The organism is Mesorhizobium sp. M0051, assembly GCF_040323235.1.
Taxonomy (GTDB): domain Bacteria; phylum Pseudomonadota; class Alphaproteobacteria; order Rhizobiales; family Rhizobiaceae; genus Mesorhizobium.
Map to the genome: position 1 here is coordinate 1 of NZ_JAMYUT010000021.1, position 56,300 is coordinate 56,300.

Genomic DNA, 56,300 nt, shown 5'->3' on the forward strand with positions numbered 1-56,300 from the left:
CCTGTCCATGCCGTTCAACGGCTTCACTGGACGAGGTTAAGTGCTTGCAAAAGCTGCAAAATAGGCGCGTTTATGGACGGAAACTAGCTAGCTCTTGCGAGGTAGTTCGGCTTCCGCGATGGCAGCCTCATGGTACCAGGCCTCGCCATGATCGAGCGGGTGATCGCGCAAAGAGGCAAGCTCTGCCGCGAACTTAGCCTTTACGCCTAAATTTGAGGCAGTCATGCGCGATGCCACCGGGAACATCAGGATTTTTGCCGACGGACGGGCTGACGTGATCTCCATTGGCTGTCTCCTTCCTTCTGCGGACCCTTGTCGATTCATCTTTGCATGAAGGTAAGTCCTGCGAACCATTTAGGCAAGATGCCTAAGGAAAGATCAATAGTTGCCTGTTATTGATGCAGATTTTGTCTTTGGTCGATCTTGGCGCATTGCTTAGGCGGCTTGGTTGCATCTCAGATGTGAACTGGCATTTTTGACGCACCCAGCGCAGCGGAAATGGCACACGAATTGCATTTTATCGACTTGGCAGCTGGGCTGCTGGATGGCTCGGCGCGCCTGCGTCATCCAGGTTCGGTGATTAAGCAACGAGAGGCTAGAATGACGAAATACAAGCTCGAGTACATTTGGCTCGATGGATACACGCCGGTTCCCAACCTTCGCGGCAAAACGCAGATCAAGGAATTTGCCGAATTCCCGACGCTTGAGCAGCTGCCGCTATGGGGCTTTGATGGTTCCTCGACCCAGCAGGCCGAGGGGCACAGCTCCGACTGTGTGCTGAAGCCCGTCGCCGTCTATCCGGACCCCGCCCGCACCAACGGCGTGCTGGTTATGTGCGAAGTCATGATGCCCGATGGCGTCACGCCGCACGCTTCCAACAAGCGCGCCACCATCCTCGACGACGAGGGCGCCTGGTTCGGCTTCGAGCAGGAGTATTTCTTCTACAAGGATGGCCGCCCGCTCGGCTTCCCCGAGAGCGGCTATCCCGCACCGCAGGGCCCGTACTACACCGGCGTCGGTTATTCCAATGTCGGCTCCGTCGCGCGCCAGATCGTCGAGGAACATCTCGACCTCTGCCTCGCCGCCGGCATCAACCATGAAGGCATCAACGCCGAAGTGGCCAAGGGCCAGTGGGAATTCCAGATTTTCGGCAAGGGCTCCAAGAAAGCCGCCGATCAGATGTGGATGGCTCGCTATTTGATGCAGCGCCTGACCGAGAAATACGGCATCGACATCGAATACCATTGCAAGCCGCTCGGCGACACCGACTGGAACGGCTCGGGCATGCACGCCAACTTCTCGACGGCCTATATGCGCGAAGTCGGCGGCAAGGCCTATTTCGAAGCGCTGATGGCGGCTTTCGACAAGAACCTGATGGACCACATCGCCGTTTACGGACCGGACAACGACAAGCGCTTGACCGGCAAGCATGAGACCGCGCCGTGGAACAGATTCAGCTATGGCATAGCCGATCGCGGCGCCTCGATCCGCGTGCCGCATTCCTTCATCAACAACGACTACAAGGGCTATCTGGAAGACCGCCGCCCGAACTCCCAGGGCGACCCCTACCAGATCGCCTCGCAGATCCTGAAGACGATCGCCTCGGTGCCGGCAAGCGCCCAGGTCTCGGCCGCGGCTTGAGCCTTCGTCACGGCGGAAACCTGCCGTGACCGTCTCAGGCCCATCCTACGGTCTTCCCAAGCAAGAACCCCGGCGAAAGCTGGGGTTCTTTTTGTAATGGAACTTTGGCGCGCCGCTCGCTCTACCGAAAGGCCTGAAGCGCGGCCTTCACATTGTCACAGAAATCGAAGCACCATTTTCTGGCGTAGTCCGGATCTATTCCCACCAGGCTGGCCTGCTCGAATGCATTCCTCTGGGGCGGATCGTTGTGCCCGCCGGCTGAGCCGCGCAGTATTGCTTGCCATGAGGTTTGCTGTCCGGGCGGCGGCTTGCCGCTGCGATCCAGAATGCAGCGTGCGTCCGGCCCGCACGCAAGAACCCCAGCCAAGGACCCGGGTTCTTTTCCCATTAACCGGCAGATCGCATCCCGGCCGGAACATACCCAGAAAAAGTCAGGCAATTCGGGCGATCGCAATCCCTGCGACGTTCCGGTCGCCGACTTGGCAGTTCCGGCGATTACCTGTCAAAAAAGCCCGGAAAACAGCGCTTTCCAGCACTTATTTGTGGCAAAGACCCTCCCATAAGCACCTGTTCACGTTGCGAAATCGGCTATCCGCAGCCCTCATGGCGGCGTTGACAGGTTGCAGCGCAGCATGCGAATTCGCAGTTCTTGGGGTTACGTCACGCAATGCTGTTCGGACGGGCGGGGTTTTCTTGAACGGCGGCATTGGCGGGGGGCGCCGGACGAGCGGTCACTGTAGCCTGAGACAGTGCGCCGCTCGCTCCTGGCTCCATGTTCGGGCTCGAACAGTGATCCGCTTGTCACTCACCAGATCTTGCTGACCTGAGACGGCGTCACCGGATTGACGTGCCGTGCTTGCCGATGGATCCAGCGCCCGTGGACCACGGCACACACACGATCGTCAAAAAACAAAACGCAAAAAGCGTTGCCCATCTGCAGCGGGCGACAGCGAGAGCGGGCCGACGGCAGGCACGACTATCGGAGTGCAGCAAAGAGCCCTTGAAAGAGAAAATCTTTCAAGGGCTTGAACATTACGCTGAACCTTTAGTCTGAGAGTCAATCTCAGACGGAGTAGTACATGTCGTATTCGACCGGATGCGGGGTCATTTCGAAGCGCATCACCTCGGCCATCTTCAGCTCGATGTAGCTGTCGATCTGGTCGTCGTCGAAGACGCCGCCGGCCTTCAGGAAGCCGCGGTCCTTGTCGAGGCTCTGCAGCGCTTCACGCAGCGAACCGCAGACGGTCGGGATCTTCTTCAACTCCTTCGGCGGCAGGTCGTAAAGGTCCTTGTCCATCGGTTGGCCGGGATGGATCTTGTTCTTGATGCCATCGAGCCCGGCCATCAGCATGGCGGCGAAAGCGAGGTAGGGGTTCGCGCCTGGATCGGGGAAACGGACCTCGACGCGCTTGGACTTGGGCGACGAGCCGAACGGGATGCGGCAGGAGGCCGAGCGATTGCGCGCCGAATAGGCGAGCAGCACCGGCGCTTCATAACCCGGAACCAGGCGCTTGTAGGAGTTGGTCAGCGGATTGGTGAAGGCGTTGATCGCCTTGGCGTGCTTGATGATGCCGCCGATGTAGAACAGGCAGCTCTCCGAAAGGCCGGCATATTCGTTGCCGGCGAAGGTCGGCTTGCCGCCCTTCCAGATCGACTGGTGGACGTGCATGCCCGAGCCGTTGTCGCCGAAGATCGGCTTCGGCATGAAGGTGGCCGTCTTGCCATAGGCGTTGGCGACCTGGTGCACGACATATTTGTAGATCAGCATCTTGTCGGCGTTGCGGACCAGCGTGTCGAACTTGATGCCGAGTTCGTGTTGCGCAGCCGCCACCTCATGGTGGTGCTTTTCGACGCGAACGCCCATCTCGGCCAGCACGGTCAGCATCTCGGAACGCATGTCCTGCGCGCTGTCGATCGGCGGCACCGGGAAATAACCGCCCTTGATGCGCGGACGGTGGCCGAGATTGCCGGTCTCGTAGTCGGTGTCGTCATTCGACGGCAGTTCGGTCGAGTCGAGCTTGAAACCGGTGTTGTACGGGTCGGCCTTGTACTTCACGTCGTCGAACACGAAGAACTCGGCTTCCGGGCCGACATAAATGGTGTCGCCGATGCCTTCCGATTTCATGTAGGCCTCGGCCTTCTTGGCCGTACCGCGCGGATCGCGGTTGTAGGATTCACCCGAAACCGGATCGAGGATGTCACACAGGATGACCATGGTCGACTGGGCGAAGAACGGGTCCATGTGGACGGTGTCCGGATCAGGCATCAGCACCATGTCGGACTCGTTGATGGCCTTCCAGCCGGCAATCGACGATCCGTCGAACATGACGCCATCGGCGAACATGTCTTCCTCGACCTCGATGACATCCATCGTCACGTGTTGCAGCTTGCCCTTCGGGTCTGTGAAGCGCAGGTCGACGAATTTTACGTCGTTGTCCTTGATCTGCTTCATGATGTCTTTGGCTGTCGTCATGTCATGTATCCCTGTGTGATGACGTTTTTTTATGATGACGTTAGGAGAATGCCGGGTCGGGTCAGACCGCGTCCATGCCTGTTTCGCCGGTACGGATTCGCACGACTTCCTCGATATTGGAAACGAAGATTTTGCCGTCGCCAATACGGCCGGTCTGGGCGGCCTTGCGGATGGCCTCGATCGCGCCTTCGACCGCATCGTCGCCAAGCACCACCTCGATTTTCACCTTGGGCAGGAAATCGACGACATATTCGGCGCCGCGGTAGAGCTCGGTATGACCCTTCTGACGACCGAAGCCCTTTGCCTCGGTAACAGTAATGCCCTGCAGTCCGGCCTCCTGAAGCGCTTCCTTCACTTCGTCCAGCTTGAATGGCTTGATGATCGCTTCGATCTTTTTCATGTAAAAAGTGGCCTCCACTGCCAAAAAAAACGGGTTGTGAACCCCCCGCTTGCGCTTCGATCTAGCACGAACTGTGCCAATTGGACGGATTCGAAGCAGTATCACACGATTTCAAAGTCGCACCGCACCTGGATACAAATTCACGTCATTCCCTGTACCGGAAGCGGCACGGGCTGCCGGAGACTACACGGCAACGCCAACTGCATCTGCCCAAAAACTAGGCATATCGCCTATCCTTCAGGCAATCCTGTGCCTTCGTGCCAACAATGTGGCCGCAGATCTCGGCAACTCCCCCTTGTTTGCTTCGGATCGAAAATTGGACAATGCTTGATCGAATGCGGATCGGCAATCCATGAGCAACGAACTTCTTGTTCCTTCAGAAATGAACGAGGCAGATCGGCTGACGGTTGCCGCTGGTCCCGCCGACGGTATCGGCCTGATGCGCAGAGCCGGCCAGGCGGTCGCGGCCGAGGTTCTCAAGCGCTATCCCTCGGCGACGCATGTCCATGTGCTGTGCGGCCCAGGCAACAATGGCGGTGATGGCTACGTCGTCGCGCGTATCCTGGCCGGCAGCGGTGTGCGCACCACAATCTGGGCATCCGGAGCGCCGAGGCCGGAAAGCGATGCGGCGCAAGCCGCCGCGCAATGCCCGATCAAGCCGCGGCCGCTCTCTGGATTTGATGCCGAGACCGGCTCGATCGTGGTCGACGCGCTCTTTGGGGCAGGGCTGTCCAAGCCGCCGTCCGGCGACGCAGCGAAGGCCATCGACACCGCTACCGCCCTGGGCTTGCCTGTGATCGCAGTCGATCTGCCGTCTGGCGTCTCGGGAGCCAGCGGCGAAATATTGGGCACGGCGTTTCGCGCCGAGATCACAGTCACCTTCGCGCGGAAAAAGCCTGGCCACCTGCTGCTCCCGGGACGCGGACAATGCGGTGAAATCGTGCTTGCCGATATCGGCATCGGCGACGACATCATCGCCCAACTCGCTGTCTCGACTTTCGAGAATGTGCCAAACCTGTGGTTGCAGGAATTTCCCGTGCCGGCGGTCGACGCCCACAAATACAAGCGCGGCCATGTCGGCGTCTTTTCCGGTGGCCCCAGCGCCACGGGCGCCGCGCGGCTGTCGGCGCTCGCCGCGGCGAGAAGCGGAGCAGGGGCGGTCACCGTGCTGTCGCCAGCCAATGCCATGCAGGTCAATGCGACACACCTGACCTCCATCATGCTGCGGCAAGCGGGCTCGCTCGGAGAGGTGCAGGAATTCCTGATGGCGCGCCATCCCGAAGCACTGGTGTTCGGACCGGGGCTCGGCCCAAAACCCAAGGTCGGCGATTTTGCCCTGCAACTGATCAAGGCTTTGGCGGATGGTGCGCGCGCATCGGCGACCGCAAGCCACGCAGATGCGATCGTCCTGGATGCCGACGCCATCACGTCGCTGGCTCACCAGCCCCAGGCACTGTTCGAAGTCGCCCGTCAGCCGAACGCGCCGGCATTGGTGATAACGCCGCATGAGGGTGAATTCGGCCGATTGTTTCCTGACATCGCCGGCGTCATGACCCTGTCGAAACTGGCCAAGGCGCGAGCGGCCGCAGCACGGGCCAATGCCGTCATCGTCTACAAGGGCGCTGACACGGTGATTGCTGCTCCCGATGGCAGGGCAGCGATCAATTCCAACGGCGCTCCATGGCTGGCCACTGCCGGGTCAGGCGACGTGTTGTCCGGCATCATTGCCGGTCTCCTGGCGCAAGCCATGCCGCCCTTCGAGGGGACTTGCGCTGCGGTGTGGCTGCATGCCGAAGCCGGCAGCCGTTTCGGACCCGGTCTGATCGCCGAGGATCTGCCGCTAGCGCTGGTGCCGGTGCTGCGCGAACTCTTCGAAGCGCGGTAGTTACTCACAGCGGAATGTTGTCGTGCTTCTTCCAGGGGTTCTGCATGTCCTTGTTGCGCAGCATGCGCAGCGCCCGTGCGATGCGGCGGCGGGTCGAGTGCGGCATGATCACCTCGTCGACATAGCCGCGCTCGGCGGCGACGAAAGGCGACAGGAAGCGATCCTCGTAAGTCTTTGTATGCGCTGCGATCTTTTCGGCATCGCCGATGTCCTTGCGATAGATGATCTCGACCGCGCCCCGTGCACCCATCACCGCGATCTGCGCCGTCGGCCAGGCATAGTTCATGTCGCCGCGCAGATGCTTTGACGCCATCACGTCATAGGCGCCACCATAGGCTTTTCTGGTGATGACGGTGATCTTCGGCACGGTGGCCTCGGCATAGGCGAAGAGAAGCTTGGCGCCATGCTTGATTAGCCCGCCATACTCCTGCGCCGTGCCGGGCAGGAAGCCGGGCACGTCGACGAAGGTGACGATCGGGATCGAAAAACAATCGCAGAAGCGCACGAAGCGCGCGGCCTTGCGGCTGGCATCGGAATCGAGCACGCCGGCCAGCACCATCGGCTGGTTGGCGACGAAGCCGACCGTGCGGCCCTCGATACGGCCGAGACCGGTGACGATGTTTTTCGCGAAATTCTGCTGGATCTCGAAGAAGTCGCCTTCATCGGCGACTTTCAGGATCAGTTCCTTGATGTCGTAGGGCTTGTTGGTGTTGTCGGGGATCAGCCGGTCGAGCGACAAATCATGGTCGGTCACCGACTGATAGCATTCGATTTCGGGAAGCTCCGATGTGTTGGAGGCCGGCAGCAGGTCGATCAGCCGGCGCATCTGCAGCAGCGCCTCGACGTCATTGTCGTAGGCGCCGTCGGCGATCGAGGATTTCGTCGTGTGGACAGAGGCGCCGCCGAGACTCTCGGCCGTCACCGTCTCGTTGGTGACGGTCTTCACCACATCCGGCCCGGTGACGAACATGTAGGAGGTGTCGCGCACCATGAAGATGAAGTCGGTCATGGCAGGCGAATAGACGTCGCCACCGGCGCATGGGCCCATGATGACGGAGATCTGCGGAATGACGCCGGAAGCGAGCACATTGCGTTGAAAGATCTCGGCATAGCCGCCGAGTGCCGCCACGCCTTCCTGGATGCGCGCGCCGCCGGCATCGTATAGCCCGATGATCGGCGCGCGGTTGCGCAGCGCCATCTCCTGCACCTTGATGACTTTCTCGGCATGGGCTTCCGACAGCGAGCCGCCGAACACGGTAAAATCCTTGGCGAAGAGGTAAACCGGGCGGCCGTTGACGGTGCCCCAGCCGGTGACCACGCCGTCGCCGGCGATCTTGGTCTTTTCCATGCCGAAATCGGTCGAACGATGCTCGACATACATGTCGAATTCCTCGAACGAGCCCTCGTCGAGAAAAACCTCGATGCGTTCGCGCGCGGTGAGCTTGCCCTTCTTGTGCTGGGCATCGATGCGCGCCTGGCCGCCACCCATGCGAGCGATCTCGCGCCGGCGCTCGAGTTCCTTCAGCACGTCCTTCATCGATCACCTCCCAGGCCAGCGGCATTTCGTGGTAATCGTGCCTGCAGGCGAGCGCAAGCGCCGCTTGCGCCGTGGGTTTTGTTGCACTGCAGCATGACGCCCCTTGCATTTGACAGCGAACTGGGCCATATGCGCCGACATAGGCGCTTGGGCCGGGACAATCCGGCCTTCTCGACGAATGAGACTGGTTGCGTCTGTTTTCCCTCTTTCCGGTATATCGGCCCCTCTTTCCGGTACATCACAAAGTGGCGAAAAAGCCCCGTGGCATGATGCCTGCGGGCACGACAGCGCAGCCGCGCGGACGGAAACGTCCGCCGCCTTGTCGTTCCATGACAATTTGTTCGACGGCAGGTTGCGCCCTGCCGCCATCGATGTTTGCGGCCAGAGCCGCGTGAAAGAAGATTATTTTGACCAACGAAAACACTTTGCCCGGTAGCAACACTGCGGAACTTACCGGTTTCGCCGCACTGGGTATTTCGGGTGCGCTGCTCAAGGCCACCCATAACGCCGGTTTCACCGAACCGAAGCCGATCCAGGCGCAGGCGATCCCGCCGCAGATGGAAGGCCGCGACATTTTCGGCATCGCCCAGACCGGCTCCGGCAAGACCGCAGCCTTCGCGCTGCCGATCCTGTCGAAGATCATTGCACTTGGCACCAAGCGCCGGCCTAAGACGGCGCGTGCGCTGATTCTGGCACCAACGCGCGAACTCGCCGTGCAGATCGAGGATACGATCAAGATCCTCGCCAAGGGCGCGCATGTCTCGACCGCGCTCGTGCTGGGCGGCGTCTCCCGCTTCAGCCAGGTGAAGAAGGTTGCGCCCGGCGTCGACATCCTGATCGCAACGCCCGGCCGGTTGACCGATCTGGTGCGTGAAGGCGACCTCATGCTTGCCGACACCAAATGGCTGGTGCTCGACGAAGGCGACCGCATGCTCGACATGGGCTTCATCAATGACGTCAAGCGCATCGCCAAGGCGACCGCGCCCGACCGTCAGACGGTGCTGTTCTCGGCGACCATGCCCAATGAGATCGCCGAACTGGCGAAGGGCCTGCTGAAAAACCCGATCCGTGTCGAAGTCGCGCCGCAAAGCACGGCAGCGGCCGAAATCGTGCAAGGCGTCGTCTTTGCCCGTACCAAGCAGAAGCGCCAGGTGCTGTCGACGATGCTCGCCGACGAGGCGATGAAGTCCGTCATTATCTTTTCGCGCACCAAGCATGGTGCCGACAGGGTGACGAAGGACCTCGAGCGCGACGGCTTCAAGGCCGCCGTCATCCACGGCAACAAGTCGCAGAATGCCCGCCAGAAGGCGCTCAACGATTTCCGCGAGGGTTCGGTGCGCATTCTGGTGGCGACCGACATCGCTGCGCGCGGCATCGACGTGCCCGGCATCAGCCATGTCGTGAATTTCGACCTGCCGGACGAAGCGGAAAGCTATGTCCACCGCATCGGCCGTACCGGCCGCAACGGCATGGACGGCATTGCGATTACGCTTTGCGATCCTTCCGAGAACAGCAAGCTGCGCCAGGTCGAGCGCATCATCCGCACCAAACTGCCGATCGTTGCCGACCATCTCGGCAGCCCCGATCCGCTGCGCAATCCGGCTGAAAAGAACGAACGATTCGAGCCGGCCAACGACCGCAATGGTCGTCGCGACGGCAGGCGGCCCGGTGGCGAGAACAAAGGCAACGGTTTTGGCAAAAAGCGCTTCGGCGACAAGCCGGCCTTCGCCGGCGAGCGCAAGCCGGAAGGCGCCAAGCCGGCCTTTAAAGGCAACAACAAGCGCCGCTTCGGCGGCAAGCGTCCGGCGGCGCGGGCTGCGTAAGCCAGGCCGCGTTTTAATCAGTCAAGCGTAGCCTGGCTGATTGCCGAGACCGACCGGGAAAGGGCGGCTGAAGCGATGCTTCGGTCGCCCTTTTTCGTAAGCTTACTTCACCACCGCCTCGATCCAGACGGCGATCCTTTGCGCCAGAAAGGTCGTGGTCGATGGCGAAAGCGCGTCGCCGGCGATAACGTGATTGTTTATGTCGCCCGTATCATCGACCGGGACCAGTTCACACGGAGCGCCCCAGCGCCCGGCGATCTCGCGGGTGCGGTCGGGCCGCACCACTTTGTCCGAATCCGAAAAGATGAACAAAGCGGGGATGGTCGCCTTTTCCACCGGGGCGCCATAGGCAAGCTCGGTCAGCGCCTGCATCGGCAAGGTCGCTTCGATCGGGTAGCGGGTGGTCCAGAATTTTTCATGCAGCGCGTTGCGCGGCAAAAAGCTGTGTTCCTTGCCGGCGACCAGCCTGGCGATCTGTTTTCCCCATGGCATGGTCAGTATCTCGGCGCCGGACGCCTTCACGCCGAAGTTTGGCGAGATGAACGCGATCGCGGCAACCCCGTCCGATGCGCCCGGCTGCGTTGCCGCCCATGTCGCCAGCGAGCCGCCGGTCGAGGTCGAGATGACGATCACCTTGTCGCCGATCGCCCGGCCGATGGCGAGCGCCTCCTCATAATCGTTGACCCAGGCATTGATGCTGCCTTGCGTCATCGCCGCGCCATCCTGCCCGTGTCCGGTAAGGCGGGTGTAGAACAGGTTGGCGTCGAGCTGGTCGGCCACTTCATCGGGCAGCGGGCGGACCTCGCCCTTCGATGCGGAAAAGCCGTGGATATAGACGATCGACAGCGGCGTCCTGGCATGCACCATCGGATTGGCCCAGACGATCTCTTTCTCCAGCCCGTCGCGGATTCCCGGTGTGGCGGCTTCCACCTTTGCCACATAGGCCTGCGGATCGTCGCCGATGACCAAGGGATCGAAACGAATCGTGGTGTCGACGGGAACGCGCGGACCGAGCACGAAGGCCAGTGCGAGAATGGCGACAAGGCCCAGCACAGCAAGCACGATCCGTCGCCCCATCTCTGGCTCCACGCAACAATCTCTCAACCCATGGCTGTCACCCGCCCGAAGCGGGTGCTTGCCAACTTCGAACGGCTTACCTATTCGATTGGCGGCTTGCGGTCGTAATGCAGCGGCCGCGCCTTCCAACTGGTCATCAGGCTGATAAACCCTCTGCAAAGCGGCCTCGGCAACACGCTAAGCAGTTTCAGGGGCCAGCTTGTCCGGCGCGGGAAGGTGACTTCGAAACCGCCGGACTTGATGCCCCGCGCCATGCGGCGCGACGCGCGGCTGACCGGCATCAGTCCCGGCATCGGCAGCATGTTCTTCTCGGTCAGCGGGGTATCGATGAAGCCAGGATTGAACACCTGGATGCGCACGTTCATCTTGTCGAAATCATACTTCAGCGATTCGGCCAGGATGTTGATTGCCGCCTTGGTGCCGCCATAGGCGGCCGTTGTCGGCCAACCGAAATAGGACGTGACGGAGCCGACCAGTACGACATGGCCGCGCGCCCGCACGCGCATGCGTTCGATGACAGGCACCAGGCCATTGATGATGCCGAAATAGTTGACCTCAAAGGACCGGCGAAAGTCGTTGACGACAAGATTTTCACCCGGCGTCGAAATGTAGTTTCCGGCATTGAAGATGGCGAGCACGATGGGACCGAGCTCCTTCTCGATCGCGGCGACGGTTCTTGCCATGCGCGGTTCGTCGGTGACGTCGCAGGGAAAGGCGGTCACACTGCCCGGCATCTGCGCCGTCTCGACGACAAGCGTGTCGATCGGATCGTCGTCGAGCGCCGTCACCGCCACGGCATAACCCTGGGAAGCAAGATCCCTGGCCAGCGAACGGCCGATACCGCTGCTGCCGCCCGTGATCCAGGCGACGCCGTGCTTCGGGTTGGCCCGGTAAAGTGTCATGCTGCGCCCTGTCGACTTGTTGGTGCTTTGCTCTAGCGATGAAGAAATCGAATGAAAAGCTGCTTTTCAACGTCAACCGGAAAATGAACAGTGGCGATAGAGGCTGGTCTTGGAAAGCGTCGACGCAACAACAGTACCGCAATTGCGACTGGACCAGACACATTCTTGCCTTGAAACCGAGGCCTCGGGTTTCTAGGGTTTCGGCGCACCTACACAAGGAATCCTGAATGCTCCGTTCTGTGATCGACGCGATCGGCAACACGCCTCTGATCCGCCTCAACAAGGCTTCTGAACAAACAGGCTGCGAGATCCTGGGCAAGGCCGAATTCATGAATCCGGGCCAGTCGGTCAAGGATCGCGCGGGCCTGTTCATCATCCGCGACGCCGAGCAGCGCGGGCTGCTGAAGCCCGGCGGCGTCATCGTCGAGGGAACGGCCGGCAACACCGGCATCGGACTGACGCTGGTTGCCAAGGCGCTCGGCTACCGCACCGTCATCGTCATTCCCGACACGCAGAGCCAGGAAAAGAAAGACACGATCAAACTGCTCGGCGCCGAGCTGATCGAAGTGCCCGCGGTGCCGTACAAGAACCCCAACAACTATGTGAAGCTGTCCGGCCGCTTGGCAGAGCAGATGGCGCGGACGGAACCGAATGGCGCCATCTGGGCAAACCAGTTCGACAATGTGGCGAATCGCGACGGCCATATCCGCACCACGGCCGAGGAAATCTGGAACCAGACCGGCGGCAAGGTCGACGGCTTTGTCTCGGCGGTCGGCTCGGGCGGAACGCTGGCCGGCGTCGCCTTCGGGCTAAGGGCGAAAAGCAAGGACGTGAAGATCGCGCTCGCCGATCCGCTGGGCGCCGCGCTCTACTCCTTTTATACCAGCGGCGAGCTGAAGGCCGAAGGCAGCTCGATCACCGAAGGCATCGGGCAGGGGCGCATCACCGCCAATCTCGAAGGGTTCACGCCGGATTTTTCCTTCCAGATCCCTGACGAGGATGCGCTGCCGATCGTCTTCGACCTGATCCAGGAAGAAGGTCTCTGCGTCGGCGGCTCGACCGGCATCAACATTGCCGGCGCGATCCGTCTGGCGCGCGAACTTGGCCCCGGCCACACGATCGTGACCATTCTTTGCGACTACGGCTCACGCTACCAGTCGAAGCTGTTCAACCCGGAATTCCTGCGCGAGAAGCAGCTGCCGGTGCCGGGCTGGATGGAGCTGAAGAGCAAGATTTCGGTGCCGTTCGAAAAGGTCGCGTGATGGCGCACAAGACGGACGCGCTGTTTCGCGACGACGCCTATCTGCGCAGGGCGGATGCAACGGTCGTTGCCGTCAACGATCGCGGCGCGATCATTCTCGATCGCTCGATCTTCTACGCCACATCGGGCGGCCAACCGGGCGATACCGGTCATATCGAGCGCGGCGACGGCAGCCGCATCGCCATCGCCGCCGCAATTACCGGCGAGACCAAGGACGAGATCATCCATGTGCCGGCGCCGGAGCAAGTGGCGCCACGGATCGGCGAGAAGGTGAGGCTGGCGATCGACTGGGACCGGCGGCATCTTTTGATGCGTATGCATTCGGCCTGCCATCTGCTCTCGGTCGTCTGTCCGTTTCCGATTACGGGTGCCGCGGTTTCCGAGGATGACAGCCGTGTCGACTTCGACATGCCGGATGCCAGCTTCTCCAAGGAGGAGGTGACAGCGAGCCTGATGGACCTGGTGCGGGCCGACCACCCGATCTTCACCAGGTTGATCAGCGACGAGGACTTGGCCGCAAATCCTGGCCTGGTCAAATCCAAGAACGTCCGGCCCCCGGTCGGCACCGGCAATATCCGTCTCGTGTGCATCGGCGATAACGCTTCGGTGGACAGCCAACCCTGCGGCGGCACCCATGTGAAGAGCACGGGCGAAGTCGGTGAAATCCACATCGGCAAGATCGAGAAGAAAGGCCGCGAAAACAGGCGTTTCCGCATCCGCTTCGGTCCGATGCCGGCGAACTGATATGCTAGCCGTTCGCGAGGCGAAACAAGGAGGATAAAGATGGCCGAGGACAGCCCTTTCACCGTCGATGCGGACTGGCTGCAACAACGTCTCGGCGAGCCGGGCCTGACGATTGTCGATGCGTCCTGGTATCTACCAGCGCAAAAGCGCGATGCGCGCCGCGAATACGATGCGGCGCACATTCCGGGCGCGCGGTTCCTGGATCAGGACGCGGTTTCCGACCCGGACTCGCCACTGCCGCACATGTTGCCGTCGCCGCAGGACTTCGCCCAGTATGTCGGCGCCATGGGCGTTTCGGCGGACGACACCATCGTCGTCTATGACGGCCCGGGTTTCTTCTCCGCGCCTCGGGCATGGTGGATGTTCCGGGTAATGGGCGTCTTCCAGACCTATATTCTGGACGGCGGCTTCGATGGGTGGAAGGCGGCCGGCCGACCGGTGACGGCCGAACCGACGAAGATCGCGCCATGCGTGTTCCATGCCGATTTCGACGCCGGTCGCGTCGCCAGCCTCGCCGACATGCGCCGGATCGTCGACACTGGAGAAAGCCAAATCGCCGACGCCCGTGGGGCGGGCCGCTTCACTGGTGCGGAGCCTGAACCGCGCGCTGGCATCCGCTCCGGTCATATGCCTGGCGCGCGAAATTTGCCCTATTCGGCGCTGTCGGAAAATGGCGAGCTGTTGTCGAAGGACCGGCTGCGCAAGGTGATAGAGCAGGCCGGCATCGATCTGTCGAAACCTGTCGTCACCTCATGCGGCTCCGGTATTACAGCAGCGGTGGTGACGCTGGCGCTGGAAACACTTGGCCATACCGACAACAGGCTTTACGACGGCTCATGGACGGAGTGGGGTGGGCTTTCCGACACGCCCGTCGTGACCGGCAAGGAATGACGACGATGGAAAACGGCGTGCTGGAAGACATCGAGGTCACAGTGACGTTCCTCGAAATGCATGTGCCTCCGGCCTATACGCCGCCTGTGCCCTATAATCGTCAGGTTGCGCTGCTGAAGACCAAAGACATCCCGCTGCATTTCTACCGCTATTTGATGGACCGGGTCGGGCGCAAATGGCACTGGGTCAATGTTCTCAGGCTCGATGATGACGAGCTTTCCGCCGGCATCCACCGCGAGGATCGCGACATCAGAGTGCTCTACCTCGACGGCGCACCAGCCGGCTTCTTCGATCTCAAGCCGCATCTGCCGGAAGAAGTCGAGCTCGCTTATTTCGGCATGATGGAACACGCAACCGGGCAAGGCATCGGTCGCTGGTTCCTGGGCTCCGCGATCGCAGCCGCATGGTCGTATGGGCCGAAGCGAGTGACGGTGCAGACCTGCACGCTCGATCATCCGGCGGCGCTGCCACTTTATCAGAAGCTCGGCTTTGCACCTGTGGCGCAGAAGAAGGAGACGGTGCATCCGATGCCTTTCGCCGAGCGTTCGGCCAGCGTCATGCGGCCGTGACGCCAGCCGCAATCTGACCCGTCGTTCGTCGGCGCTTCGGGCCGGTTTTAGCATGTTGTCCGCACCATCAATGCGGCCGAGGCCGAAGAGACGAAGATATGCTGACCCGGCGATTTTATTTAGCCGGCGCAATATGCCGGATGGACGAAACCCGGATCCGAACAGAACTGGTCGCAGGACTGATTGCTGAGAATCGATCGGTCCCGCACCTTGTCAGGAATCGGGTGGGAAGCGCGGAGTTGGCGGCATAATTTCCGGTCAACGACACCGGAGAGTTTCACCATGACCATCCAGTTCAAAGCCTTGCCGACCGACGATGTCAGGGGCCTGCAGCGCGGCGGTCCCGATGCTTACGGCAACACGCCCGAGCGAAAGATCTCCGACGGCGACGGCGTGCCTTGCCGGCACTGTCTGAAGAACATCGCTGCTGGAGACGCTTACCTCGTCCTGGCGTACCGGCCATTCGCGGAGCTTCAGCCCTATGCCGAAACCGGGCCGATCTTCCTGCATGCCGAAGAATGCGACCGCGCCACCGAGACCGAAGCGCTGCCCGAGGTTCTCGAGAGCCCCGACGCATCGAGCGCGCATGAGGCGCTGAGATTGCAGACAGGAGACACCGTCGTACTCCCGTCGCAAAGTCGCGATAAAAAGCGATTGTCGATCGATTTGCCGACCGCGGATGAACCGGCGGCAAATCTCGATATCGAGGAAGCGGGGCTTTGGCTCCGCTTTTTTGTTGCCTGCGTGTATCTCCAAAGAAAAACCCGCCGGTATGAACCGGCGGGCGAGACTGGAGGAAGCAGTCTTTTTGTGAAATCAGGCGGCCAGAACGGCTTTCGGCTCGACCAGTTCGTAGCCGAGAGCCTCGGCGACAGCGCGGTTTGTGATCTTGCCCTTGTGGACATTGAGCCCGTTGCGCAAATGGTGATCGTCGACCAGCGCCTTCAGGCCCTTGTCGGCAAGCTGCAGGCCATAGTGCAGCGTCGCGTTGTTGAGCGCATGGGCCGAGGTGACCGGCACCGCGCCGGGCATGTTGGCGACGCAATAGTGGATGACGCCGTCAACCTCATAGGTCGGCTCGGCATGGGTGGTGGCGTGCGAGGTCTCGAAGCAGCCGCCCTGATCGATGGCGACGTCGACCAGCACCGAGCCCTTCTTCATGCCTGACAGCATTTCGCGCGAAACCAGCTTCGGCGCCGCGGCACCGGGGATCAGCACGGCGCCGACGACGATATCGGCTGAAAAGCATTCTTCTTCGAGCGCTTCGACGGTCGAGTAACGGGTGTGGACGCGGCCGGCGAAGAGGTCGTCAAGCTGGCGCAGGCGCGGGATCGAGCGGTCGATGATGGTGACATCGGCGCCAAGCCCCGCCGCCATCCTGGCAGCGTGCAGGCCGACGACGCCGCCGCCGAGCACGGCAACCTTGCCGGGCAGCACGCCGGGCACGCCGCCGAGCAGCACGCCGCGGCCGCCATTGGCCTTCTGCAGCGCCGTGGCGCCGGCCTGGATCGACAGGCGTCCGGCGACTTCAGACATCGGCGCCAGCAGCGGCAGGCCGCCGCGATCGTCGGTCACGGTTTCGTAGGCGATTGCGGTCACGCCGGAGGCGAGCAGGCCCTTGGTCTGCTCCGGATCCGGAGCAAGATGAAGATAGGTGTACAGGATCTGGCCTTCGCGAAGCTGCGCCCATTCGGTGGGCTGCGGCTCCTTGACCTTGACGATCATGTCCGACTTGGCAAACACGTCGGCAGCCGTCTTGGCAATCGTGGCACCGGCGGCGCGATAGGCGTTGTCATCGGCCCCGATGCCGGCTCCGGCGCCGGTCTCGACCAGCACTTCGTGGCCATGGGCGACATACTCGCGGACCGAGCCGGGTGTGAGGCCGACGCGATATTCGTGGTTCTTGATTTCCTTGGGGCAGCCGACGCGCATTTTTCTTCTCCCTGATCCGGCCCTATTGGGCTCCTTCCCTGTGTTGGTGGAGTGAACCACGAATCGGTGCGCAGGTGTTTGCGAATGCGCTTGCGTCAGCGGGCGCGTTTCGATAATTGTTGCGCCAAACAGCCATATTTTCGCAGGATTCACGAAAAAATGCCGCTCGACAGGATTGATATCGCCATTCTCGAGGCTTTGCAGAAGGATGGCCGGATACCCAATGCTGCGCTCGCCGAGAAGGTTGGCCTGTCGCAGTCGGCTTGTTCGCGCCGGCTCGACAACCTGGAGAAATCCGGAACCATCCGCGGCTACCATGCCCGGCTTTCCAATGCGGCGCTTGGCCACCAGATGACGGCGATCGTGCACATATCCTTGTCGGGACAATTCGAGAAGACGCTGTCGGATTTCGAGGCGGCGATCAAGCGCTGCCCGAACGTGCTGTCCTGCCATCTGATGTCTGGCGAATACGATTATATTCTCAGGATCGCGGCAAAGGATCTCGTCGACTATGAGCGCATCCACAAGGAATGGCTGTCGGCGATGCCGCATGTGACCAAGATCAACTCGTCATTTGCGCTACGCGAAATCGTTGACCGGACGGCGATGGGCATGAAGCCGGAAATGGCCTGAGCTGTGTCGATATTCAGGTGATGCCGGCCTGCGAACGGCAGTTTCCTGTGCTTCCGGTACTCACGGACTCAAACGCCCGCTCCGTTCCGGTTCTCGGAACCCGCCATTCTCGACTCGGCCTGACCTGAATCTCAACGCAGCTAACCGATCTTGAATGCCTCGATCACGATCCGATCCATCGGGATATCGTGCGGCTGCGGGTAGATGGTGGCGATGCGCTGCAACTCGTAGCCGACGCCGATGACCAGCGGCTTGAACGGCATCGCGGCCAGCGTGCGGTCGAAGAAGCCGCCGCCATAGCCCAGGCGGTAGTTTTGGGGATCGATGCCGACGATCGGCGAGATGACGATGTCCGGCAGCACCGGATTGCCCTCGGCTGGGATCGGGATGTTCCAGACGCCTTTCTCCAGCCGGTCGCCCGGCTTGTAGGCGCGAAAGATCAGGGGATGCGCTTTCTCGACAACGATGGGCAGGGCGGTGCGGCCGCCGCGCGCATTGATGGACGCCATCCATGGCCGTAAATCCGGCTCGCCGCGAAACGGCCAGTAGAGACTGACCATGCGGCCGGCGATCTCGCCGATGATCGCGTCAAGACCTTCGGCGATGCGCTGCGACATTGCCGTTCGCGCGTCGGCCGAAACGGCAAGGCGGGCCGCGATCAGGCGTTCGCGCTCGGTCTTGCGCCAGCGTCTCACATCAGTCCAGTCGTTCAGAGGCACACGGAATTCCGGATCGAGTTCATGCATGAAGCAGGGCGACGAAGAATACAGCGTCGGAGCGTCGTCGTCTTGATCATTGGCCATGCCTCAGCTCGTGGTGCTTTTTGAAGAACGCTATACCGGGCCACGATCGTCGACATGTGCATTCACGACATTCGAAGGCGACTCCCAGGCAATCATCAAAGGACGGAGCGTTGTTGCGGTGCACAAAAATACCTACATCGGGTTGGATGCATTGGGGTGAATTGAGATGAATCAAGCCAGCCATCATGTCGTCGTCGTTGGCGCGGGTTTCGGCGGTCTCGAATTCACACGTGCGCTTGGCGGTGCACCGGTGCGCATCACCATGATCGACAAACGCAACCATCACCTCTTCCAGCCGCTGCTGTACCAAGTGGCGACCACGGCGCTGGCGACGTCCGAGATTGCCTGGCCGGTCCGCCACCTGCTGCACAAGCGCAAGAACGTGACGACGTTGTTAGCCAATGTCGTCGGCGTCGATCGCGCCGGCAAACGCGTGCTGCTCGAAGATGGCAGCGCGGTCGCCTACGACACGCTGCTGCTCGCCACCGGTGCCCGCCATGCCTATTTCGGCCATGACGAATGGGAGCCTTTCGCGCCTGGCCTGAAGACACTGGAGGACGCCACCACTGTTCGACGGCGCATTCTTCTGGCTTTCGAGCAGGCCGAGCGGGAGGCCGATCCCGCCCAACGCCAGGCTCTGCTGACCATTGCGATCGTCGGCGGCGGGCCGACCGGCGTTGAGCTTGCCGGCACCATCGTCGAACTGGCGCATGACACGCTGCACGGCGAGTTCCGCAACATCGACACACGGCAGACGCGCGTGGTGCTGATCGAGGCCGGCGACCGGATTCTGGCCAATTTCGCACCAAAGCTTTCCGACTATGCATCGAAGGCGCTCGAGCGGCTCGGCGTGACGGTCGAACTCGGTCGGGCTGTTACGCGTTGCGACGCCGAGGGCGTCGTTTTCGGCGACAAACGTCTGGCTGCGAAGACAATCCTGTGGGCTGCAGGTGTTGCCGCTTCACCGGCCGCCGAATGGCTCGGCGCGGCGGCGGACCGGGCGGGCAGGGTGCTGGTCGAGCCTGACTTGAGCGTGCCTGGCAGTCCGGAGATTTTCGTCATCGGCGATGCCGCGCATGTCCTGCGGTCGGACGGGCGGCCCGTTCCCGGCGTGGCGCCCGCCGCCAAACAGCAGGGTCGGCATGTTGCCGCCACGCTGAAGGCACGGCTTGCCGGCGACATCAGCCCGCGGCCGTTCCGCTACCGGCATGACGGCGATCTCGCCACGATCGGCAAGCGTGCCGCCGTGATCGACTTCGGCTGGATCAAGCTGACCGGCTGGGCGGCTTGGTGGCTGTGGGGGATCGCGCACATCTATTTCCTGATCGGCTTTCGCAACCGGCTTGCGGTTTCGTTGAGCTGGCTATGGATCTACGCGACGGGCCAGCGCAGCGCGCGACTGATCACGCAAGGCGACGACGACAAGAGCTGATTTCTTCACCCGGACCATTCATCCGCTCGTCATCTGTTGCTGATCGACTGATGTTCGATCCGCGCGACTTCTTGAATGGACTCGCATGAGTTTCAGGGCGAAGTTCGCTTCGGGGCAAGGCAGGCATGATCCCGAAAAGAGGGGACCGGTTTCGGAGAAAAGATCATGCTGCAACAAACGGACTCTCGTCCCGTCGTCGAAGGAAAAAACATGTCGCAACTGCTCCATCCCGTCTCCCGCCGTGATCTGCTTGTGGGTGCCGCCGCCACAGGCGCGTTGATCGTGCTGCATCCGTTCTCGGCTCGCGCTCAAGGCAATCAGGCGCATCTGCGGATCATGGAGACCACCGATATCCATGTGAACGTGCTGCCTTACGACTACTACGCCGACAAGGCGAACGATACGCTGGGCCTGTCGCGTACGGCTTCCCTGATCGATGCGGTGCGCAAGCAAGCCAGCAATTCGATGCTGATCGACAATGGCGACCTGCTGCAGGGCAATCCGATGGGCGACTACATCGCCTATGAGAAGGGGCTGAAGGACGGCGACCTGCACCCGATCATGAAAGGCATGAACCTGCTCGGCTACGAGTGCTCGACGCTGGGCAATCACGAGTTCAACTATGGCTTGTCGTTCCTGGACAAGGTTCTGGCCGGTGCCAACTTCCCATTCGTCTGCGCCAATTTGATCCGCGGCACCGAGCTTGCCGCGAACCCGCGCGACGACAAGCTCTATCTGAAGCCCTATGTCATCCTCGACAAGAAGATCAAGGACGGCTCAGGTGCCGAACAGCCGATCAGGATCGGCATCATCGGCTTCGTGCCGCCGCAGATCATGGTCTGGGATCTCAAGAACCTGGAGGGCAGCGTCAAGACGCGCGACATCGTCGAGGCGGCCAAGGCCTGGGTGCCGCAGATGAAGGAAGAGGGCGCCGACATCGTCATTGCGCTCTCGCATTCCGGCATCGACGTTAAGCACGGCGACATGATGGAGAACGCCTCGTTCTTCGTCGCCGGTGTCGACCGCATCGATGCGGTGTTCACCGGTCACCAGCATCTGGTGTTCCCCGGCAAGAAGGACTTCCAGTCGCTTGAGGGCGTCGACACGCAGAAAGGCACGCTGCAGGGCAAGCCCGCCGTCATGGGTGGCTTCTGGGGTTCGCATATGGGACTGATCGACCTGATGCTGGAGCGCGACGGGTCGAAATGGAAGGTCGTTTCAGCCACCTCGGAGGCGCGGCCGATCTTCGAACGCGTCGACAACAAGAACAAGCCGACTGTCCCGGACGACAACCGCATCATCGCGGCACTCGAACAGGACCACCAGGCGACGCTGGCCTATGTGCGTCGGCCGGTCGGCAAGACCTCCGCGCCGCTCTATTCCTATTTCGCGCTGGTCGCCGACGATCCGTCGGTGCAGGTCGTCAGCCAGGCGCAGACCTGGTATCTCAGGGATATTCTCAAGAACACGCAATGGAAGGACCTGCCGCTGCTGTCGGCCGCAGCTCCCTTCAAGGCCGGCGGACGCAACGGCGCCGACTACTATACCGACGTGCCTGCAGGCGACATCGCCATCAAGAACGTTGCCGACCTCTATCTCTATCCCAACACCGTGCGCGCGGTCGAAATCACCGGGGCTGAGGTCAAGGAATGGCTGGAAATGTCGGCCGGCATCTTCAACCGGATCGAGCCAGGGAGAGCCGACCAGGCCCTCATCAACACCGACTTCCCGTCCTACAACTTCGACGTCATCGATGGCGTCACCTACAGGATAGACCTGTCGCAGCCGCCGAAATATGATGCCAAGGGCGGGCTGGCGAATGCTGGCGCCAATCGTATCGTCGACTTGATGTTCGACAGAAAACCAATTGATCCCAAACAGAAATTCGTCGTCGCGACCAACAATTATCGTGCCGGCGGCGGTGGCAATTTCCCTGACATCGATGCTTCGAAGATCATCTACGAAGCGCCGGACACCAATCGCGACGTCATCGTTCGTTACATCGTCAGCGAGGGCACGATCAACCCGTCTGCGGACGATAACTGGTCGTTCGTGCCGATGCCTGGAACCAGCGTGGTGTTCGAAACCGGCGCCAAGGCGAAGGATTTCATTGCGCAGGTGAAATCGCTGAAGATCGAAGCGGCGGGCGAGGGCGAGGCAGGCTTCGCGAAATACCGCATCCTGCTCTGACCACTGCTGTTCGAAGCTCGATTCCATGCCGTCACGGCGGCGTCGACCTACGCCTTGTAGACCACCTGGCGCACGTCGATGTAGCTGGCGCGGAATCCGGCCTCGCAATAATGCAAGTAGAACTCCCAGAGCTTCTTGAAGCGATCGTCGAAGCCGAGCGGGACGATCTTCTCCCATGAGGCCCAGAACCTGAGACGCCATTCGGCGAGCGTGCGCGCGTAGTCGTCCGGAAAGATGCGCTCGCGCAGATGGGCAAGACCGTGATCTTTGCCGAGTGATTTCAGGATCGATGGCGTAGGCAGCATGCCACCTGGGAACACGTAGCGCTGGATGAAATCCGGCCTGGCGCGATAGGTGTCGTAGGAAGCTTCGTTGATGGTGATGATCTGCAGGCCTGCCGTGCCGCCGGGCTTCAGGCATGCCTTCATCTTGCTGAAGAACACCGGCCAGTATTTCTCGCCGACGGCCTCGAACATCTCGATCGAGGCAATGCGGTCATAGGTGCCGGTTTCGTCGCGATAATCCTGCAGCTTGATGTCGACCTTATCGTCAAGCCCGGCCTTGGCGATGCGCGCCGTAGCGAAGTCATGCTGCTCGCGGCTGATCGTCAGCCCGGTCACCCGACAACCGATCTCGCGCGCCGCGAATTCGGCGAAGCCACCCCAACCGCAGCCGATTTCCAGCACGTGGTCCTTCGGGCCGATGCCTATGTCCTTCGCCAGCGCGCGATATTTGGCGGCCTGGGCGCCTTCGAGGTCGTTGGCACCGGTCGTGTAGAGTGCTGAGGAATAGGTCATGCTCGGATCGAGCCATTGCTTATAGAAGGCGTTGCCAAGGTCGTAATGCGCCGAGATGTTGCGCGCCGAGCCGGTGCGTGTGTTCTGGTTGAACCAGTGGCGAATGCGCTGGACGGTGTTGATCAGCCAGTTGGCGCCACCCGCGATACGCTCGCCGATGGTCGAATTGATCACGAACAGCTCCAGGAAACTGGTCACATCGGGGCTATCCCAATCACCATCCATGTAGGATTCGGCCACGCCGATCGTGCCGCCGGAAAAGGCGCGGCCGGGCAGTCGCCAATTCTTGAGCACCAGTTCGGCGTCCGGGCCGGGTCCCTTGCCGCCGACGAGGACGGCGCGACCGTCGGGCATTCTGACCTTTAGCGAACCGCGCGGCAGGTTCATCGCCGCCGACAGCACCATGCGCGCCTTGGCCGGTAGACCCTTGACGATCTCGGCGAAATTGAATTCGTCGAGCCTGACCGCGTCGCTCAACGCAATGCCATGATGTTCTTGGTGTGCCATCTCACGCGTCCCTGACCTCCGCGGTATCGGCGCAAATTGCCGAGCACCGGTTCTCGCGGTTCATTCGCCAGGTTCGAACGCTGTTGCCTGATCCCGGTAGCTGACCGGTTCCGCGATCGGCGGTTTCGAACGAAAGCGCGCGCCCTTTTTTCGCCTGAGCTTCAGCGCTTCCCAGTGAACCCCTGCGGCAATCTTCCACGTCATGAGGGAGAACTTCAAGAGGCAGGCTGCAAGCCGGGCTGTGCCAAGTGATTGGCGCTTGTCGGCGGTGTATCTGACTTTTTGCGCAGCAAAGGCCGAACGCGCCAAAAACACTATGGCTGCGGCATGACCTATGCGATAGATTTAGCCATGCGTTATGTAGCCGTCATTGCCGCCGTCGCGTTTTTCCTGATCTGGGATGGCATATACAATCAGGGCCGGTATCTCGACTCCACGGTGAGGGGTGCCACGCACGTCGTGCGGTCCGTCACCAGCAATATCTAGCGTCCATGCGAATCACCGGCAGCCGCGACATCCTTGTCGATTGACGCCACCGTCATGCCGTCACAAAAGACCTCCGGCATTTAGATCGAGGAGGCGGCGTTGATCCGGCATATCGTTTTCTTCAGCGCGCGGCGCAAAGAGGATGTGGAGGCGGTGCGCGCGGGCCTGCTTGCGCTCGGCGACATTCCTCATTCCAGCCTCTTTGAAGTGACGCTGAACACCAAGGTGGATCCACTGTCGGACGAGGTCGATGTGGTCGTTTATGCGGAATTCGCCGATGCCGCCGCGCTGGCCGCCTACAAGGCGCACCCGCTCTATGCGCGGACCACCAGCAAGGTCAAACCAATGCGAGAACTTCGTTATTCGGCCGATGTCATCGCCGGGAGCTGATCGAGACTACGCTCCGGCCGCGATTGCGATCAAGCCTTGAACCGCCTTGCAGAATGATGCACATCGCGCCTGCATGACCCGAAACACAGCTGCCGGCACCCATCCGCTCGATCACCTGGTGCTGCCCACGCAGAAGCTTGATGTGGCGCGCGCCCGGCTTACCTCGCTCGGCTTCGTTGTTGCTCCGACCGGGATACATCCCTTCGGGACCGAAAACTGTTGTGTGTTCCTCGCCGACGGCACCTATCTCGAACCGCTCGCAATTGGCGATGGACAAGTGGCGACGACAGCCATTGCCGATGGCAATGTGTTCGTCGCGCGCGACCGGCTCTATCGCAACAACCATGGCGGCGAGGGATTTTCCGCCGTGGTCCTGGGTACCGGCAACGCGGATGAAGACCATGCGCGCTACCTCGCGGCCGGCATCTCGGCGGGACACATGCTGAGCTTTTCGCGCGCCTTCATGGACTCGGCGGGGAAAAGCGACATCGCATCGTTCAAGCTCGCCTTTGCAGCGGGAGCCAAGGCCACGGACGCCTTCCTGTTTGCCTGCGAGCGGGTCAACGCGCCTGATGTGGACCGTTCAGCTTCGCAGGCGCACGCCAACGGCGCCACTGGAATTGTCGAGATCGTGGCGGTCAGCGATCAACCTGCCGAACAGCATGGATTGATTTCGGTGGCGGTGGGCGATCCGACCGCCGATGGCCAGGGCGGCGCATTTCACTTGCCGAATGCAGGTTTGAGCGTGCTCGACCCAGCATCTTTCACCGCGCGTTACGGCCTGCCTGCCGGCCGGCCGACGAACCTTCGCTTCGCCGCGGTCGTCTTTTCGGTCCGGAGCGCCGATGTGACATCGAGGCTGCTTGCAGCCAATTCCATCCAACACGATATAGCCGGCCATGATATCGTCGTGCAGCCTGCACCCGGACAGGGCGCGGCCTTCGTCTTCCGGGAGATCCCATGAGCAAACCCCTGGCGCCCAATTCGTCGGTAACCGTCGGCAATGTCGTGTTCGACAACAACGCGGCTTTGTCGCTGATAGCCGGCCCTTGCCAGTTTGAATCGCGCCAGCATGCCTTCGACATGGCCGGCGCGCTGAAGGAGCTGACCGGCAAGCTCGGCATAGGCCTCGTCTACAAGACCAGCTACGACAAGGCCAACCGCACCTCGCTGTCGGCGACGCGGGGTGCCGGCATGGATGCAGCCCTTCCCGTTTTCGACGAACTGCGCAAGGAATTTTCGCTTTCCGTGCTGACCGATGTCCACACAGAGGAGCAGTGCGCCATCGTCGCGCCGCATGTCGACGTCCTGCAAATTCCGGCTTTCCTGTCACGCCAGACCGACATGCTGGTCGCCGCCGCCAGGACCGGCAAGGTCATCAACGTGAAGAAGGGACAGTTCCTAGCCCCTTGGGACATGAAGAACGTCGTCGCCAAGATCACCGGTTCCGGCAATGCCAATGTGCTGACCACCGAGCGCGGCGCTTCCTTCGGCTACAATACGCTGGTGTCCGACATGCGCGCTTTGCCTGTCATGGCCGAGATCGGCGCGCCGGTGATCTTCGACGCCACGCATTCGGTACAGCAGCCGGGCGGGCAGGGTGGTTCCTCGGGCGGCGAGCGCCGCTTTGTCGAGACTCTGGCCCGCGCCGCCGTCGCTGTCGGCGTTGCCGGCGTGTTCATCGAAACCCACCAGGATCCGGACAATTCGACCTCATCCGACGGCCCGAACATGCTGCCGCTGAAGGACATGCCGGCCCTGCTCGAACGGCTGATGGCATTCGATCGCATCGCCAAGGGTCACTAAGCCAGACGCATCCTCTCCGACTGCCGGCGCTTGTGGAAGGCATGGGCCGGCTGTACGCTTTGCCTGGCAAATGAGCGCTTTGGCAGGAGGAAGCCATGTCCGTCGCCCGCGTCACCGAAATCACGTCGTCGTCGAAGAAGAGCTTTCAAGACGCCATCGAACAGGGGATTGCGCGAGCATCGAAAACCCTGAAGAACGTCGAAGGTGCTTGGATCCAGGATCAGAAGATCGTCGTCCAGGACGGCAAGATCGCCGCCTATCGCGTTAACATGAAGGTCACTTTCATCCTCGCGGAGTGACCGGCGGCCGCCGAAAAAGTCGGGAACCTTCGCCCGCAGCCCTCATTGTCCAAGCAGAGTTCAACGACAATGAGGAGCAAGACCATGACAACCCAGACTGGCCACACCGAAGCTATCGCGGCTTCGCGAGTCATCGGCACGTCGGTCTACAACACCGAAGGCAGAAGTATCGGCACCATTCAGGACGTCATGCTCGACAAGATGTCGAACGGCATCATGTTCGCGGTGATCGGTTTTGGCGGCTTCCTCGGCATCGGCGAGAAGTATCACGCGATACCGTGGGCGAGCCTCGACTATGACGAGGACAAGGGCGGCTATGTCGTACCGTTCTCCAAGGAGCAGTTGAAGGCCGCACCTGCCTATTCGATCAATGAACTGGCCGGCGCGGATGGCGAGATCGCTCGCGACGCATCCTACGACTACTACAAGGTCACGCCCTACTGGCATTGACGGCTCAAACAAAATGGCCCCGTCTCGACGGGGCCATTTTGTTTGATGCAGCAGCTATTTGCTGATCTGCAAGGGGGCCATCGCCTTGGGCGGCGACTGCTGGTTGTCGCACGACGTCAGGAACGCAGCCGCGATCAGGAACAGACACACGATACCACTCAACTGAGACATGGCGAAACTCCTCCTGTTTCGCCCCGCGCACCCGCACCATAGCCGGAAGCGGCCCTGCCGCACATGACTTATGATGACAGCGATTTGCGCTTCGTGAATCGTGGTGCATGTCGCCCAAAAATTGCGCGCCGGCCGATTGCCTTTTGCAGCACTTTGGCTAAGACGGGCGCGACGCTTCTTCAGATCAATCGAGGACATTGCAATGACCGCCATCGTCGACATTGTCGGGCGTGAAATCCTGGACAGCCGTGGAAATCCGACCGTCGAGGTCGATGTCATTCTCGAAGACGGCTCGATGGGCCGCGCGGCGGTGCCATCGGGCGCTTCGACCGGCGCTCACGAGGCCGTCGAACTGCGTGACGGCGGCGCCCGCTATCTCGGCAAGGGCGTGCTCAAGGCCGTTGAAGCGGTCAACGGCGAGCTGTTCGAGGCGATCGGCGGCATGGAAGCCGAAAACCAGATCCATATCGACCAGACCATGATCGAGCTTGACGGCACGCCCAACAAGAGCCGCCTCGGCGCCAATGCCATTCTCGGCGTGTCGCTGGCGGTGGCCAAGGCAGCGGCCGAAGCCGCTGGCCTGCCGCTCTACCGCTATGTCGGCGGCACCAAGGCGCATGTCCTGCCGGTGCCGATGATGAACATCATCAATGGTGGCGCCCATGCCGACAATCCGATCGACTTTCAGGAATTCATGATCCTGCCGATCGGCGCGCCGACGCTGCGCGAAGGTGTTCGCTGGGGATCGGAGATATTCCACACGCTGCGCAAGAAGCTGAAGGACGCCGGTCACAACACCAATGTCGGCGACGAGGGCGGCTTTGCCCCGAACCTGAAGAGTGCGCCAGTGGCGCTCGATTTCATCATGGAATCGATCGAGCAGGCCGGCTTCAAGCCAGGCGAAGAGATTGCGCTCGGTCTCGATTGCGCCGCGACCGAGTTCTTCAAGGACAGCAATTATGTCTATGAAGGCGAGAAGAAGACGCGCGACCCCAAGGCCCAGGCCAAATACCTGGCCAAGCTCGCCGCCGACTATCCTATCATCTCGATCGAGGATGGCCTGGCCGAGGACGACTGGGAAGGCTGGAAGTACCTCACCGACCTGATCGGCAAGAAGACCCAGCTGGTCGGCGACGATTTGTTCGTCACCAACACCGCACGGCTGCGCGACGGCATCCGCATGGGTGTTGCCAATTCGATCCTGGTCAAGGTCAATCAGATCGGCTCGCTGACGGAAACGCTCGACGCCGTCGAGACCGCGCACAAGGCCGGCTACACCGCCGTCATGTCGCACCGTTCGGGCGAAACCGAGGATTCGACGATCGCCGATCTCGCCGTTGCCACCAATTGCGGACAGATCAAGACCGGCTCGCTGTCGCGCTCGGACCGCATGGCCAAATACAACCAGCTGATCCGCATCGAGGAACAGCTTGGCAAGCAGGCAAGCTATGCCGGCAAGTCGGTAGTCAAGGGCTGATCCCGAACACCTGGAATCCCTGTATATTGGATGAAAGGGCGGGGCATTCCTGCCCTTTTTCATTTCGGCGGTCGCTAAGCCCGTCATCCGTAACCGTCCGTTAAGCACAATCGGGCGAAAAGATCCTGAGCCGCCTGAGTTCGCGGCTGCGAGGATTCGAGCGATGTGGACGCGTCAGCACAAGCAGAGAAACACCGGCCGGCTGATCATCCCCTCGCTCTGCGCGGCGTTCCTGGCCTATTTCGGCTTTCATGCCTATCATGGCGAATTCGGCATCAACTCGAAATACCAGCTGGAAGCCCAAACGGTTGCGCTGCAAAGCCAGCTCGATGCGATCAAAGCGCGTCGGATGGAACTCGAGCGGCGTGTTCGGCTCATGCATGAAGGCACGCTTGAGAAGGACATGCTCGACGAGCAGGCGCGCAAGGCGCTCAATTTGTCCCAGGCTGATGAAATCACCATCATGTTGCCGGCCTCAGGGAAATAACCGATATTGAGTTAATCGCCAATATTTTCAATGATTTTAATCGCTTAGGCGCATGCCAGCTATGCAATTTCGGCATGGCGCAACGCGCTGACGCGTGTTAGCCTCCCGCAAATCGGTGGGGAGGAGCTGATCTCCCCGGGGCAGATTTCATCTTGCTCAAATGTCCACAAAGAGACGCCAATAGGGAGTGATGCATGGCTACCGCCGCCAGAAAAGCGCCTGCCAAATCCAAATCCGACGGTAAATCGGGGCTTTCGGCTCCCAAGCCTTCCGAATTCACCAAGGACGAAGAGCTCGCCGCCTACCGACACATGCTGCTCATCCGTCGTTTCGAGGAAAAGGCCGGCCAGCTTTACGGCATGGGTTTCATTGGCGGCTTCTGCCACCTCTACATCGGCCAGGAAGCGGTCGTGACCGGCATGAAGATGGCGCTTATCGACGGCGATCAGATGATCACCGCCTATCGCGACCATGGCCACATGCTGGCTATGGAACTGTCGCCACGCGGCGTCATGGCCGAGCTGACCGGACGTCGCGGCGGCCTGTCACGGGGCAAGGGCGGCTCCATGCACATGTTCTCCAAGGAAAAGCATTTTTACGGTGGCCACGGCATCGTCGGCGCGCAGGTGTCGCTCGGCACCGGGCTGGCCTTCGCCAACCGCTACCGCGACAACAACAATGTCTCGCTGACCTATTTCGGCGACGGTGCGGCCAATCAGGGCCAGGTCTATGAAAGCTTCAACATGGCCTCGCTGTGGAAGCTGCCGGTGATCTACATCATCGAGAACAATCGCTACGCCATGGGCACCTCGGTTTCGCGCTCCTCGGCGGAAACCAATTTTTCGCATCGCGGCGCCTCCTTCAAGATTCCAGGCATCCAGGTCGACGGCATGGATGTGCGCGCCGTGAAGGCAGCGGGCGATCAGGCGACGGAATGGTGTCGCGCCGGCAACGGGCCGATCATTCTCGAAATGCAGACCTACCGCTACCGCGGTCACTCGATGTCCGACCCGGCGAAATACCGCTCCAAGGAAGAGGTGCAGAAGATGCGCTCGGACCATGACCCGATCGAGCAGGTCAAGGCGCGGTTGACCGAGAAGAAGTGGGCGACCGAGGATGAGCTGAAGGCCATCGACAAGGAGGTTCGCGACATCGTTGCGGATGCCGCCGAATTTGCCCAGCACGACGCGGAGCCGGATCCGTCCGAGCTCTGGACCGACATTGTATTGTAACGGGAGGGCAAGGACATGCCGATAGAAATTCTCATGCCCGCTCTCTCGCCGACCATGGAAGAGGGCAATCTTTCCAAGTGGTTGAAGAACGAGGGCGACAAGGTCGTCGCCGGCGACGTCATCGCCGAGATCGAGACTGACAAGGCGACGATGGAAGTCGAAGCCGTTGACGAAGGCACGCTGGGCAAGATCCTGATTGCCGCCGGCACCGAAGGCGTCAAGGTCAACACCCCGATCGCAGTGCTGCTGCAGGATGGCGAAAGCGCCGGAGATATCGGCAAGTCCGCGGCTCCCGCCAAGGCGGAAGCGCCTGATAAAGCCGAGGCTCCAGTCGCCAAGGACAAGGCGGAGGCCGCAAAGCCCGCCGCCGCACCGGTCGCTGCCGCTCCGAAGACCGAGATCGCCGCCGATCCGGATATTCCCGCCGGCACGGAAATGGTCTCCACCACGGTGCGCGAAGCACTGCGCGATGCGATGGCCGAGGAAATGCGCCGCGACGCCGATGTTTTTGTCATGGGCGAGGAGGTCGCCGAGTACCAAGGCGCCTACAAGATCACGCAAGGCCTGCTGCAGGAATTCGGACCACGCCGTGTCGTCGACACACCGATCACCGAGCACGGCTTTGCCGGCGTCGGCGTCGGTGCGGCGATGGCCGGCCTGAAGCCGATCGTCGAGTTCATGACCTTCAACTTCGCCATGCAGGCGATCGACCAGATCATCAACTCCGCCGCCAAGACGCTCTATATGTCGGGCGGCCAGATGGGCGCGCCGATCGTGTTCCGTGGACCGAACGGCGCTGCTGCCAGGGTCGCTGCCCAGCACTCGCAGTGCTACGCCGCTTGGTACAGCCACATTCCAGGCCTGAAAGTGGTGATGCCTTACACCGCCGCCGACGCCAAGGGCTTGCTCAAGGCGGCGATCCGCGACCCGAACCCGATTATCTTCCTCGAGAACGAAATCCTTTACGGGCAGTCCTTCGACGTCCCTAAGCTGGACGATTTCGTGTTGCCGATCGGCAAGGCGCGCATCCACAAGACTGGCAAGGACGTCACTATCGTCTCTTTCGGCATCGGCATGACCTATGCGTTGAAGGCAGAGGCCGAACTGCGCGGCCTGGGCATCGACGTCGAGATCATCGATCTCAGGACCATCCGGCCGCTCGACCTCGACACCATCATCGCCTCGGTCAAGAAGACCAACCGGTTGGTTGTGGTGGAGGAAGGCTACCCGCAGAGTTCGGTCGGCGACCATATCGCCAACCAGGTGTCGCAGCGCGCCTTCGACTTCCTCGACGCTCCGGTGATCACCATTGCCGGCAAGGATGTGCCGATGCCCTATGCGGCCAACCTCGAAAAGCTGGCTTTGCCGAATGTCGGCGAGGTCATCGAGGCGGTCAAAGCCGTCACGTATCGCTGAATCGGGCGGGAGGACAAAATGCCAATCAACATCACCATGCCGGCCCTGTCGCCCACGATGGAAGAGGGCAATGTCTCCAAATGGCTCGTCAAGGAAGGCGACAAGGTTTCGCCGGGCGATGTCATAGCCGAGATCGAGACCGACAAGGCGACGATGGAAGTCGAGGCCGTCGATGAAGGCACCGTTGCAAAGCTCGTCGTTCCCGCCGGCACCGAAGGCGTGAAAGTCAATGCGCTGATTGCCGTCCTCGCCGCCGAAGGCGAGGACGCAGCGGCTGCTGCGAAGAACGGTGGAGCTGCCGAACCAGCGAAAGCGGAGGCGCCGAAAGCAGAGGCTCCCAAGGCTGAAGCACCGAAGGCCGGGACACCAAAGGCCGAGCCTGCTGCAACCGCCCCCAAGGCAGAGTCGGCTCCGGTTGCCAACGGCCATGCAACTGGCGAGCGTACCTTCGCCTCGCCGCTCGCACGCCGCATCGCCAGGGATGCCGGCGTCGACGTGTCTGCCGTGACGGGCACCGGCCCCCATGGCCGCGTGGTCAAGGCCGATGTCGACGCGGCGATTGCCGGTGGCGGTGCCAAGGCGCCTGCCGCCAAGGCCGCGCCCGCCGGCGCGCCGGCTGCTGCCCCTGCGGTGAAAGCGATGTCGGACGATCAGGTGCTGAAGCTGTTCGAGCAGGGCTCCTACGAACTCGTCCCGCATGACAACATGCGCAAGACCATCGCCCGGCGTCTGGTCGAGGCCAAGACCACCATCCCGCATTTCTACCTGACGCTCGACTGCGAACTCGATGCACTGCTGGCTCTGCGTACGCAGATCAATGCGGCAGCGCCGGTGAAGAAGACCGACAAGGGTGACGCTCCTGCCTACAAGCTGTCGGTCAACGACATGGTCATCAAGGCGATGGCGATGGCGCTGAAGGCGGTGCCGGATGCCAATGCCTCGTGGACGGAAAGCGCCATGGTCAAGCACAAGCATGCCGATGTCGGCGTTGCCGTGTCGATCCCCGGTGGGCTGATCACGCCGATCATCCGCAAGGCGGACGAAAAGACGCTATCCACCATTTCCAACGAGATGAAGGATCTGGCCAGCCGCGCCCGCAGCCGCAAGCTGAAGCCGGAAGAGTACCAGGGCGGCACCACGGCGGTGTCCAATCTCGGCATGTTCGGCATCAAGGACTTTGCCGCCGTCATCAACCCGCCGCACGCAACCATCCTGGCGGTCGGCGCCGGCGAGGAGCGGGCAGTGGTCAAGAACGGCGAGATCAAAATCGCCACCGTGATGTCGGTGACGCTATCGACCGACCATCGTGCCGTCGACGGTGCGCTGGGTGCCGAATTGCTGGTCGCGTTCAAGCGATTGATCGAGAACCCGATGGGCATGCTTGTCTAGGAAGGGAGAGGGCGGTGCGGATAGTCTTCACCGGCCTTTCCGCCTTCGTGATTGGCTGTTCGTGCGCTGGCGGTTGAGACGCGGTTTGATTAACGCACAGGTGAGCGCATGAAGACGGTTCTTTGCTACGGCGACTCGCTGACCTGGGGCTACAACGCCGAAGGTGGCCGCCACCCGCTTGAAGACCGCTGGCCAAGCGTGCTGCAGGCGGGGCTCGGCGATGCCGCCGAAGTCGTTGCCGAAGGCCTCAATGGCCGCACCACGGCTTTCGACGATCATCTGGCCGGTGCCGATCGCAACGGCGCCAGGCTGCTGCCAACGGTCCTGACAACGCATGCGCCGATTGATCTTATCGTCTTCATGCTCGGCGCCAACGACATGAAGCCATGGATCCATGGCAACCCGGTAGCGGCCAAGCAAGGCATCCAGCGGCTGATCGACATCGTGCGCGGCCACGACTATCCATTCGACTGGTCGGCGCCGCAGATCCTGATCGTTTCGCCGCCTGTGGTCAGCCGCACCGACAATGCCGAATTCAAGGAAATGTTTGCCGGCGGTGACGACGCTTCGACCCGGCTGGCGCCGCTCTACGCTGCCCTTGCCGATGAGGCCGGTTGCGGCTTCTTCGACGCTGGCACCGTGGCGCAAACCACCCCGCTCGACGGCGTCCACCTCGATGCAGAAAACACGCGGAACATCGGCAAGGCACTGACGCCGCTCGTGCGCGTCATGCTGGAACTGTGAATCAAGGAGAAAACCGTGGCTGAGAACTATGACGTCATCATCATCGGCTCCGGCCCCGGCGGCTATGTCACGGCGGTGCGTTCCGCCCAGCTCGGTTTCAAGACGGCGATCATCGAGCGCGAGCATCTCGGCGGCATCTGCCTAAATTGGGGCTGCATACCGACCAAGGCGCTCCTGCGCTCGGCCGAGATCATGCATTATTCGGATCATCTGAAGGATTACGGACTGAAGCTAGACGGCAAGGTCAGCGTCGACACGTCGGCCGTGGTCGACCGATCGCGGAAAGTGTCGCTGCGGCTCAATGGCGGCGTAGCCTTCCTGATGAAGAAGAACAAGGTCGACGTCATCTGGGGCGAGGCCAAGCTGTCCAAGGCTCCTTCAGGCGACAAATTGGGTGAGATCGTCGTGTCCAAGACGGCCAAGAAGCCGATGGAGCCGCAGCCGCCGATGCCGAAAGGCGTCAAGGCTGAGGGCACCTATGGCGCCAAGCACATCATCCTGGCCACCGGCGCCCGGCCACGTGCGCTGCCCGGCATCGAGCCCGACGGCAAGCTGATCTGGACCTATTTTGAGGCCATGGTGCCGAAGGAGATGCCGAAGTCGCTGCTGGTCATGGGCTCCGGCGCCATCGGCATTGAATTCGCCTCGTTCTACCGCACCATGGGTGCCGATGTGACAGTCGTCGAACTGTTGCCTGCAGTGATGCCGGTCGAGGACGCCGAAGTCTCGAAATTCGCGCAAAAGCAGTTCGAGAAGCAAGGCATGAAGATCATCCTAGAAGCCAAGGTGACCAAGGTCGAGAAGGGTGCCAACTCGGTCACCGCGCATGTCGAGATGAAGGACGGCAAGGTCGAGAAGATCACCGCCGACCGCATGATCTCGGCGGTTGGCGTGCAGGGCAACATCGAGAATCTTGGCCTTGAGGCGCTCGGCGTGAAGACCGAGCGCGGCTGCATCGTCATCGACGGTTACGGCAACACCAATGTGCCCGGCATCTATGCCATCGGCGATGTCGCCGGCCCGCCGATGCTTGCCCACAAGGCCGAGCATGAGGGCGTGGTGTGCGTTGAAAAGATTGCCAATTTCCCTGGCGTGCATGCCACCGACAAGCTCAAGATTCCAGGCTGCACCTATTGCAATCCGCAGGTCGCCTCCGTCGGCCTGACGGAAGCGAAGGCCAAGGCCGAGGGCAAGGACATCCGCGTCGGACGCTTTCAGTTCGCCGCCAATGGCAAGGCCATCGCGCTCGGCGAGGACCAGGGGTTCATCAAGACCATCTTCGACAAGAAGACCGGTCAGTTGCTTGGTGCGCATATGGTCGGCGCCGAAGTGACCGAGCTGATCCAGGGCTTTGTCGTGGCGATGAACCTCGAAACGACCGAGGAAGAGTTGATGCACACCATCTTCCCCCACCCGACGCTGTCGGAAATGATGAAGGAAAGCGTGCTCGACGCCTATGGTCGCGCGCTGAACGCATGATAGATTGGCCGCACGAGACTCAATCGCTCAAGCTGCGGGATCTCGACGGCAAAGCAGTTCGTTTCCGGATGCATTTTCACTCGTGCAAGGAGAGGACGTATGGACGTGAATGGCGTGGGCTGGATCGCAGCCATCATCATCGGCGGGCTGGCGGGTTGGTTTGCCGAGATGGTCATGAAGAGCAACACCGGCATCTTCATGAACATTATTTTGGGTATCGTCGGCGCGATCGTACTGAACGCCATTCTGCAGGCACTCAATCTCGGTCCGTTCGGCGTCGGCTGGACTGCCTACCTGATCACCGGCTTTATCGGTGCCTGCCTGCTGATCTGGGCAGGGCGCCTGGTGCGCCGTTAACCCCGCTGAATATCTGCTATGCGAAAAAGGCTGTTGCGGCATGCACCGCCGCGGCCTTTTTCTTTGGGCTGAAAAGTCTTAGATGACGTCATGACAGCGAACGCCCGACAGGCGATCGCGAACGAACCAGGTTTCCCGATGGTCACTGTCCTCGATACGATTGCCAACGCTCCGCGCTTGCGGCATCCGGAAAAGGCGCACAAGCCGGACCAGGACGTGCTGCGCAAGCCGGACTGGATCCGCGTCAAGGCGCCGATGTCGAAGGGCTATGCCGAAACGCGCGAAATCGTGAAGTCGAACAAGCTGGTGACAGTCTGCGAAGAAGCCGGCTGCCCCAACATCGGCGAGTGCTGGGAGAAGAAGCACGCCACCTTCATGATCATGGGCGAAATCTGCACGCGCGCCTGTGCCTTCTGCAACGTCGCCACCGGAATTCCGACAGCACTCGATCCCGATGAGCCGGCCCGCGTCGCGCACGCCGTCAAGCAGATGGGGCTGACGCATGTCGTGATCACCTCGGTCGACCGTGACGATCTCGCCGATGGCGGTGCGCGGCATTTCGCCGAGGTCATCCGCGCCATCAGGGCCGCGACGCCGTCGACGACGATCGAAATCCTGACGCCCGACTTCCTGCGCAAGGATGGCGCGCTGGAGATCGTCGTGGCGGCCAAGCCCGACGTCTTCAACCACAATCTCGAAACCGTGCCGTCGAACTACCTGACGGTTCGTCCGGGCGCCCGCTACTTCCATTCGATCAGGCTGTTGCAGCGGGTCAAGGAACTCGACCCGTCGATCTTCACCAAGTCCGGCATCATGGTGGGTCTCGGCGAGGAGCGGAACGAAATCCTGCAACTGATGGACGATCTGCGTTCGGCCAATGTCGACTTCATGACCATTGGCCAGTATCTGCAGCCGTCGAAGAAGCATCATCCGGTGATCCGCTTCGTCACGCCGGAGGAGTTCAAATCGTTCGAGACGATCGGCCGGACCAAGGGTTTCCTGCTGGTGGCGTCAAGCCCGCTGACGCGCTCGTCGCATCATGCCGGCGACGATTTCGCCCGGCTGCGCGCCGCCCGGGAAGCGGCTCTCAGGAAATCGCTTTAGTGCATGTCGCCCAAAGTGACCTCGGTTTTGGGAGAACGACATGCATAAAAACAACGAATCCAAAGCGCGTCGCATGAATCTGCGTCGCCGCGACGGGCTTTGGAGCCGGTTTCGTGCCAAAGTTTGAAGCCACCCGCCGCGTATCCCATACGCCGGACCAGATGTTCGCGCTGGTCGCCGATGTAGAATCCTATCCGCAATTCCTGCCGCTTTGCGAGGCGCTGACGGTTCGCTCGCGCAAGGAGCGTGACGGGCGCACGGTTCTCCTCGCCGACATGACCATCGGCTACAAGGCGATCCGCGAAACCTTCACGACGCAGGTGCTGTTGAAGCCCGACGAGAACACCATCGACGTGAAATACATCGATGGCCCGTTCAAATATCTGAGCAATGTCTGGCGTTTCGAGCCCGACGGCGGCGCCGGCTGCACGGTCCGCTTCTTCATCGACTACGAGTTCAAGAGCAGCATTCTGGGCGCCGTGATGGGAACCATGTTCGACCGTGCTTTCCGCATGTTCGCCGAGGCTTTCGAGAAGCGCGCCGACGTCATCTACGGTGCAGCACCTTCGGCCTGACTCTGGCCAAGCGCGCGCAGACCCAGTTCCAACGCGTGCCGGACCGTTTCGCGGCGGATGAAATCGCGACCTTTGTCGGCAAATATCTTGCGTTCGACGGTCACGGCCTGACCGCCCAGCCCGACACAGAACCAGACCAGGCCGACCGGTTTTTCCGTGGAACCGCCGCCGGGCCCGGCAATGCCGGTGACCGCCAGAGTAAGCCCGGCGCGCGAACGGTCTAGCGCGCCTTTCGCCATTTCAATCGCCGTCTCGCGCGAAACCGCGCCGTACGTCTCAAGCGTGGTGGCGGAGACGCCGAGCATGTCGATCTTGGCTTCGTTGGAATAGGTGATGAAGCCGCGCTCGACGACGGCGGAGGAGCCGGCGATGTCGGTCAACGCGGCGATGATCATGCCGCCGGTGCAGCTTTCCGCCGTTGCCAGCATGATGCCGCGCTTCTGGCAGGCTTGCAGCAAGGCATTTGCCAGCTCGCTGCTACTCATTCCGGCACCTCGCCTGGAAACACCACGCTGGCGGTTGCGATCGCCGCTATGCCTTCCTCGCGCCCGATAAAGCCGAGCTTCTCGTTGGTTGTCGCCTTGATCGAGATGCGGTCCGGTGAAATTGCCAGCATCCGCGACAGGGCTGCGGTCATCGCATCACGATGCGGGCCGACACGCGGCGCCTCGCAGATCAGCGTGATGTCGGCATTGGCGATGCGTCCGCCGCGCTCGCGCACCAGCCTTGCCGCGTGCTCGACGAATATCCGGGACGCAGCGCCTTTCCACTGCGGGTCGGTCGGCGGAAAATGCGTGCCGATGTCGCCGGCGCCGCAGGTCGCCAGCAGCGCATCGGTCAACGCGTGCAGGCCGACATCGGCGTCGGAATGGCCGGACAGTTTCTTGTCGTGCGCAATGGCGACGCCGCACAGGGTGACATGGTCGCCGGGTTCGAACGCATGCACGTCGTAACCATTGCCGGTACGGATGTCGGGAAAGCGCACGCGTTCGCCGGAGAGCCGCTGGTCCGCCATCGCAATATCCCTTGCCCAGGTGAGTTTGACGTTATCAGGGGAGCCTGGAACGATGTTGACCGGAATATTCGCCCATTCGGCGATCGCGGCGTCGTCGGTGAAATCCAGTCTTCCAAGATGATGGGCTTTCTCGTGCGCGGCAAGAATCGGCCAGAATGGAAAGCCCTGTGGCGTTTGCGCCGTGTGAAGTCCGCTGCGGGAAACGGTTTCGCCAACCACGCCAGAGGCCGACTCACGCTTCAGCGTGTCGGCAACGGGCAGGGCAGGCAACGCCCCCTCGCGCTCGCCAATGGCAGCGATCGTGCGATCGATCAGGTCCGCGTCGACGAATGGACGGACGGCATCGTGGATCAGGACTCGCCCCGGCGCGTGGCTTCTCAGCGCAAGCAGTCCCAGTCGGACCGATGCCTGCCTTGTCGCCCCGCCCATGACGAGGATGACCCGTTCGGCGTTGGCACCCGCCGCCTCCCGGAACAGCTCGTGGTCGTCGGCATGGATGGCGACGACGACCTCGCTGGTTCTCGGGTGGGACAGAAAAATTTCCAGCGTGTGTGCGATGACGGCATAGCCGCCAATATGTTGATATTGCTTCGGCCCATTGGCCTGTCCGGCGCGCGCGCCGCGGCCAGCCGCAACGATCACCACGGCGACCTTGCCATCCTCACTTGAAACGCGATTTTCACTTGCGTCAGTCATGCCGACTGGTCCTAGCGCACGATCCCGAAAAGTGTAATCGGTTTTAGGAAAGATCGTGCGCTAAGTATGAAATTCCCAAGCGTGCCATTGCCCGTGCTGAGGGACGCACGGCGCCTTGGTCGCCAGCCAAAGCCGAAGCCCGGCATTTTCCCAATTGCGCCTTAATGTGGCGTCATTCCGCGTTGCACTTTGCTGCAGTTCTGGCTAGAGAATGTGCAACGAATGAACATGCTTGGTTTTTGTGCATGGTTAACTTGACCAAATTGGCAACGTCGCTTGACGTTGGCGGCGTGAGAATCCGCAATCGCGTGTTTCTCGCGCCAATGTCGGGAATATCAGACGAGCCGTTCCGGCAACGCGCCCACGCGCATGGCGCCGGCCTGGTCGTGTCCGAAATGGTGGCGAGCGGCGAGCTGGCCAAGGGCAGGGCCGGTTTTAACCTGCGCATACGCCACTCCGGCCTGCCGGTCCATATGGTCCAGCTTGCCGGCCGCGAGGCGGCGCACATGGCCGAAGGTGCCAGAATCGCTGCCGGCGAGGGCGCCGACATCATCGACATCAACATGGGCTGCCCGGCCAAGAAGGTCACCGGGGGTTACGCCGGCTCGGCATTGATGCTGGATCTCGACCATGCGCTGTCGCTGATCGACGCCGTTGTCGGCGCGGTCGACGTGCCGGTGACGGTCAAGATGCGGCTCGGCTGGGACGAAGGCGCGCTCAACGCGCCGATGCTGGCGCGTCGCGCCGAACAGGCCGGCGTCAAGATGGTGACCGTACATGGCCGCACGCGCTGCCAATTCTATCAAGGCAAGGCCGATTGGCGCGCTATCGCCCGCGTCAAGGAAGCCGTGTCTATTCCTGTCGTCGCCAATGGCGATGTCTGCTCCCCGGCAGAAGCTGCCGACATTCTCGATCAATCCGGCGCTGACGCCGTCATGGTTGGGCGTGCGCACTATGGCGCGCCCTGGATCGCAGGCGGCATTGCTGCGGCCGCACGGAACGAGACTGTGCCCGGCATGCCCGACAGTCGGCAAGCCTTGGCCGCTTACATCGTCTCGCATTATGAGGACATACTGGCGCTCTATGGCATCGAAAGCGGCCTGCGCCAGGCGCGCAAGCATCTTGGATGGTATCTTGATCGTCATGCCAACGGTGTCGCTGACGACGACAGCCGAAAAGCTATTTTGACCGCATTGGAGCCCGCGCGCGTCATTGCCTTGCTGCGCGATGTGTTTTCGCGCGATCCGCAACCCCTGAACCTGCGGAGCGCCGCATGAATGCCGCCGCTGCCCAAAGCGCTGAAATGGCGGATGCCGCCCAGATCGTGCTCAACACCATCCGTCGCCCGGTGATCATGATCAGCGAGGAAGGGTTCATCACCTTCGCCAACGCCGACGCGGAAGACTTCTTTCGCTCCAGCGCAACCATGCTGGCGCGCAACACACTGTCTAAACTCATTCCATTCGGCAGCCCGCTGCTGACGCTGGTCGATCAGGTGCGCGAGCGCCGGGCTCCCGTCAACGAGTACCGGGTCGACGTGTCGTCGCCGCGCCTCGGAATCGAGAAGGTCGTCGATCTCTACGTCGCGCCGGTGTCGGAATATCCTGGCTCCGTCGTGGTGATGTTCCAGGAACGGTCGATGGCCGACAAGATCGACCGGCAGATGACGCATCGCGGCGCGGCCCGCTCGGTCACCGGCCTGGCGGCGATGCTTGCCCATGAGATCAAGAACCCGCTTTCCGGCATCCGCGGCGCTGCCCAGTTGCTCGAACTGTCGGCTTCCGACGAGGATCGCGCGCTCACGCGGCTGATCACCGACGAGACCGACCGCATCGTGTCGCTGGTCGATCGCATGGAAGTGTTTTCCGATGAGCGGCCGATCGATCGCTATCCCGTCAACATCCATGTCGTGCTCGATCATGTGAAGGCAATTGCCAAGAACGGTTTTGCCAAGAGAATCAAGATAATGGAGGATTACGATCCTTCATTGCCTCCGGTGTTTGCCAACCGTGACCAACTCATCCAGGTGTTCCTCAACCTGGTCAAGAATGCTGCTGAGGCGATCGGCAGCGATCCTCAGGGCGAGATCGTGCTGTCGACCGCCTTCCGGCCGGGCATCCGCGTTTCCGTTCCGGGCACGCAGGACCGCGTATCGCTGCCGCTGGAATTCTGCGTGCGCGACAATGGCTCCGGCGTCTCGGAAGATATTTTGCCGATCCTGTTCGACCCGTTCATCACCACCAAGCCGAACGGCTCGGGGTTGGGGCTGGCGCTGGTCGCCAAGATCGTCGGCGAGCATGGCGGCATCATCGAATGCGAATCGACGCCGCGCGGGACCACATTCCGCATCCTGATGCCAGCTTGGAAAGAAACGTCATACGGCGCCGATGAAGACGGTGAAGGAGACCGCAAATGACCGTTCGCGGCAATATTCTCGTCGCCGACGACGATGCGGCGATCCGCACCGTCCTCAACCAGGCGCTTTCACGCGTCGGTCACGAGGTGCGCGTCACGTCCAACGCCTCGACATTGTGGCGCTGGGTGGCGGCTGGCGAAGGCGATCTGGTCATCACCGATGTGGTGATGCCGGACGAAAACGCGTTCGACATGTTGCCGCGCATCAAGAAGGCGCGGCCGGAACTGCCGGTTATCGTCATGAGCGCCCAGAACACGTTCATGACGGCGATCCGCGCATCCGAAACCGGCGCCTATGAATATCTGCCGAAGCCGTTCGACCTGACCGAACTGCTCAACATCGTCAACCGGGCGCTTTCCGAGCCGCGGCGGCCGAAGATCGATGCGCGGCCGGAAGAACAGCCAGACGCCATGCCGCTGGTCGGCCGCTCGGCCGCCATGCAGGACATCTACCGCATGCTGGCGCGCATGATGCAGACCGACCTGACGGTGATGATTTCGGGCGAGTCCGGCACCGGCAAGGAACTGGTGGCGCGCGCGCTGCATGAATATGGCCGCCGTCGCGGCGGCCCATTCGTTGCCATCAACATGGCCGCGATCCCGCGCGATCTGATCGAATCGGAACTGTTCGGTCACGAGAAGGGCGCTTTCACCGGCGCGCAGAACCGCTCCACCGGTCGCTTCGAGCAGGCCGAGGGCGGCACGCTGTTTCTCGACGAGATCGGCGACATGCCGATGGAAGCGCAGACGCGCCTGCTGCGCGTCCTGCAGCAGGGCGAATACACGACGGTTGGCGGACGCACACCGATCAAGACCGACGTGCGCATCGTTGCCGCCACCAACAAGGATCTGCGCACGCTGATCAACCAGGGGCTTTTCCGCGAGGATCTCTTCTATCGCCTCAACGTCGTGCCGCTCAGGTTGCCGGCGCTGCGCGAGCGCTCCGAGGATGTGCCGGATCTTGTCCGCCACTTCTTCAAGCTCGGCGAGATGGAAGGTCTGCAGACCAAGCGCATCTCCTCGGGCGGCATCGAACTGATGAAGCGCTATCCCTGGCCTGGCAATGTGCGCGAACTGGAAAACCTCGTTCGCAGGCTCGCCGCGCTCTATTCGCAGGACGAGATTTCCGCCGAGATCATCGAGGCCGAGCTCAAGACCGGCGAACGTCCGGTCGTACCGGGCGGCGGCAACCTCATTCCCGACGACCTGTCGATCGGCCAGGCGGCCGAGCATTTCCTGCAGCGCTATTTCGCCTCCTTTGCCGGCGATTTGCCACCCGCCGGCCTCTACCAGCGCATTCTGGCCGAGGTCGAGTACCCGCTGGTCCTGGCCTCTATGACGGCCACCCGCGGCAATCAGATCAAGGCCGCCGAATTGCTGGGCTTGAACCGCAACACGCTGCGCAAGAAGATCCGCGAGCTCGGCGTCAACGTCTACAAATCGTCGCGGCAGGGCTGAGCCCATCCGAGCCCGCTCTCTTTTCAGGGGACCGGCTCGCGAAAGATTTCCGTCTCGGTCACACTTGTTGCATAATCGCCACAATGCGTTGCATACATCCGACGCAATCATGGCTCTAGACGGCGACATGGCTTCGCAGGCACCGACAAAGAAACAACCGCTGTTCAGCGAACCCGGCACGCGTGACGGTCGCCGGCTGCTGGCATTGCCCGGCGTCGTCGCGGTCGTCGGCGCGCTGGTGACGGCGGCGATCTCGTTCACCATCCTCGTCGGCGCCACGCCGATCACGCCGAACGAATCGACGACGCTGGCGCTGATTGCCCTCAATGCCGCTTTCGTCCTGTTCCTCATTGCGCTGGTCGGGCGTGAAGTCCACCGCATCCTGATGGCGCGCCGGCATGGCAAGGCCGCCTCGCGGCTGCATGTGCGCATCGTCGCCATGTTTGCTCTGGTCGCCGCCATTCCCGCAATCATGGTTGCCATCATCGCATCGATCACGCTCGATATCGGCCTCGACCGCTGGTTCGAGATCCGCACCAAGACGATCGTCAATTCGTCGCTGTCGATCGCCGACGCCTATGTCCAGGAGAATGCCCGCAACCTGCAGGGAACGACGTTGTCGATGGCCTACGATCTCGATTCGTCGCGCTCGCTCTACGGTCTCGATCGCACTGGTTTTCTCGATCTGATGAACAAGGAAGCAGTGGGCCGGTCACTGGCCCATGCGGCACTGATCAAGCCCGACGGCTCGTTTGTCATGAGCGCCAAGACCGATACGGATTTCGCGATGCCCGAGCCGCCCGAAGGGGCGGTTGCCAGCGCTTCCGACGGCAAGCCGGTGCTGATCGAGCCCAAAACGCGCAACATCATGGGCGCCATCGTCAAGCTGCGCGAGATCGAAGGGCTCTATCTCTACACCATTCGCCTCGTCGATCCGGAAGTGATCAAGGCGCGGCAGATCGTCAGGTCAAACACCGACGAATATCGCGGGCTGGAAGACAACCGTCGCACCTCGCAGGTGGCCTTCGCGCTGCCCTATCTGTCGCTGACGTTGATCATCATCCTGTCCGCCATCTGGACCGGTATCGCTGTCGCCGACCGTCTGGTGCGCCCCATTCGCCAGCTTATCGGAGCCGCCGACGAGGTGGCGACCGGCAATCTCGATGTCGCGGTTCCGGTCAGGCCGTCGGATGGCGATGTCGCCTCGCTCGGCGATACGTTCAACAAGATGCTGCTCGAGCTGAAATCGCAGCGCAACGAGATCCTGTCCGCAAAGGACCTGATCGACGAGCGCCGCCGCTTCTCGGAAGCCGTGCTTGCCGGCGTCACCGCCGGCGTCATCGGCGTCGATCCCTACGGCATCGTCACCATCGTCAACCGCTCGGCCGAGGCGATGCTGGCCATTTCAGCCAGCGCCGCCCTTGGGCAGAACCTGTCCGCCGTGCTGCCGCATGTTGGCCGCGTCTTCGAGATCGGCCGCAAGTCTGGCAAGCCTGTTTACCGCGAGCAGGTGACCTTCTACCGCGCCGGCGCCGAACGGACCTTCAACGTGCAGATCACCATCGAAGCCGGCGACGACGGCTCGGAGGAAAAATCCTATGTCGTGACGGTCGACGACATCACCGACCTGGTTCAGGCGCAGCGTTCCTCCGCTTGGGCCGATGTGGCGCGGCGCATCGCACACGAGATCAAGAATCCGCTGACGCCGATCCAGCTCTCGGCCGAACGCATAAAGCGCCGCTACGGCAAGGTGATTACCGAGGACCGCGAGGTTTTCGACCAGTGCACCGACACCATCATCCGTCAGGTTGAGGATATCGGCCGTATGGTCGACGAATTCTCGGCTTTCGCCCGCATGCCAAAGCCCGAGATGAAGGCTATCGACCTGCGCGAATCGTTGCGCGAGGCCTCGTTCCTGGTCGAGGTCAGCCGCGCCGACATCACTTTCGAGCGGATATTCGGCACCGAGCCGCTCAAGGGCACCTTCGACAGCCGCCTGATGGCGCAGGCTTTCGGCAATGTGATCAAGAACGCCGCCGAGGCGATCGACGGATTGGAACAGAAGAATGGTTCGCACGGCATAATCCGGATTCAAGCCGGGCGCCAGAATGGTGCGATTCGCATCGACGTTATCGACAATGGCAAAGGCCTGCCCCGCGAAAATCGCCAGCGGTTGCTCGAGCCCTATACGACAACCCGCGAGAAGGGCACCGGGCTCGGCCTCGCTATCGTCAAGAAGATCGTGGAGGACCATGGTGGCAGGCTGGAACTTCACGATGCGCCCCCAGATTTCCACGACGGACGCGGCGCGATGATCAGCATCATCCTGCCGCCTGCGGCTGCCGGGTCTCCGCGCGGCGATAGCAGGACGGAAAACGAACGAGAAACTGAAAAGGTCGGTAATGGCGTCTGATATTCTCATCGTCGATGACGAGGAAGACATCCGTGAACTGGTCGCGGGCATCCTGAGCGACGAAGGTCACGAAACCCGCACCGCATTCGATGCCGACAGCGCGCTGGCGGCGATCGCCGATCGGGCACCGCGGCTGATTTTCCTCGACATCTGGCTGCAGGGCTCGCGTTTGGACGGGCTGGCACTGCTCGACGAGATCAAGACGATGCACCCGACCTTGCCGGTGGTGATGATCTCAGGCCACGGCAACATCGAAACGGCGGTCTCCGCCATCCGCCGCGGTGCCTATGATTTCATCGAAAAACCATTCAAGGCCGACAGGCTGATCCTGATTGCCGAGCGTGCGCTCGAGACCTCGAAACTGCGGCGCGAGGTTTCCGACCTCAAGCTGCGCAGTGGCGAAACCTTCGATCTGATCGGCATGTCGTCGGCGATGAGCCAACTGCGCCAGACTATCGAGCGCGTTGCCCCGACCAACAGCCGCGTGATGATCATCGGCCCGTCAGGGTCGGGCAAGGAACTGGCCGCGCGCGCCATCCACACGCTGTCGGCGCGTAAGGGCGCGCCGTTCGTAACGCTGAGCGCCGCCAACATTACGCCCGAGCGCATGGAGATCGAGCTGTTCGGCACCGAATCGAACGGCGTCGAGCGCAAGGTCGGCGCGCTCGAGGAGGCCCATCGCGGCATCCTCTACATCGATGAAGTTGCCGACATGCCGCGCGAGACGCAGAACAAGATCCTGCGCGTGCTGGTGGAGCAGCAGTTCGAGCGGGTAGGGGGCACCAAGCGGGTCAAGGTCGATGTCCGCATCATCTCCTCGACCTCGCAGAATCTCGAAGCGATGATCGCCGACGGGCGTTTCCGCGAAGATCTCTATCACCGCCTGGCGGTGGTTCCGGTCATGGTGCCGGGACTGGCCGAGCGGCGCGAGGATATTCCCTATCTCGTCGACAATTTCATGAAGCAGATCGCGCGTCAGGCCGGCATTAAGCCGCGCCGTATTGGCGATGACGCGCTGGCGGTGCTTCAAGCGCATAACTGGCCTGGCAACGTCCGCCAGCTGCGCAACAATGTCGAGCGCCTCATGATCCTGGCGCGCGGCGACAACATCGATGCGCCGATCACCGCGGACCTGTTGCCGGCCGAGATCGGCGATGTCATGCCGCGTACGCCGAATCAATCCGACCAGCACATCATGGCGCTGCCGCTGCGCGAGGCGCGTGAACAGTTCGAGAAGGACTATCTGATCGCCCAGATCAACCGGTTCGGCGGCAACATCTCGAAAACCGCCGAGTTCATCGGCATGGAGCGCTCCGCCCTGCACCGCAAGCTGAAGTCGCTGGGCGTCTGAACGCGACGTCCGGCCAGCCGCGCCTGGGCCAACCATTTGCCGGTTACGGCGGCGGCGGAATCGCATAAGAAAGCGGGAAAATTCCTGAGGGGTTGCCAATGCCGCGTATTGCCTATGTCAACGGCCGCTACGTCACTCACGCGGATGCTGCCGTGCATATCGAGGATCGCGGTTATCAGTTCGCCGACGGCGTCTATGAGGTCTGCGAGGTGGCGCGCGGCTTCATCGTCGACATGCCGCGCCATCTGGCCCGGCTGAACCGCTCCTTGACCGAATTGTCGATCGCCTGGCCGGTCACCTCTCACGTGCTGCCGCTGATCCTGCGCGAGGTGGTTAACCGCAACCATGTCGCCAACGGCCTGGTCTATGTCCAGGTGACGCGCGGCGTTGCCAGCCGCGACTTTGTCTTCCCGTCCGCCGACACCAAGCCGTCCCTGGTGGTCACCGCTAGGAAGGCCGATCCCGCCTCTGGTGCAAAACGCGCTGAAACCGGCATTGCGGTCATCACAGTGCCGGAGAACCGTTGGGACCGCGTCGACATCAAGAGCGTCGGGTTGCTGCCCAATGTATTGGCCAAGCAGAAGGCCAAGGAAGCCGGCGCCCAGGAAGCGTGGTTCGTCGACACCGACGGCAACGTCAAGGAAGGCGGCTCGTCCAATGCCTGGATCGTCACCCGGGATGGCGTCCTGGTTACCAGGCCGGCCGAGCATGGCATCCTGCGCGGCATCACCCGCACGACCATGTTTGAAGTGGCGGCCAAGCTCGGCGTGAAGATAGAGGAGCGCGGCTTTTCTGTCGCCGAGGCCAAGGCGGCACGCGAGGCGTTCATCAGCTCCGCAACGACAATCGCCATGCCGGTTGTGGCCATCGACGGCGATACAATCGCCAATGGGCACCCCGGCTCGATAACACTTTCGTTGCGACAAGCCTTTTTTGACATTGCGGAAAAAAGTCCAGCCTGATAACCGCACAGGTGGAATGAACATCAATTTATCTCGTTCTGCTTGTCGTTGCTGACGACAAGACGGTGTTTGTGAGCTTGACATGCGCCTGTTAATTTGGCGCATTGGCTTGCAAACCGAAGGGGATCGGCGAAAGACAAGAACAATGGCGGAACGATCGCAAAACCTTCAGGACCTGTTCCTGAATTCAGTTCGCAAGAGCAAGAATCCGCTCACCATCTTCCTCATCAACGGCGTGAAGCTGACCGGCGTGGTCACTTCGTTCGACAATTTCTGTGTCCTATTGCGCCGTGATGGTCACTCCCAGCTCGTCTACAAGCACGCCATTTCCACGATCATGCCGAGCCAGCCGGTTCAAATGTTCGATGGCGAGGAAAGCCAGGGCGCCTGATTGGCACGTGAGAAAGACGCGGACGATACCGTTCGCGGAAAACCAGCGCATCATCCAGGGACGGAAGCCGAGGGCCCGACCCGGGCCGTTGTCATTGTGCCCGTCCTTACCCGCCACCAGCGCAACGAGGACGAGACCAACCGTCCACGGCTGATGCGTTCGGCCGACGCTCGCCACGACGAGGCCGTAGGCCTTGCCCGCGCCATCGACCTTGATCTGATCCATACCGCGGTGGTGACCGTCAACGATCCGCGCCCCGCGACGTTGCTCGGCAGCGGCAAGGTCGCCGAATTCGCAGAAATCGTCAAAGAGGGACATGCGGAAGTGGTCGTCGTCGACCATCCGCTGACTCCGGTGCAGCAGCGCAATCTGGAGAAAGAGTTGAACGCCAAGGTGCTGGATCGCACCGGGCTGATCCTCGAGATATTCGGCGAGCGCGCGCGCACCAAGGAAGGCACCTTGCAGGTCGAGCTCGCCCATCTCAACTACCAGAAGGGTCGCCTCGTGCGCAGCTGGACCCACCTCGAACGCCAGCGCGGCGGTGCCGGCTTCCTCGGCGGCCCCGGCGAAACGCAGATCGAATCCGACCGGCGGCAGCTGCAGGAAAAGATCATCAAGCTGAAGCAGGAGCTGGAAACGGTGCGCCGCACGCGCGACCTTCACCGCGCCAAGCGCAAGAAGGTGCCGTTCCCGGTGGTGGCGATCGTCGGCTATACCAATGCCGGGAAGTCGACGCTGTTCAATCGGCTGACCGGAGCAGACGTGTTGGCGCAGGACATGCTGTTCGCCACGCTCGATCCAACGCTTCGGCGTGTGCGCCTCCCGCACGGCACGCCGATCATCCTTTCGGACACGGTCGGCTTCATTTCGGACCTGCCGACGCATCTGATCGCGGCTTTCCGCGCTACCCTGGAAGAGGTTGTCGAGGCCGATCTCGTCATCCATCTGCGCGACATTTCCGATCCGGACACGGCGGCCCAAGCCGAGGATGTCGAGCGCATCCTCGCCGACCTCGGCGTCGACGCCGGTGATGCCAAGCGGATCATCGAGGTCTGGAACAAGATCGACCTGCTTGACGAGGGCAACCGCAGCCGGCTGCTTGCCGACAGCGCCGACGCCAGCAAAGCCCCGCCGATCGCCATTTCGGCGGTGACCGGCGAGGGTATCGATGCGCTGAAGGCGATCATCGAAACGCGGATGGCGGGCGAGCTCGAAGACCTGACGGTGACGATCGAGCCGGCGCAGTTCGGCCTTGTCGACTGGATCTATCGCAATGGCGATATCGTTTCGCGAAGCGACAATGACGACGGCAGCGCCACCATCTCGCTCAGGGCCACGCAAAGCGCCCGCGAAGAGATCGAAAGCAAATTGCGTCGCAAAAATAACGGGTAAGGGAACCTACTTCGCGGTTTTTGCTTCCTGCCAGAGCGCTTCCATTTCGGGCAAGGTCGCCTTCTCCAGCGTGCTACCGGATTTCTCAAGGGCCTGTTCGACATAATGGAAGCGCGAGCGGAATTTTTCGTTGGTGCCGCTCAGCGCCGCTTCGGAATCGACCTTCAAATGGCGGCCGAGATTGACGACGGCAAACAGCATGTCGCCGAACTCGTCCTTGATCGGGGCCGTTTCGCCCTTGGCCAGCGCCTCGCGCAATTCGCCGATCTCTTCCTCGATCTTGTCGAGGATGGGCGCTGCCTCGCTCCAGTCGAAGCCGACGCGGGCGGCCTTCTCCTGAAGTTTCAACGCCCGCGTCAGCGCGGGCAAGGCGACCGGCACGCTGTCCAGAAACCCCTTGCCGTTATCGTCCGGGTCGAGGCCGCGGGCGAGGCGGGCTTGTCGTTTCTCGGCCTTCTCCTCGGCCTTGATCTTTTCCCACATGCCCTTCGCCATGCCGGCGCTGCGGGCCTTTTCGTCCCCGAAGACGTGCGGGTGGCGGCGGATCATCTTGGCGGTGATTGCCTTGACCACATCGCCGAAGGCGAATTCACCCGCCTCTTCAGCCATTTGCGCGTGGTAGACGACCTGCAGCAGGAGGTCGCCGAGTTCGTCGCGCAGGTCATCGAGGTCGCCGCGCGCGATGGCGTCCGCCACCTCATAGGCCTCCTCGATCGTATAGGGGGCGATAGTCGAGAAATCCTGTTCGATGTCCCAGGGACACCCGGTCTTTGGGGCTCGCAGCGCCGCCATGATCTCGATCAGGCGCGAAATGTCTTTCGATGGCGTCATCTAGAGCTATTCCAGGAAAAGTGTGAAACGGTTTTCTGTCCGGAATTGCGTCAGTCTATCGAATGCTATCCCGCGGCCGGCCGCGCGGCCAACGCTGTCAGCCGGCGCGGGAACCTTGTCCACAGGTGAGCCGCCTCAGTCGAGGACAGAGACGATCGCCTTGGCGAGTTCGTCCATTCCATCCTCGGGCAGGCCGGCAACATTGATGCGGCTGTCGCCGACCATGTAGATGCCGTGCTCGGAACGCAGCCGTTCGACCTGCGCTTCCGTGAGGCCAAGGCGGGAGAACATGCCGCGATGATTGGCGATGAAATCGAAACGGTCGGAGTTGGACTGACGCCGTAGTGCCTCGGCGAACTGGACACGAAGTCTGAGCATGCGCAGGCGCATCTCTTCGAGTTCAGCCTCCCAGTCCGCACGCAAGGTGGCGTCTTCGAGCACGATGCGTACGGCGGCGGCACCGTGGTCCGGTGGCATCGAATACATGGCGCGCGCCGCCGACAGCATCTGGCTCATCGCCACATCGGCCTGGGCGCCGTCCCTGGCCAGGATCATCGCCGCGCCGACGCGGTCGCGGTAGACAGCAAAATTCTTCGAGCAGCTCGAGGCGACGACCATTTCGGGAACTTTCGTGGCCAGCAGGCGCAAACCGAGGGCATCGGCCTCGAGGCCATCGCCAAAGCCCTGATAGGCGATGTCGACAAATGGCAGCAACTCGCACTCGACGACCAGCTCGGTTACGGCCGCCCACTGTGCCGCGTCCAGATTGGCGCCGGTCGGGTTGTGGCAGCAGCCGTGCAGCAACACCACGTCACCCTTTCTTGCCGTTCGCAACGCCGCCAGCATGTCGTCGAAGCGCACTGTGCCCGAGGCGGCATCGAAATAGGGGTATTCACGGATCTGCAGGCCGGCAGCACGCATCACCGGCATGTGGTTCGGCCAGGTCGGGTCCGACAGCCAGATGGTCGCGTCCGAGCGTGTCCGCTTGAGCAATTCCGCCGCCAGCCGCAGCGCGCCGGAGCCGCCGGGCGCCTGTGCCGCGCGGATGCGCGTCATGTCGGCGCCGGGGCCGAAGGCGAGCTTGGCCATTACCGTGTTGAAACCGATATCGCCGGCAAGGCCGAGATAGGTCTTGGTGTCCTGCCCCTGCAGCAGCCGCTTTTCGGCTTCGCGCACCGCCCGCATGACCGGCGTCTTGCCGTCGCGATCCTTGTAGACGCCGACACCGAGGTCGACCTTGTCGGGCCGCGGGTCGGCGCGATAAAGGCCGATCAGGGCCAGGATCTTGTCGGCGGGGGCGGGCTGCAGGGCTTCAAACATCGATACGGCTCCAATGGGCGGCGGATTGATACGCAAATCGGTTGCGTTTCGCCAGCGCTTTTCCCGCCGCTTCAGGCTGCACAAGCTTTCTGGGGCGAACGATGTCCTCAAGCCAACCCGGTAAAAAATTGGCGGGGCAGGGATTAAATTCCCCACATGCTCCGTAAACAGGACATGAAACCGTCGATGCCACGCTTTGACGTCTTAGGACAGCTCGGTTCGCTACGCCGTTACGCGCGCTCGCTGACGCGCGACAGCACGGATGCCGAGGATCTCGTCCACGACGCGCTGGTGCGTGCCTATGAGCGGCGCGGCACCTTCCGCTCCGGTGGAAACCTGCGCGCTTGGCTGCTGTCGATCGTCCACAACACTTTCATCGACAGAATGCGATCGCGCGGGTCGGAAGCCACGCGCCTCCAACAGGCCGGATATCTTGTCGATGGCAGCACGCCGGCGCCGCAGGAACATTCGGTGCGCCTGGCTCAAGTGCGCGAAGCCTTTTTCAGCCTGCCGGAAGAACAGCGCTCAGCGCTGCATCTCGTCGCCATCGAGGGGCTGTCCTACCAGCAGGCCGCCGATGCCAGCAGCGTGCCGCTGGGAACGTTGATGTCACGCATCGGCAGGGCGCGCGCCGCATTGCGCGAGATGGAGGCGGCGGCACCCGCGAAGGCGAAAAACCACCTTAGGATCGTTGGAGGCCCGTCATGACAGCAGCTGTCGATCCCGTGACCGATATCGACCTCGACGCCTATGTCGACGACCAGATCGATGTCACCCGCCGCATCGAGGTCGAGGCATTTCTGTCGGCCCGGCCGGAAGCAGCGGCGCGCGTGATGTCCGATCTCCGCACCCGCGATGAACTGCGCGTGGCGCTTGCCGGCCCCAAGGGCATGGCGCGGCCAGCGACCGCCGATGCCGCGCGGCGGCTGGAGAGGGGGCTTGCCCGCGGCCGCATCTTCGGTGTGTTGCAGCGCGCGGCGGTGGTTGCCGTCTTCGTCGCCGCCGGCTGGCTGGCGAATGGCATCATCGGGCCGATGTCGGTGACCAAGGTCGTCGCCTCGCCACAGCCGCCTGCCTACGTCGATGAGGCGGTGCGGGCCCATAGAACGACGCTGGTGCGCGAAAGCATGCCGTCGCAGCCGGAAGCGCCCGATTACGACGCTGGCGAGATCCGTGCCGCGACCGCCATCGTCATGCCGTCGCTGCCGACGGACTGGAAGGTCCGCGACGTGCAGATCTACCCGTCGCGCTTTGGGCCGAGCGTCGAGATGGCGGTCGAGACGAAAGACATGGGGCTGGTGTCGCTGTTCGCGATCCGGCCTGGAACCTTCGACGTCGTCAAGCCGACCATCGCGCCCTTGGGCGACATTTCGTCGGCCTACTTCCAGATCGGCGAGGTCGCCTATGCGGTGGTCGGACAAAGCGAGGTCCGCGACCTCGACCGCGCCGCCGAGACGCTCGCCAAGACGCTTTACTGATCGATCCACCCTTACCGACCGATCTTGAAAGGAGAATGCAAATGAACACGCCCAACCTGGGATACCGCGTCGGCACCGGCGCCCAAACCAGAGCCATTTTTGACGAGGGGCTGCGTCAGCATATGCTGCGCGTCTATAACTACATGGGCGTCGGCCTTGTGGTCACCGGCCTCGTTGCCTTGATGATCTCGTCGACGCCGGCGCTCTATGTGCCGATCTTCTCCAGCCCGCTGAAATGGGTGGTGATGCTGGCTCCGCTGGCCTTCGTCTTGCTGTTCTCGTTCAAGATGCAGACAATGTCGGCGGCCAGCGCCCAGGCGATGTTCTGGGCCTTCTGCGCGGTCATGGGCCTGTCGCTCGCTTCCGTATTCCTGGTCTTCACCGGAACCAGCATCGCGCGCACTTTTTTCATCGCCGCGACCATGTTCGGCGCCACCAGCCTCTACGGCTACACGACCAGGCGCGACCTGACCCAGTTCTCGTCGTTCCTGATCATGGGCCTGATCGGCGTGGTGATCGCCAGCATCGTCAACATCTTCCTTGGCTCGACCGCGCTGCAGTTCGCCATCTCGGTTATCGGCATTGCCGTGTTCATCGGCCTGACCGCCTGGGACACCCAGACGATCAAGGAGCAGTATGCCGAGAATTTCGACGGCGAATCGCGCCAGAAGCTGGCCGTCTTCGGCGCCTTGTCGCTCTATCTGAATTTCATCAACATCTTCCAGCTGCTGTTGAATTTCACCGGCGAGCGCGAGTAATCCCGTTCCAACGGGCCTGCCCGGTCGGCCAGATCGGGCAGGCCTGGGCTTCCGTGCTGATCATCTTCCCATCGGAAGCCAGGCGAATAATCCCAAACCGAGCGTTCTGTTGCTCAAAAGTGGATCAGTAAAATATCGCGATGTCATTCAGACCCTTGCTTGGTCACGGACGGATTCGGAGCCGGGAGGAGAAGTCGGAAGCCCTGCAAACGGCAGCCTGGGTCGACTCTTCGGTCGTTTTCGACAATCGGCGCTGGGTGTGCCGGGACGCAGAGCTCCGCTGGACAGCTCCCCACCATCTGATCGTACTGACTGAGGAAGGGGGGACGTCGCATACATCGATCCGCTCCGGGGAAAAGTCCGTCTACGACGGGATGGATCGTCCGGGAGACCTCACCTTCGTCCCCGCCGGCGCGGAGCGGCTCGGCGTCTACCGGGACGTCAATCTTTCCTATTCGGCCCTGTGGATCGATCCCGAATTTCCAGGAAGCGAAAGGCTTGCGGATACGCCGATCCTGGTGAACAGGAGCGATAATGTCATCGCAACGCTTTTGAGTTCGCTCCGGGTCGAGATGGCGCTCGGTCACAGGCCGGACACCGGCTATGTCGAGCATCTGGCTGCGCTCGTGAGCATGCGCGTGGCGATGCTGGCCGGCAAGCAGCTCCCGGCCCCGCGTTACGGCCGTCTCAGCCGCCGCACGTTTGCCCGCATCCGGGAATACATCGAGGCACGCATCAACTCCGACATTTCGCTGCGCGAGCTGGCGGCTGTCGCAGAGATGGGAGTCGACACGTTTGCGCGCCGCTTCAAGGCGACGACCGGTCTTGCACCCTACGCCTACGTGATCGAGGAACGGGTCCGGCGGGCGGAAGTCGTGTTGCGTGAAACCGGGTCGTCCATCGGCACCATTGCCTTTCGCTTCGGCTTCTCTAGCCAGAGCCACTTCACCGCGACGTTCAGGCGCCTCAGGGGCATGACTCCTCGGGCCTACCGGGTGCAGTTTTCTCCGGAATCCTGATAGTGCCGCCGATTTCCTGAAAGAAATGCCGAGCCTGCCGGACCACGTCCATAAGCGTCAATGAGCGCACCCGACGCGCCCGCTGTCGGGCCGGGGTCGCTGTCGAGCCCTTATCACTGCGCCCCGGGAGATCACGCATGGCTGAGACAGACAACAGGAACGGACCTACGCGTCGAGCGGTGCTGGAGGGAGGGGCCGCGACCGGTCTGCTGCTGGCAACCGGGCTATCGGTAGAAGCCCAGCAAATGGAGCCCGCCGTCGCAGCGTCCACCACGCCGGGACCAACGATGCCGGTGTCGCTGCGCATCAACGCCAGGGACTTTGCCGTCGAGCTCGATCCGCGGACAACGCTGCTCGACACGTTCCGCAATCATCTCGGCCTTACCGGTTCGAAAAAAGGCTGTGATCACGGCCAGTGCGGCGCCTGCACCGTCCTCGTCAACGGGCGTCGGATCAATTCTTGCCTGACGCTCGCTGTCATGCATGAGGGCGACGAGATCACCACAGTCGAAGGGCTCGCCGACGGCGACCGGCTTCATCCCGTTCAGGCCGCCTTCATTGCACGCGATGGCTTCCAGTGCGGATATTGCACGCCCGGCCAGATCTGCTCCGCGGTTGGCATGCTGGGCGAGGCCAGGGAGGGTTGGCCGAGCCATGCCAGCGACGAAGTGGCGGCAGCCTCGGTCGCGCTCGACGATGCCGAGATCCGCGAGCGGATGAGCGGCAATATCTGCCGTTGTGCTGCCTATCCGAACATCGTCGCCGCCATCCGCGACGCGGCAGGGGAGGCGTGAGCGATGCGGGCTTTCACCTATGAGCGCGCCGGGAGTGCGGAAGAGGCGGCCGCCGCGGTTGCCAATCGGCCGGATGCCAAATTCATCAGCGGCGGCACCAATCTCCTCGACCTGATGAAGCTCGATATCGAGCAGCCGGCGCATCTCGTCGACGTCAGCCGCCTGCCGCTCGACCGGATCGAGGAAACGGAGGAGGGCGGCCTGCGCATCGGCGCGCAGGTCCGCAATAGCGATCTTGCCGCCGAGCCGCGGGTGAGGTCGCAATACCCGATGCTCTCACAAGCGCTGCTGGCGGGGGCTTCCGGTCAGATCCGCAACAAGGCCTCGACCGCCGGCAATCTCCTGCAGCGCACGCGCTGCTTCTATTTCTACGACCGCAACATGCCGTGCAACAAGCGCGAGCCGGGTTCCGGTTGTGCCGCGCTGCAAGGCTTCAACCGCATGCATGCGATCCTCGGTGCAAACGACGCCTGCATTGCTGTTCATCCCTCCGACATGGCGGTTGCCATGGCCGGGCTCGACGCCAGGATCGAGACCTTGTCGCCAGGTGGCGAAGCTCGCACCATTCCGATCGGCGATCTCCATCGCCTGCCCGGGACAACGCCCGACGTGGAGACCACGCTCGGTCATGGGGAGATGATCACCGCG

At 61.9% G+C, this 56,300-nt stretch carries 55 protein-coding genes and 1 pseudogene (1 of these 56 running past the window's edge); 41 read left to right on the forward strand and 15 right to left on the reverse strand.

Translation table 11 applies throughout. From position 1 onward, the window contains the following. Positions 1–87 precede the first annotated feature (87 nt). Positions 88–285: a DUF2735 domain-containing protein gene (locus NKJ90_RS20955; RefSeq protein ID WP_023757957.1), complete on the reverse strand. Its 198-nt coding sequence runs from the start codon at positions 283–285 to the stop codon at positions 88–90. A gap of 315 nt (positions 286–600) precedes the next feature. Between NKJ90_RS20955 and NKJ90_RS20960 the strand changes: the two genes are divergently transcribed. Further along, positions 601–1,641, forward strand: a complete 1,041-nt coding sequence (locus NKJ90_RS20960; RefSeq protein WP_023757956.1) for a glutamine synthetase beta-grasp domain-containing protein — start codon at positions 601–603, stop codon at positions 1,639–1,641. A 1,063-nt stretch (positions 1,642–2,704) separates the two neighbouring features. Here NKJ90_RS20960 and glnA read toward each other — a convergent pair. Further along, on the reverse strand, positions 2,705–4,114 hold the full coding sequence (glnA, locus tag NKJ90_RS20965; protein ID WP_023757955.1) for a type I glutamate--ammonia ligase: 1,410 nt from the start codon (positions 4,112–4,114) through the stop codon (positions 2,705–2,707). A gap of 61 nt (positions 4,115–4,175) precedes the next feature. Beyond that, a complete protein-coding gene (locus NKJ90_RS20970) occupies positions 4,176–4,514 on the reverse strand; it encodes a P-II family nitrogen regulator (RefSeq protein WP_006205430.1) in 339 nt (112 codons plus the stop codon). Between the two features lie 352 nt (positions 4,515–4,866). On the opposite strand from NKJ90_RS20970, the gene NKJ90_RS20975 reads away from it, so the two are divergent. Beyond that, on the forward strand, positions 4,867–6,399 hold the full coding sequence (locus tag NKJ90_RS20975) for a bifunctional ADP-dependent NAD(P)H-hydrate dehydratase/NAD(P)H-hydrate epimerase (RefSeq protein WP_023757954.1): 1,533 nt from the start codon (positions 4,867–4,869) through the stop codon (positions 6,397–6,399). Positions 6,400–6,403: 4 nt separating this feature from the next. Here the strand turns inward: NKJ90_RS20975 and NKJ90_RS20980 are convergent, their stop codons facing one another. Next, a complete protein-coding gene (locus NKJ90_RS20980) occupies positions 6,404–7,936 on the reverse strand; it encodes an acyl-CoA carboxylase subunit beta (RefSeq protein WP_023757953.1) in 1,533 nt (510 codons plus the stop codon). A 407-nt stretch (positions 7,937–8,343) separates the two neighbouring features. Here NKJ90_RS20980 and NKJ90_RS20985 point away from each other — a divergent pair, with 407 nt between their 5' ends. Beyond that, on the forward strand, positions 8,344–9,759 hold the full coding sequence (locus NKJ90_RS20985; RefSeq protein WP_023757951.1) for a DEAD/DEAH box helicase: 1,416 nt from the start codon (positions 8,344–8,346) through the stop codon (positions 9,757–9,759). A 102-nt stretch (positions 9,760–9,861) separates the two neighbouring features. On the opposite strand, the gene NKJ90_RS20990 is transcribed toward NKJ90_RS20985, so the two are convergent. Next, positions 9,862–10,836 (reverse strand): alpha/beta hydrolase, encoded by a 975-nt coding sequence (locus tag NKJ90_RS20990; protein ID WP_023757950.1) that lies wholly within the window; start codon positions 10,834–10,836, stop codon positions 9,862–9,864. Between the two features lie 80 nt (positions 10,837–10,916). Further along, the gene (locus NKJ90_RS20995; protein ID WP_023757949.1) at positions 10,917–11,738 is read right to left on the reverse strand and encodes an SDR family oxidoreductase; all 822 of its coding nucleotides are present in this window, start codon (positions 11,736–11,738) and stop codon (positions 10,917–10,919) included. Positions 11,739–11,965: 227 nt separating this feature from the next. On the opposite strand from NKJ90_RS20995, the gene NKJ90_RS21000 reads away from it, so the two are divergent. The 5 genes and pseudogenes from NKJ90_RS21000 to NKJ90_RS21020 all read left to right on the forward strand — a co-directional run. Next, positions 11,966–13,000, forward strand: coding sequence for a cysteine synthase A (locus NKJ90_RS21000; protein ID WP_023757948.1), 1,035 nt, complete (start codon positions 11,966–11,968; stop codon positions 12,998–13,000). Further along, positions 13,000–13,743, forward strand: coding sequence for an alanyl-tRNA editing protein (locus NKJ90_RS21005; protein ID WP_023757947.1), 744 nt, complete (start codon positions 13,000–13,002; stop codon positions 13,741–13,743). Before NKJ90_RS21000 ends, NKJ90_RS21005 begins: the two co-directional genes overlap by 1 nt. Positions 13,744–13,782: 39 nt before the next feature. After that, on the forward strand, positions 13,783–14,634 hold the full coding sequence (gene sseA, locus NKJ90_RS21010; RefSeq protein WP_023757946.1) for a 3-mercaptopyruvate sulfurtransferase: 852 nt from the start codon (positions 13,783–13,785) through the stop codon (positions 14,632–14,634). 5 nt (positions 14,635–14,639) lie between these two features. Beyond that, positions 14,640–15,203, forward strand: coding sequence for a GNAT family N-acetyltransferase (locus NKJ90_RS21015; protein ID WP_352486694.1), 564 nt, complete (start codon positions 14,640–14,642; stop codon positions 15,201–15,203). Between the two features lie 282 nt (positions 15,204–15,485). Further along, positions 15,486–15,776: pseudogene (locus NKJ90_RS21020) on the forward strand (DUF1203 domain-containing protein); the annotation flags it as partial. Between the two features lie 243 nt (positions 15,777–16,019). Here the strand turns inward: NKJ90_RS21020 and ald are convergent. After that, the gene (ald, locus tag NKJ90_RS21025) at positions 16,020–17,135 is read right to left on the reverse strand and encodes an alanine dehydrogenase (protein ID WP_023757942.1); all 1,116 of its coding nucleotides are present in this window, start codon (positions 17,133–17,135) and stop codon (positions 16,020–16,022) included. A gap of 159 nt (positions 17,136–17,294) precedes the next feature. Here ald and NKJ90_RS21030 point away from each other — a divergent pair, with 159 nt between their 5' ends. Next, on the forward strand, positions 17,295–17,768 hold the full coding sequence (locus NKJ90_RS21030) for an Lrp/AsnC family transcriptional regulator (RefSeq protein WP_013531467.1): 474 nt from the start codon (positions 17,295–17,297) through the stop codon (positions 17,766–17,768). A 140-nt stretch (positions 17,769–17,908) separates the two neighbouring features. Here the strand turns inward: NKJ90_RS21030 and NKJ90_RS21035 are convergent, their stop codons facing one another. Next, positions 17,909–18,571 (reverse strand): 5-formyltetrahydrofolate cyclo-ligase, encoded by a 663-nt coding sequence (locus NKJ90_RS21035; protein ID WP_023757941.1) that lies wholly within the window; start codon positions 18,569–18,571, stop codon positions 17,909–17,911. Between the two features lie 166 nt (positions 18,572–18,737). Between NKJ90_RS21035 and NKJ90_RS21040 the strand changes: the two genes are divergently transcribed. Then, positions 18,738–20,003: an NAD(P)/FAD-dependent oxidoreductase gene (locus NKJ90_RS21040; RefSeq protein WP_023757940.1), complete on the forward strand. Its 1,266-nt coding sequence runs from the start codon at positions 18,738–18,740 to the stop codon at positions 20,001–20,003. Positions 20,004–20,213: 210 nt separating this feature from the next. Continuing rightward, complete coding sequence (locus NKJ90_RS21045) at positions 20,214–22,193, forward strand: bifunctional 2',3'-cyclic-nucleotide 2'-phosphodiesterase/3'-nucleotidase (protein WP_352486697.1); 1,980 nt, start codon at positions 20,214–20,216, stop codon at positions 22,191–22,193. Between the two features lie 47 nt (positions 22,194–22,240). On the opposite strand, the gene NKJ90_RS21050 is transcribed toward NKJ90_RS21045, so the two are convergent. Then, positions 22,241–23,497 (reverse strand): SAM-dependent methyltransferase, encoded by a 1,257-nt coding sequence (locus NKJ90_RS21050; protein ID WP_023757938.1) that lies wholly within the window; start codon positions 23,495–23,497, stop codon positions 22,241–22,243. Between the two features lie 60 nt (positions 23,498–23,557). Further along, positions 23,558–23,806, reverse strand: a complete 249-nt coding sequence (locus NKJ90_RS21055; protein WP_023757937.1) for a DUF1365 family protein — start codon at positions 23,804–23,806, stop codon at positions 23,558–23,560. 42 nt (positions 23,807–23,848) lie between these two features. On the opposite strand from NKJ90_RS21055, the gene NKJ90_RS21060 reads away from it, so the two are divergent. From NKJ90_RS21060 to NKJ90_RS21085, 6 genes are all read left to right on the forward strand, one after another. Beyond that, positions 23,849–23,983: a hypothetical protein gene (locus NKJ90_RS21060; RefSeq protein WP_023757936.1), complete on the forward strand. Its 135-nt coding sequence runs from the start codon at positions 23,849–23,851 to the stop codon at positions 23,981–23,983. A gap of 99 nt (positions 23,984–24,082) precedes the next feature. Continuing rightward, complete coding sequence (locus tag NKJ90_RS21065) at positions 24,083–24,373, forward strand: Dabb family protein (RefSeq protein ID WP_023757935.1); 291 nt, start codon at positions 24,083–24,085, stop codon at positions 24,371–24,373. Positions 24,374–24,446: 73 nt separating this feature from the next. Next, on the forward strand, positions 24,447–25,337 hold the full coding sequence (locus NKJ90_RS21070) for a VOC family protein (protein ID WP_023757934.1): 891 nt from the start codon (positions 24,447–24,449) through the stop codon (positions 25,335–25,337). Continuing rightward, positions 25,334–26,179 carry a 3-deoxy-8-phosphooctulonate synthase gene (kdsA, locus tag NKJ90_RS21075; protein WP_031259712.1) on the forward strand — a complete coding sequence of 282 codons (846 nt, stop codon included), beginning with the start codon at positions 25,334–25,336 and terminating at the stop codon, positions 26,177–26,179. Before NKJ90_RS21070 ends, kdsA begins: the two co-directional genes overlap by 4 nt. Before the next feature lie 95 nt (positions 26,180–26,274). After that, entirely contained in the window at positions 26,275–26,478 is a 204-nt protein-coding gene (locus NKJ90_RS21080) for a dodecin family protein (protein WP_352486701.1), read from the forward strand. An 84-nt stretch (positions 26,479–26,562) separates the two neighbouring features. After that, a complete protein-coding gene (locus NKJ90_RS21085; RefSeq protein ID WP_023757931.1) occupies positions 26,563–26,928 on the forward strand; it encodes a PRC-barrel domain-containing protein in 366 nt (121 codons plus the stop codon). Between the two features lie 54 nt (positions 26,929–26,982). On the opposite strand, the gene NKJ90_RS21090 is transcribed toward NKJ90_RS21085, so the two are convergent. Next, positions 26,983–27,312 (reverse strand): hypothetical protein, encoded by a 330-nt coding sequence (locus tag NKJ90_RS21090; RefSeq protein WP_198032190.1) that lies wholly within the window; start codon positions 27,310–27,312, stop codon positions 26,983–26,985. Here NKJ90_RS21090 and eno point away from each other — a divergent pair. The 10 genes from eno (at position 27,302) to NKJ90_RS21140 (ending at position 37,359) form a co-directional block, all read left to right on the forward strand. Next, positions 27,302–28,576 carry a phosphopyruvate hydratase gene (eno, locus tag NKJ90_RS21095; protein WP_023757929.1) on the forward strand — a complete coding sequence of 425 codons (1,275 nt, stop codon included), beginning with the start codon at positions 27,302–27,304 and terminating at the stop codon, positions 28,574–28,576. The genes NKJ90_RS21090 and eno overlap by 11 nt on opposite strands. Positions 28,577–28,739: 163 nt before the next feature. Next, positions 28,740–29,063 carry an FtsB family cell division protein gene (locus NKJ90_RS21100; RefSeq protein ID WP_023757928.1) on the forward strand — a complete coding sequence of 108 codons (324 nt, stop codon included), beginning with the start codon at positions 28,740–28,742 and terminating at the stop codon, positions 29,061–29,063. A 194-nt stretch (positions 29,064–29,257) separates the two neighbouring features. After that, positions 29,258–30,295 carry a pyruvate dehydrogenase (acetyl-transferring) E1 component subunit alpha gene (pdhA, locus tag NKJ90_RS21105; RefSeq protein WP_023757927.1) on the forward strand — a complete coding sequence of 346 codons (1,038 nt, stop codon included), beginning with the start codon at positions 29,258–29,260 and terminating at the stop codon, positions 30,293–30,295. A gap of 15 nt (positions 30,296–30,310) precedes the next feature. Continuing rightward, a complete protein-coding gene (locus NKJ90_RS21110; RefSeq protein ID WP_023757926.1) occupies positions 30,311–31,711 on the forward strand; it encodes a pyruvate dehydrogenase complex E1 component subunit beta in 1,401 nt (466 codons plus the stop codon). Between the two features lie 18 nt (positions 31,712–31,729). Further along, a complete protein-coding gene (locus NKJ90_RS21115) occupies positions 31,730–33,100 on the forward strand; it encodes a pyruvate dehydrogenase complex dihydrolipoamide acetyltransferase (protein WP_352486705.1) in 1,371 nt (456 codons plus the stop codon). A gap of 108 nt (positions 33,101–33,208) precedes the next feature. Further along, a complete protein-coding gene (locus NKJ90_RS21120; RefSeq protein WP_023757925.1) occupies positions 33,209–33,844 on the forward strand; it encodes an SGNH/GDSL hydrolase family protein in 636 nt (211 codons plus the stop codon). 15 nt (positions 33,845–33,859) lie between these two features. After that, the gene (gene lpdA, locus NKJ90_RS21125) at positions 33,860–35,323 is read left to right on the forward strand and encodes a dihydrolipoyl dehydrogenase (RefSeq protein WP_023757924.1); all 1,464 of its coding nucleotides are present in this window, start codon (positions 33,860–33,862) and stop codon (positions 35,321–35,323) included. Between the two features lie 99 nt (positions 35,324–35,422). Next, positions 35,423–35,680: a GlsB/YeaQ/YmgE family stress response membrane protein gene (locus NKJ90_RS21130; protein ID WP_023757923.1), complete on the forward strand. Its 258-nt coding sequence runs from the start codon at positions 35,423–35,425 to the stop codon at positions 35,678–35,680. 138 nt (positions 35,681–35,818) lie between these two features. Continuing rightward, the gene (lipA, locus tag NKJ90_RS21135; protein ID WP_023757922.1) at positions 35,819–36,784 is read left to right on the forward strand and encodes a lipoyl synthase; all 966 of its coding nucleotides are present in this window, start codon (positions 35,819–35,821) and stop codon (positions 36,782–36,784) included. A 113-nt stretch (positions 36,785–36,897) separates the two neighbouring features. Beyond that, positions 36,898–37,359 (forward strand): type II toxin-antitoxin system RatA family toxin, encoded by a 462-nt coding sequence (locus tag NKJ90_RS21140; protein WP_352486707.1) that lies wholly within the window; start codon positions 36,898–36,900, stop codon positions 37,357–37,359. Here the strand turns inward: NKJ90_RS21140 and NKJ90_RS21145 are convergent. Both NKJ90_RS21145 and NKJ90_RS21150 read right to left on the reverse strand, forming a co-directional pair. Beyond that, positions 37,335–37,844, reverse strand: coding sequence for a CinA family protein (locus tag NKJ90_RS21145; protein WP_023757920.1), 510 nt, complete (start codon positions 37,842–37,844; stop codon positions 37,335–37,337). The two genes, NKJ90_RS21140 and NKJ90_RS21145, sit on opposite strands and share 25 nt — an antisense overlap. Next, on the reverse strand, positions 37,841–39,070 hold the full coding sequence (locus tag NKJ90_RS21150) for a bifunctional 2-C-methyl-D-erythritol 4-phosphate cytidylyltransferase/2-C-methyl-D-erythritol 2,4-cyclodiphosphate synthase (protein ID WP_023757919.1): 1,230 nt from the start codon (positions 39,068–39,070) through the stop codon (positions 37,841–37,843). Before NKJ90_RS21150 ends, NKJ90_RS21145 begins: the two co-directional genes overlap by 4 nt. A 245-nt stretch (positions 39,071–39,315) precedes the next feature. Here NKJ90_RS21150 and dusB point away from each other — a divergent pair, with 245 nt between their 5' ends. From dusB to hflX, 8 genes are all read left to right on the forward strand, one after another. Beyond that, entirely contained in the window at positions 39,316–40,347 is a 1,032-nt protein-coding gene (dusB, locus tag NKJ90_RS21155; protein WP_023757918.1) for a tRNA dihydrouridine synthase DusB, read from the forward strand. Continuing rightward, entirely contained in the window at positions 40,344–41,486 is a 1,143-nt protein-coding gene (locus tag NKJ90_RS21160) for a two-component system sensor histidine kinase NtrB (RefSeq protein WP_023757917.1), read from the forward strand. The genes dusB and NKJ90_RS21160 overlap by 4 nt, the downstream gene beginning before the upstream one ends. Further along, the gene (ntrC, locus tag NKJ90_RS21165) at positions 41,483–42,943 is read left to right on the forward strand and encodes a nitrogen regulation protein NR(I) (protein WP_023757916.1); all 1,461 of its coding nucleotides are present in this window, start codon (positions 41,483–41,485) and stop codon (positions 42,941–42,943) included. Before NKJ90_RS21160 ends, ntrC begins: the two co-directional genes overlap by 4 nt. A gap of 127 nt (positions 42,944–43,070) precedes the next feature. Next, the gene (locus NKJ90_RS21170) at positions 43,071–45,356 is read left to right on the forward strand and encodes a sensor histidine kinase NtrY-like (protein WP_352486709.1); all 2,286 of its coding nucleotides are present in this window, start codon (positions 43,071–43,073) and stop codon (positions 45,354–45,356) included. Further along, a complete protein-coding gene (ntrX, locus tag NKJ90_RS21175; RefSeq protein WP_013895628.1) occupies positions 45,346–46,707 on the forward strand; it encodes a nitrogen assimilation response regulator NtrX in 1,362 nt (453 codons plus the stop codon). The genes NKJ90_RS21170 and ntrX overlap by 11 nt, the downstream gene beginning before the upstream one ends. Positions 46,708–46,805: 98 nt before the next feature. After that, entirely contained in the window at positions 46,806–47,669 is an 864-nt protein-coding gene (locus NKJ90_RS21180) for a D-amino-acid transaminase (protein WP_023757915.1), read from the forward strand. 145 nt (positions 47,670–47,814) lie between these two features. Further along, on the forward strand, positions 47,815–48,060 hold the full coding sequence (hfq, locus tag NKJ90_RS21185; RefSeq protein WP_006202172.1) for an RNA chaperone Hfq: 246 nt from the start codon (positions 47,815–47,817) through the stop codon (positions 48,058–48,060). Further along, on the forward strand, positions 48,061–49,452 hold the full coding sequence (gene hflX / locus NKJ90_RS21190) for a GTPase HflX (protein WP_023757914.1): 1,392 nt from the start codon (positions 48,061–48,063) through the stop codon (positions 49,450–49,452). Between the two features lie 6 nt (positions 49,453–49,458). On the opposite strand, the gene mazG is transcribed toward hflX, so the two are convergent. Continuing rightward, a complete protein-coding gene (gene mazG, locus NKJ90_RS21195; protein ID WP_023757913.1) occupies positions 49,459–50,283 on the reverse strand; it encodes a nucleoside triphosphate pyrophosphohydrolase in 825 nt (274 codons plus the stop codon). 135 nt (positions 50,284–50,418) lie between these two features. Continuing rightward, positions 50,419–51,603: an amino acid aminotransferase gene (locus NKJ90_RS21200; protein WP_023757912.1), complete on the reverse strand. Its 1,185-nt coding sequence runs from the start codon at positions 51,601–51,603 to the stop codon at positions 50,419–50,421. A gap of 186 nt (positions 51,604–51,789) precedes the next feature. Between NKJ90_RS21200 and NKJ90_RS21205 the strand changes: the two genes are divergently transcribed. The 6 genes from NKJ90_RS21205 to NKJ90_RS21230 form a co-directional block, all read left to right on the forward strand. Beyond that, complete coding sequence (locus NKJ90_RS21205; RefSeq protein WP_245266452.1) at positions 51,790–52,311, forward strand: sigma-70 family RNA polymerase sigma factor; 522 nt, start codon at positions 51,790–51,792, stop codon at positions 52,309–52,311. Next, on the forward strand, positions 52,308–53,081 hold the full coding sequence (locus tag NKJ90_RS21210) for an anti-sigma factor family protein (protein ID WP_023757910.1): 774 nt from the start codon (positions 52,308–52,310) through the stop codon (positions 53,079–53,081). Before NKJ90_RS21205 ends, NKJ90_RS21210 begins: the two co-directional genes overlap by 4 nt. A gap of 41 nt (positions 53,082–53,122) precedes the next feature. Continuing rightward, positions 53,123–53,839 carry a Bax inhibitor-1/YccA family protein gene (locus tag NKJ90_RS21215; protein WP_023757909.1) on the forward strand — a complete coding sequence of 239 codons (717 nt, stop codon included), beginning with the start codon at positions 53,123–53,125 and terminating at the stop codon, positions 53,837–53,839. Positions 53,840–54,213: 374 nt separating this feature from the next. Beyond that, a complete protein-coding gene (locus NKJ90_RS21220; protein ID WP_245266448.1) occupies positions 54,214–54,858 on the forward strand; it encodes a helix-turn-helix domain-containing protein in 645 nt (214 codons plus the stop codon). Between the two features lie 137 nt (positions 54,859–54,995). Beyond that, positions 54,996–55,652, forward strand: coding sequence for a 2Fe-2S iron-sulfur cluster-binding protein (locus NKJ90_RS21225; protein WP_023757907.1), 657 nt, complete (start codon positions 54,996–54,998; stop codon positions 55,650–55,652). 3 nt (positions 55,653–55,655) lie between these two features. Next, positions 55,656–56,300, forward strand: the 5' portion of a protein-coding gene (locus tag NKJ90_RS21230) for an FAD binding domain-containing protein (protein WP_023757906.1). It continues 345 nt past the right edge of the window; the window shows 645 of its 990 coding nt (coding positions 1–645); its start codon is at positions 55,656–55,658; the stop codon falls past the right edge of the window.

Excerpts from the sequence above, each read along its gene's own strand:
- NKJ90_RS20955 (WP_023757957.1), bottom strand. The coding sequence starts at position 285 with ATGGAGATCACGTCAGCCCGTCCGTCGGCAAAAATCCTGATGTTCCCG.
- NKJ90_RS20960 (WP_023757956.1), top strand. The coding sequence starts at position 601 with ATGACGAAATACAAGCTCGAGTACATTTGGCTCGATGGATACACGCCG.
- glnA (WP_023757955.1), bottom strand. The coding sequence starts at position 4,114 with ATGACGACAGCCAAAGACATCATGAAGCAGATCAAGGACAACGACGTA.
- NKJ90_RS20970 (WP_006205430.1), bottom strand. The coding sequence starts at position 4,514 with ATGAAAAAGATCGAAGCGATCATCAAGCCATTCAAGCTGGACGAAGTG.
- NKJ90_RS20975 (WP_023757954.1), top strand. The coding sequence starts at position 4,867 with ATGAGCAACGAACTTCTTGTTCCTTCAGAAATGAACGAGGCAGATCGG.
- NKJ90_RS20980 (WP_023757953.1), bottom strand. The coding sequence starts at position 7,936 with ATGAAGGACGTGCTGAAGGAACTCGAGCGCCGGCGCGAGATCGCTCGC.
- NKJ90_RS20990 (WP_023757950.1), bottom strand. The coding sequence starts at position 10,836 with ATGGGGCGACGGATCGTGCTTGCTGTGCTGGGCCTTGTCGCCATTCTC.
- NKJ90_RS20995 (WP_023757949.1), bottom strand. The coding sequence starts at position 11,738 with ATGACACTTTACCGGGCCAACCCGAAGCACGGCGTCGCCTGGATCACG.
- NKJ90_RS21000 (WP_023757948.1), top strand. The coding sequence starts at position 11,966 with ATGCTCCGTTCTGTGATCGACGCGATCGGCAACACGCCTCTGATCCGC.
- NKJ90_RS21005 (WP_023757947.1), top strand. The coding sequence starts at position 13,000 with ATGGCGCACAAGACGGACGCGCTGTTTCGCGACGACGCCTATCTGCGC.
- sseA (WP_023757946.1), top strand. The coding sequence starts at position 13,783 with ATGGCCGAGGACAGCCCTTTCACCGTCGATGCGGACTGGCTGCAACAA.
- NKJ90_RS21015 (WP_352486694.1), top strand. The coding sequence starts at position 14,640 with ATGGAAAACGGCGTGCTGGAAGACATCGAGGTCACAGTGACGTTCCTC.
- ald (WP_023757942.1), bottom strand. The coding sequence starts at position 17,135 with ATGCGCGTCGGCTGCCCCAAGGAAATCAAGAACCACGAATATCGCGTC.
- NKJ90_RS21030 (WP_013531467.1), top strand. The coding sequence starts at position 17,295 with ATGCCGCTCGACAGGATTGATATCGCCATTCTCGAGGCTTTGCAGAAG.
- NKJ90_RS21035 (WP_023757941.1), bottom strand. The coding sequence starts at position 18,571 with ATGGCCAATGATCAAGACGACGACGCTCCGACGCTGTATTCTTCGTCG.
- NKJ90_RS21040 (WP_023757940.1), top strand. The coding sequence starts at position 18,738 with ATGAATCAAGCCAGCCATCATGTCGTCGTCGTTGGCGCGGGTTTCGGC.
- NKJ90_RS21045 (WP_352486697.1), top strand. The coding sequence starts at position 20,214 with ATGTCGCAACTGCTCCATCCCGTCTCCCGCCGTGATCTGCTTGTGGGT.
- NKJ90_RS21050 (WP_023757938.1), bottom strand. The coding sequence starts at position 23,497 with ATGGCACACCAAGAACATCATGGCATTGCGTTGAGCGACGCGGTCAGG.
- NKJ90_RS21060 (WP_023757936.1), top strand. The coding sequence starts at position 23,849 with ATGCGTTATGTAGCCGTCATTGCCGCCGTCGCGTTTTTCCTGATCTGG.
- NKJ90_RS21070 (WP_023757934.1), top strand. The coding sequence starts at position 24,447 with ATGACCCGAAACACAGCTGCCGGCACCCATCCGCTCGATCACCTGGTG.
- kdsA (WP_031259712.1), top strand. The coding sequence starts at position 25,334 with ATGAGCAAACCCCTGGCGCCCAATTCGTCGGTAACCGTCGGCAATGTC.
- NKJ90_RS21080 (WP_352486701.1), top strand. The coding sequence starts at position 26,275 with ATGTCCGTCGCCCGCGTCACCGAAATCACGTCGTCGTCGAAGAAGAGC.
- NKJ90_RS21085 (WP_023757931.1), top strand. The coding sequence starts at position 26,563 with ATGACAACCCAGACTGGCCACACCGAAGCTATCGCGGCTTCGCGAGTC.
- eno (WP_023757929.1), top strand. The coding sequence starts at position 27,302 with ATGACCGCCATCGTCGACATTGTCGGGCGTGAAATCCTGGACAGCCGT.
- NKJ90_RS21090 (WP_198032190.1), bottom strand. The coding sequence starts at position 27,312 with ATGGCGGTCATTGCAATGTCCTCGATTGATCTGAAGAAGCGTCGCGCC.
- NKJ90_RS21100 (WP_023757928.1), top strand. The coding sequence starts at position 28,740 with ATGTGGACGCGTCAGCACAAGCAGAGAAACACCGGCCGGCTGATCATC.
- pdhA (WP_023757927.1), top strand. The coding sequence starts at position 29,258 with ATGGCTACCGCCGCCAGAAAAGCGCCTGCCAAATCCAAATCCGACGGT.
- NKJ90_RS21110 (WP_023757926.1), top strand. The coding sequence starts at position 30,311 with ATGCCGATAGAAATTCTCATGCCCGCTCTCTCGCCGACCATGGAAGAG.
- NKJ90_RS21115 (WP_352486705.1), top strand. The coding sequence starts at position 31,730 with ATGCCAATCAACATCACCATGCCGGCCCTGTCGCCCACGATGGAAGAG.
- NKJ90_RS21120 (WP_023757925.1), top strand. The coding sequence starts at position 33,209 with ATGAAGACGGTTCTTTGCTACGGCGACTCGCTGACCTGGGGCTACAAC.
- NKJ90_RS21130 (WP_023757923.1), top strand. The coding sequence starts at position 35,423 with ATGGACGTGAATGGCGTGGGCTGGATCGCAGCCATCATCATCGGCGGG.
- lipA (WP_023757922.1), top strand. The coding sequence starts at position 35,819 with ATGGTCACTGTCCTCGATACGATTGCCAACGCTCCGCGCTTGCGGCAT.
- NKJ90_RS21145 (WP_023757920.1), bottom strand. The coding sequence starts at position 37,844 with ATGAGTAGCAGCGAGCTGGCAAATGCCTTGCTGCAAGCCTGCCAGAAG.
- NKJ90_RS21150 (WP_023757919.1), bottom strand. The coding sequence starts at position 39,070 with ATGACTGACGCAAGTGAAAATCGCGTTTCAAGTGAGGATGGCAAGGTC.
- dusB (WP_023757918.1), top strand. The coding sequence starts at position 39,316 with ATGGTTAACTTGACCAAATTGGCAACGTCGCTTGACGTTGGCGGCGTG.
- NKJ90_RS21160 (WP_023757917.1), top strand. The coding sequence starts at position 40,344 with ATGAATGCCGCCGCTGCCCAAAGCGCTGAAATGGCGGATGCCGCCCAG.
- ntrC (WP_023757916.1), top strand. The coding sequence starts at position 41,483 with ATGACCGTTCGCGGCAATATTCTCGTCGCCGACGACGATGCGGCGATC.
- NKJ90_RS21170 (WP_352486709.1), top strand. The coding sequence starts at position 43,071 with ATGGCTTCGCAGGCACCGACAAAGAAACAACCGCTGTTCAGCGAACCC.
- ntrX (WP_013895628.1), top strand. The coding sequence starts at position 45,346 with ATGGCGTCTGATATTCTCATCGTCGATGACGAGGAAGACATCCGTGAA.
- NKJ90_RS21180 (WP_023757915.1), top strand. The coding sequence starts at position 46,806 with ATGCCGCGTATTGCCTATGTCAACGGCCGCTACGTCACTCACGCGGAT.
- hfq (WP_006202172.1), top strand. The coding sequence starts at position 47,815 with ATGGCGGAACGATCGCAAAACCTTCAGGACCTGTTCCTGAATTCAGTT.
- mazG (WP_023757913.1), bottom strand. The coding sequence starts at position 50,283 with ATGACGCCATCGAAAGACATTTCGCGCCTGATCGAGATCATGGCGGCG.
- NKJ90_RS21200 (WP_023757912.1), bottom strand. The coding sequence starts at position 51,603 with ATGTTTGAAGCCCTGCAGCCCGCCCCCGCCGACAAGATCCTGGCCCTG.
- NKJ90_RS21205 (WP_245266452.1), top strand. The coding sequence starts at position 51,790 with ATGCCACGCTTTGACGTCTTAGGACAGCTCGGTTCGCTACGCCGTTAC.
- NKJ90_RS21210 (WP_023757910.1), top strand. The coding sequence starts at position 52,308 with ATGACAGCAGCTGTCGATCCCGTGACCGATATCGACCTCGACGCCTAT.
- NKJ90_RS21215 (WP_023757909.1), top strand. The coding sequence starts at position 53,123 with ATGAACACGCCCAACCTGGGATACCGCGTCGGCACCGGCGCCCAAACC.
- NKJ90_RS21220 (WP_245266448.1), top strand. The coding sequence starts at position 54,214 with ATGGATCGTCCGGGAGACCTCACCTTCGTCCCCGCCGGCGCGGAGCGG.
- NKJ90_RS21225 (WP_023757907.1), top strand. The coding sequence starts at position 54,996 with ATGGCTGAGACAGACAACAGGAACGGACCTACGCGTCGAGCGGTGCTG.